The organism is Pseudomonas sp. R4-15, from assembly GCF_055768815.1.
Map to the genome: position 1 here is coordinate 1,228,067 of NZ_CM147293.1, position 57,671 is coordinate 1,285,737.

The 57,671-nt window shown below is 67.1% G+C and carries 40 protein-coding genes and 1 pseudogene (2 of these 41 running past the window's edge); 26 read left to right on the forward strand and 15 right to left on the reverse strand.

Annotated features, from left to right (window positions below):
- A protein-coding gene (locus ACYRGX_RS05875; protein WP_473055674.1) for an EAL domain-containing protein crosses the window boundary here: on the reverse strand, positions 1 to 1,745 show its 5' portion. 496 nt of this gene lie to the left of the window's left edge; 1,745 of the gene's 2,241 nt are visible here — the first part of the coding sequence; its start codon is at positions 1,743 to 1,745; its stop codon lies off the left edge, out of view.
- Positions 1,746 to 1,879: 134 nt separating this feature from the next.
- On the reverse strand, positions 1,880 to 2,197 hold the full coding sequence (locus tag ACYRGX_RS05880) for a hypothetical protein (RefSeq protein ID WP_473055675.1): 318 nt from the start codon (positions 2,195 to 2,197) through the stop codon (positions 1,880 to 1,882).
- 215 nt (positions 2,198 to 2,412) lie between these two features.
- On the opposite strand from ACYRGX_RS05880, the gene ACYRGX_RS05885 reads away from it, so the two are divergent.
- The gene (locus ACYRGX_RS05885; RefSeq protein ID WP_473056638.1) at positions 2,413 to 3,381 is read left to right on the forward strand and encodes a TAXI family TRAP transporter solute-binding subunit; all 969 of its coding nucleotides are present in this window, start codon (positions 2,413 to 2,415) and stop codon (positions 3,379 to 3,381) included.
- A gap of 230 nt (positions 3,382 to 3,611) precedes the next feature.
- Complete coding sequence (locus ACYRGX_RS05890; protein WP_473055676.1) at positions 3,612 to 6,161, forward strand: TRAP transporter permease; 2,550 nt, start codon at positions 3,612 to 3,614, stop codon at positions 6,159 to 6,161.
- On the opposite strand, the gene ACYRGX_RS05895 is transcribed toward ACYRGX_RS05890, so the two are convergent.
- Entirely contained in the window at positions 6,109 to 7,785 is a 1,677-nt protein-coding gene (locus ACYRGX_RS05895; RefSeq protein ID WP_473055677.1) for a Na/Pi cotransporter family protein, read from the reverse strand. The two genes, ACYRGX_RS05890 and ACYRGX_RS05895, sit on opposite strands and share 53 nt — an antisense overlap.
- A gap of 142 nt (positions 7,786 to 7,927) precedes the next feature.
- Complete coding sequence (locus ACYRGX_RS05900) at positions 7,928 to 9,043, reverse strand: PilT/PilU family type 4a pilus ATPase (RefSeq protein WP_473055678.1); 1,116 nt, start codon at positions 9,041 to 9,043, stop codon at positions 7,928 to 7,930.
- 149 nt (positions 9,044 to 9,192) lie between these two features.
- Between ACYRGX_RS05900 and recC the strand changes: the two genes are divergently transcribed.
- The 4 genes from recC to ACYRGX_RS05920 are packed head-to-tail and all read left to right on the forward strand — an operon-like array spanning position 9,193 to position 18,507.
- On the forward strand, positions 9,193 to 12,627 hold the full coding sequence (gene recC / locus ACYRGX_RS05905) for an exodeoxyribonuclease V subunit gamma (RefSeq protein WP_473055679.1): 3,435 nt from the start codon (positions 9,193 to 9,195) through the stop codon (positions 12,625 to 12,627).
- Positions 12,624 to 16,304, forward strand: a complete 3,681-nt coding sequence (gene recB, locus ACYRGX_RS05910; protein WP_473055680.1) for an exodeoxyribonuclease V subunit beta — start codon at positions 12,624 to 12,626, stop codon at positions 16,302 to 16,304. The genes recC and recB overlap by 4 nt, the downstream gene beginning before the upstream one ends.
- A complete protein-coding gene (gene recD / locus ACYRGX_RS05915) occupies positions 16,301 to 18,310 on the forward strand; it encodes an exodeoxyribonuclease V subunit alpha (protein ID WP_473055681.1) in 2,010 nt (669 codons plus the stop codon). Before recB ends, recD begins: the two co-directional genes overlap by 4 nt.
- Positions 18,310 to 18,507 (forward strand): hypothetical protein, encoded by a 198-nt coding sequence (locus ACYRGX_RS05920; protein WP_473055682.1) that lies wholly within the window; start codon positions 18,310 to 18,312, stop codon positions 18,505 to 18,507. Before recD ends, ACYRGX_RS05920 begins: the two co-directional genes overlap by 1 nt.
- 890 nt (positions 18,508 to 19,397) lie before the next feature.
- On the opposite strand, the gene ACYRGX_RS05925 is transcribed toward ACYRGX_RS05920, so the two are convergent.
- A complete protein-coding gene (locus ACYRGX_RS05925; protein WP_473055683.1) occupies positions 19,398 to 20,678 on the reverse strand; it encodes a hypothetical protein in 1,281 nt (426 codons plus the stop codon).
- Between the two features lie 329 nt (positions 20,679 to 21,007).
- On the reverse strand, positions 21,008 to 22,804 hold the full coding sequence (locus tag ACYRGX_RS05930; RefSeq protein WP_473055684.1) for an ABC transporter ATP-binding protein/permease: 1,797 nt from the start codon (positions 22,802 to 22,804) through the stop codon (positions 21,008 to 21,010).
- A 216-nt stretch (positions 22,805 to 23,020) separates the two neighbouring features.
- Here ACYRGX_RS05930 and ACYRGX_RS05935 point away from each other — a divergent pair, with 216 nt between their 5' ends.
- From ACYRGX_RS05935 to ACYRGX_RS05950, 4 genes and pseudogenes are all read left to right on the forward strand, one after another.
- Entirely contained in the window at positions 23,021 to 24,316 is a 1,296-nt protein-coding gene (locus ACYRGX_RS05935; protein ID WP_473055685.1) for an ATP-binding protein, read from the forward strand.
- A complete protein-coding gene (locus ACYRGX_RS05940; RefSeq protein WP_473055686.1) occupies positions 24,317 to 25,234 on the forward strand; it encodes a response regulator in 918 nt (305 codons plus the stop codon).
- 1,093 nt (positions 25,235 to 26,327) lie between these two features.
- A pseudogene (locus ACYRGX_RS05945) lies at positions 26,328 to 26,600 on the forward strand (HAMP domain-containing protein); the annotation flags it as partial.
- A gap of 153 nt (positions 26,601 to 26,753) precedes the next feature.
- Positions 26,754 to 27,458, forward strand: a complete 705-nt coding sequence (locus ACYRGX_RS05950) for a methyl-accepting chemotaxis protein (RefSeq protein WP_473056639.1) — start codon at positions 26,754 to 26,756, stop codon at positions 27,456 to 27,458.
- Positions 27,459 to 27,468: 10 nt separating this feature from the next.
- On the opposite strand, the gene ACYRGX_RS05955 is transcribed toward ACYRGX_RS05950, so the two are convergent.
- The 6 genes from ACYRGX_RS05955 to ACYRGX_RS05980 all read right to left on the reverse strand — a co-directional run bounded on the left by ACYRGX_RS05955 (position 27,469) and on the right by ACYRGX_RS05980 (position 33,814).
- Positions 27,469 to 28,983 carry a SulP family inorganic anion transporter gene (locus tag ACYRGX_RS05955; RefSeq protein ID WP_473055687.1) on the reverse strand — a complete coding sequence of 505 codons (1,515 nt, stop codon included), beginning with the start codon at positions 28,981 to 28,983 and terminating at the stop codon, positions 27,469 to 27,471.
- A gap of 116 nt (positions 28,984 to 29,099) precedes the next feature.
- Complete coding sequence (locus tag ACYRGX_RS05960) at positions 29,100 to 29,822, reverse strand: carbonic anhydrase (protein ID WP_473055688.1); 723 nt, start codon at positions 29,820 to 29,822, stop codon at positions 29,100 to 29,102.
- 416 nt (positions 29,823 to 30,238) lie between these two features.
- Positions 30,239 to 30,772: a FlgO family outer membrane protein gene (locus tag ACYRGX_RS05965; RefSeq protein ID WP_473055689.1), complete on the reverse strand. Its 534-nt coding sequence runs from the start codon at positions 30,770 to 30,772 to the stop codon at positions 30,239 to 30,241.
- Positions 30,772 to 31,440, reverse strand: a complete 669-nt coding sequence (locus ACYRGX_RS05970; protein WP_473055690.1) for a hypothetical protein — start codon at positions 31,438 to 31,440, stop codon at positions 30,772 to 30,774. The genes ACYRGX_RS05965 and ACYRGX_RS05970 overlap by 1 nt, the downstream gene beginning before the upstream one ends.
- Positions 31,441 to 31,633: 193 nt before the next feature.
- Positions 31,634 to 32,353: a 16S rRNA (uracil(1498)-N(3))-methyltransferase gene (locus ACYRGX_RS05975; RefSeq protein ID WP_473055691.1), complete on the reverse strand. Its 720-nt coding sequence runs from the start codon at positions 32,351 to 32,353 to the stop codon at positions 31,634 to 31,636.
- Positions 32,354 to 32,410: 57 nt separating this feature from the next.
- On the reverse strand, positions 32,411 to 33,814 hold the full coding sequence (locus tag ACYRGX_RS05980; protein WP_473055692.1) for an adenosylmethionine--8-amino-7-oxononanoate transaminase: 1,404 nt from the start codon (positions 33,812 to 33,814) through the stop codon (positions 32,411 to 32,413).
- Positions 33,815 to 34,002: 188 nt separating this feature from the next.
- Here ACYRGX_RS05980 and ACYRGX_RS05985 point away from each other — a divergent pair, with 188 nt between their 5' ends.
- The 5 genes from ACYRGX_RS05985 (at position 34,003) to adeC (ending at position 41,192) form a co-directional block, all read left to right on the forward strand.
- The gene (locus tag ACYRGX_RS05985; protein ID WP_473055693.1) at positions 34,003 to 34,596 is read left to right on the forward strand and encodes a cytochrome b; all 594 of its coding nucleotides are present in this window, start codon (positions 34,003 to 34,005) and stop codon (positions 34,594 to 34,596) included.
- Positions 34,590 to 35,180 carry a YceI family protein gene (locus ACYRGX_RS05990; protein WP_473055694.1) on the forward strand — a complete coding sequence of 197 codons (591 nt, stop codon included), beginning with the start codon at positions 34,590 to 34,592 and terminating at the stop codon, positions 35,178 to 35,180. Before ACYRGX_RS05985 ends, ACYRGX_RS05990 begins: the two co-directional genes overlap by 7 nt.
- Positions 35,181 to 35,443: 263 nt before the next feature.
- Positions 35,444 to 36,604 carry an efflux RND transporter periplasmic adaptor subunit gene (locus tag ACYRGX_RS05995; protein ID WP_473055695.1) on the forward strand — a complete coding sequence of 387 codons (1,161 nt, stop codon included), beginning with the start codon at positions 35,444 to 35,446 and terminating at the stop codon, positions 36,602 to 36,604.
- A gap of 5 nt (positions 36,605 to 36,609) precedes the next feature.
- Entirely contained in the window at positions 36,610 to 39,753 is a 3,144-nt protein-coding gene (locus tag ACYRGX_RS06000; protein ID WP_473055696.1) for an efflux RND transporter permease subunit, read from the forward strand.
- The gene (gene adeC, locus ACYRGX_RS06005; protein ID WP_473055697.1) at positions 39,750 to 41,192 is read left to right on the forward strand and encodes an AdeC/AdeK/OprM family multidrug efflux complex outer membrane factor; all 1,443 of its coding nucleotides are present in this window, start codon (positions 39,750 to 39,752) and stop codon (positions 41,190 to 41,192) included. The genes ACYRGX_RS06000 and adeC overlap by 4 nt, the downstream gene beginning before the upstream one ends.
- Positions 41,193 to 41,279: 87 nt before the next feature.
- Here the strand turns inward: adeC and ACYRGX_RS06010 are convergent, their stop codons facing one another.
- From ACYRGX_RS06010 to aphA, 3 genes are all read right to left on the reverse strand, one after another.
- Entirely contained in the window at positions 41,280 to 42,323 is a 1,044-nt protein-coding gene (locus tag ACYRGX_RS06010) for an MASE2 domain-containing protein (protein ID WP_473055698.1), read from the reverse strand.
- A gap of 189 nt (positions 42,324 to 42,512) precedes the next feature.
- Positions 42,513 to 44,399: a DEAD/DEAH box helicase gene (locus ACYRGX_RS06015; protein ID WP_473055699.1), complete on the reverse strand. Its 1,887-nt coding sequence runs from the start codon at positions 44,397 to 44,399 to the stop codon at positions 42,513 to 42,515.
- A gap of 445 nt (positions 44,400 to 44,844) precedes the next feature.
- A complete protein-coding gene (gene aphA, locus ACYRGX_RS06020) occupies positions 44,845 to 45,480 on the reverse strand; it encodes an acid phosphatase AphA (RefSeq protein ID WP_473055700.1) in 636 nt (211 codons plus the stop codon).
- 628 nt (positions 45,481 to 46,108) lie between these two features.
- Here aphA and ACYRGX_RS06025 point away from each other — a divergent pair.
- The 11 genes from ACYRGX_RS06025 to deoD all read left to right on the forward strand — a co-directional run.
- Positions 46,109 to 46,516, forward strand: a complete 408-nt coding sequence (locus ACYRGX_RS06025) for an ExbD/TolR family protein (protein WP_473055701.1) — start codon at positions 46,109 to 46,111, stop codon at positions 46,514 to 46,516.
- Between the two features lie 4 nt (positions 46,517 to 46,520).
- Positions 46,521 to 47,291, forward strand: a complete 771-nt coding sequence (locus ACYRGX_RS06030; protein WP_473055702.1) for an energy transducer TonB family protein — start codon at positions 46,521 to 46,523, stop codon at positions 47,289 to 47,291.
- Positions 47,292 to 47,333: 42 nt separating this feature from the next.
- A complete protein-coding gene (locus tag ACYRGX_RS06035) occupies positions 47,334 to 49,631 on the forward strand; it encodes a TonB-dependent receptor family protein (protein ID WP_473055703.1) in 2,298 nt (765 codons plus the stop codon).
- 65 nt (positions 49,632 to 49,696) lie between these two features.
- Positions 49,697 to 50,344, forward strand: coding sequence for a MotA/TolQ/ExbB proton channel family protein (locus ACYRGX_RS06040; protein WP_473055704.1), 648 nt, complete (start codon positions 49,697 to 49,699; stop codon positions 50,342 to 50,344).
- Positions 50,345 to 50,356: 12 nt separating this feature from the next.
- Positions 50,357 to 52,048 (forward strand): bifunctional metallophosphatase/5'-nucleotidase, encoded by a 1,692-nt coding sequence (locus ACYRGX_RS06045; protein ID WP_473055705.1) that lies wholly within the window; start codon positions 50,357 to 50,359, stop codon positions 52,046 to 52,048.
- Positions 52,045 to 52,467, forward strand: coding sequence for a cytidine deaminase (locus tag ACYRGX_RS06050; RefSeq protein WP_473055706.1), 423 nt, complete (start codon positions 52,045 to 52,047; stop codon positions 52,465 to 52,467). The genes ACYRGX_RS06045 and ACYRGX_RS06050 overlap by 4 nt, the downstream gene beginning before the upstream one ends.
- An 81-nt stretch (positions 52,468 to 52,548) precedes the next feature.
- Complete coding sequence (locus ACYRGX_RS06055; protein WP_473055707.1) at positions 52,549 to 53,802, forward strand: NupC/NupG family nucleoside CNT transporter; 1,254 nt, start codon at positions 52,549 to 52,551, stop codon at positions 53,800 to 53,802.
- A 40-nt stretch (positions 53,803 to 53,842) separates the two neighbouring features.
- Positions 53,843 to 54,616, forward strand: a complete 774-nt coding sequence (gene deoC / locus ACYRGX_RS06060; protein ID WP_473055708.1) for a deoxyribose-phosphate aldolase — start codon at positions 53,843 to 53,845, stop codon at positions 54,614 to 54,616.
- 2 nt (positions 54,617 to 54,618) lie between these two features.
- A complete protein-coding gene (gene deoA / locus ACYRGX_RS06065) occupies positions 54,619 to 55,938 on the forward strand; it encodes a thymidine phosphorylase (protein WP_473055709.1) in 1,320 nt (439 codons plus the stop codon).
- Positions 55,935 to 57,167 (forward strand): phosphopentomutase, encoded by a 1,233-nt coding sequence (locus tag ACYRGX_RS06070; RefSeq protein WP_473055710.1) that lies wholly within the window; start codon positions 55,935 to 55,937, stop codon positions 57,165 to 57,167. The genes deoA and ACYRGX_RS06070 overlap by 4 nt, the downstream gene beginning before the upstream one ends.
- A 1-nt stretch (position 57,168) precedes the next feature.
- Positions 57,169 to 57,671 carry the 5' portion of a purine-nucleoside phosphorylase gene (gene deoD, locus ACYRGX_RS06075; protein ID WP_473055711.1) on the forward strand. Its footprint extends 226 nt past the window's final position, so only the first 503 of its 729 coding nucleotides appear in the window; its start codon is at positions 57,169 to 57,171; the stop codon falls past the right edge of the window.

The following is a 57,671-nucleotide window of genomic DNA, read 5'->3' on the forward strand; positions in this document are numbered from 1 at the left end:
ACGAAGTCGGCCTGCTGCAACTGGCGACTGGAGATGTTCACCGAGCAGCGCAGTTGGGTTTGTCCGGCCAGTTGCCAGGCGCGCGTCTGCTGGCAGGCCTGGCGCAGTACCCAGTCGCCGACGCGGACGATCTCGCCGGACTCCTCCAGCGACGGGATGAATTCGGCGGGAGAGATCACCCGGCCCTCGTGGCGCCAGCGCAGCAGCGCTTCCACCGCTTGCAGGTGAGGGCGTCCCTCCTCGATACGGCAGATCGGTTGGTAGTAAACCTCGAATTCGCCCTGGGATTGAGCGCGCGCCAAGGCGCTCTCCAGGGCGAGCTGGCGCTGCGCGGCCAGTTGCAGCTCGTCGCTGTAGCGGGCGAACTGCGCCTTTCCGGCGGCCTTGGCGCGATACAGTGCGAGATCGGCGGCCTGTAGCACGTCGAGGCTGTGGCCGTGGTCCTCGAGGGTGGCGATGCCAATGCTGGCCGTGACCACCAGGGTATGTTCGCGCAGGTGCAAGGGCTGCTGCAGCGCCTCGAGCATGCGCAGGGCCACCTGCTCGGCGTCGCTCTGGCGTGCCATGTCGTCGAGCAGCGCGACGAATTCGTCGCCGCCGAAGCGCACCAGGTGATCGCCCGGGCGCAGGCAGCGACTCAGGCGCTCGGCCACCTCGACCAGTACCAGGTCGCCGGCGGCGTGCCCCATGCTGTCGTTGATCAGCTTGAAACGGTCGAGATCGACGAAGAGCAGGGCGCTTTGCCGGGCGCCGGCCTTGCGCAGGCGCGCCAATGCCTGCTGCAGCAACTCGTCCAGGCGCGTGCGGTTGGCCAGCCCGGTGAGCGGGTCGTGGCGGGCGGCATGCCGCAACTGGATGTCGGCGGCGACCTTGTGGCTGATATCGGTCTGCGAACCTGCCAGGCGCAGGCTGCCGTCATCGTCGCGCTCGGCCACCCCGCGGACCAGCACCCAGGCATAGTCGCCGGCCCGTCGGCGGATGCGGTACTCATGGTTCAGCCAGGGCGTCTCACCGCGCAGGTGGCGGTCGATGGCCTGGCGCAGTTCACGGAAATCGTCGGGATGCACGCGACTGAACCAGGCGCCGCTATTGCCGCTCAGTTCGTCGCGTTTCAGGCCGAGCATGCCGGCCCAGCGATCGGAGCAGTACAGCCGATCGTGCTCCACGTCCCATTCCCAGATACCGTCGTTGGCGCCCCGCAGCGCACGGCGGAAGCGCGCCTCGCTGTGCTCCAGCGCCTGGCGCTGGGCCGCGCTGTAGGTGTCTATGGCCAGCGCCATGTCGAAGAACACCGCCTTGAGCAGGCTGGCGTAGATGGTGCGCTCCGGAGACGCCTCGACCAATGTCTCGAGCATGTCCGAGAGGTACATGCGATAGGCGCCCAGGTACCAGGGCAGCTCGATACCGACGCGCTCGTGGACCACGCCGATAGCCAGCCGCTCGCGCGCGTAAGTGAGGTCGTAGGGGCCTTCCCAGAGCTTGCGGTAGTAGCTGTTCTGCGAGCGCTTCAGGCGTACCAGACGCTCTGGGTCGCATATGAGGCCGGCGGTCGGGGCGAAGGCGCCAAGGTGCTCGTAGAGGCGTTCGACGAACGCGGCGTGAGCCTCCTGCATGTGCGGGGCATGCGACTGCAGGCGTTCTGCGTCGGCCTCGCTCCACTGCAGAAAGTCGCGACGTGCCTGTATTTCCTGCGAGCCTAGCGCCAATCGATCGATCAGCGCATCAAGGTCCTTTGCGGCGGCCATTGCATCCTTCCTCAGGCAAGACGATGAGACGTGCACGCCCGCGCCCAAAGGGCTGGCGTGCCACGCTTCGTCTTTCAGGCCCGGATGTCCTGACCGGCAAAGCCGTTCCCGCGCGTCGCGGAACAAAAGAGACCTTAGCTTAATCGAGAATCCTGCGACAACTCGTCCAAAAGTCGCGCCAGGCGGCGGCGCAGTTCACCCAGTTCGCGCGAGCGAAAGGCGTGGCGGGTGCGCTCGAGCAACTCCACCGCGTCGCTCAATGCCGCCTGCACCCGCGCCGGATCGTTCAGCGCTCGCTCGTCGAGCCAGCGGCAGGCCGGCGCCAACTGGCAGTCCATGGGACGCTCGAGCAACTGGCAGCCCAGTTGGCCGTCCGCGATCAATTGCCGTAGCCGGGTCTTGTCCTGAACGTCGGCTCGGGCCAGGAGGAGGTTCTGGAATTGGCATTCCATGGGCGGCTCGAGTGATGGCGAAGAGATGGCTAGTATGCCCGGTGTACCACGCGGGCCGTTGACACCAGTCATCAGCTGGTGACGCGCTGCGAGCCCATCTTGTCGCGGGCCTGGATGTTTCCGGCTAGGCTTGCCGGTACAGTCCTGCGTTCGTTCAGCTACCGTTCCAGGAGCTGCGCGATCATTCATAGAAGAAGAAGGAGTCAACCTTGAGCATGAAAGGAAAATCCCTCATATGCGGCCTGTCCGCTGCACTGGCCCTTTCTCTGGGTGGTATCGCCCAGGCCCAGGAGCGTTTCATCACCATCGGCACCGGTGGTCAGACCGGCGTCTACTACGTAGCGGGCCAATCCATCTGCCGTTTCGTCAATCGCTCGGCGGGCGAGCATGGCGTCAAATGCAACGCGCCGGCCAGTGGCGGCGGCGTAGCCAACGTCAATGGCCTGCGCAGTGGCGAGTTCAACTTCGGCATCATGCAGTCGGATCACCAGTACAAGGCCATGAAGGGGCTGGCGCCGTTCGAGGCCCAAGGCCCCATGGACGACCTGCGCGCGGTGTTCTCGCTGCAGAGCGAAGTGTTCACCATCCTCGCGCGGCGTGACGCCAACATCGAGACGTTCGATGACCTCAAGGGCAAGCGCGTGAACATCGGCAACCCGGGCTCCGGGCAGCGCGATACCCTCGAGGAAATCATGGCGGTCAAGGGTTGGGATCGCTCCGTGTTCGCCCTCGCCGCCGAGCTCAAGCCGGCCGAGCAGGCCAGCGCGCTGGGTGACAACAACATCGACGCCATGACCTACTTCGTCGGCCATCCCAACGGCGCCATCCAGGAAGCCACCACCACCGTCGACGCGGTGCTGGTGCCGGTGACCGGCCCGGAGATCGACAAGCTGCTGGCCGAGAAGACCTACTACACCAAGGCCGATATTCCCGGCGGCCTGTACAAGGGCAACGACGAGCCGACGCCGTCGATCGGTGGCAAGGCGGTGCTCTCCACCAGCGCCAAGACCGATCCCGAGGTCGTCTACCAGTTGGTCAAGGCGGTGTTCGACAACCTCGAGCGCTTCCAGCGCCTGCACCCTGCGTTCAAGGACCTCAAGGCCGAGGACATGATCAAGGTGGGCCTGACCGCGCCGCTGCACGAGGGCGCCGAGCGCTATTACAAGGAGCGTGGCTGGCTGTAAGAACCTGTTCACGATCTGCTGCGCGTCGGCTGTGCTGCGTTGAAGACAGGCTCGGAGCGCTGATTTACAGCGCGTAAATTCCGCCTCCTTGTCTGTTTTCTCGCACCGCTCCAGCTCGCGAGATCGTGATTAGGCTCTTAGGCCTCTACCGCGCTATCGCTAACGGAACCCGCGAGCCATCTTGGCCGCGGGTTCCGTCGTCTGTTGCCACTGCTACAAGGTAGCCCTTCATGTCCGAGAAGACCCTGTCCACCGAGGAACTGATCGCCCAGGATGTCGGCGCGCGCAGTCCCGCTGGTGCCATGGCGCATATCATCGCCGGGCTTGCGCTGCTCTGGTCGCTGTTCCAGTTGTGGATCGCCTCGCCACTGCCTTTCGTGCTCGGCTTCGGGGTGTTCAACAACACCGAGGCCCGCTCCATCCATCTGGCCTTCGCCCTGCTGCTGGCGTTTCTCGCCTACCCGGCCTTTCGTCGCTCGCCGCGCGACCGGGTGCCGCTGGCCGACATCGCGCTTGGCCTGCTCGCCGCGGCGTGCGCGGCTTACCTGTACATCTTCTACCAACAGTTGTCGCAGCGACCGGGGAGCCTGACCACCGCCGACCTGCTCGCCGCCTGTCTGGGCATCCCGCTGCTGCTGGAGGCCACGCGACGTGCGCTGGGCCCGGCGCTGGCGATCATTGCCCTGGTTTTCCTCTTCTACAGCCTGGCCGGGCCCTGGATGCCCAGCCTGCTGGCGCATCGCGGGGTCAGCTTCCACGCGCTGGCCAACCACCAGTGGATCACCACCGAAGGCGTGTTCGGCATCGCCCTGGGGGTCTCCACCAGTTTCGTGTTCCTCTTCGTGCTGTTCGGTGCGCTGCTCGAGCGTGCCGGCGCCGGTCACTACTTCATCCAGTTGGCCTTCAGCATGCTCGGTCACCTGCGCGGCGGGCCGGCCAAGGCGGCGGTGCTGTCCTCGGGACTGACCGGGATGATCTCCGGATCGTCGATCGCCAACGTGGTCACCACCGGTACCTTCACCATCCCGATGATGAAGCGCACCGGCTTCTCCGCGGAAAAGGCCGGTGCGGTCGAGGTGGCCTCCTCGGTCAACGGCCAGATCATGCCGCCGGTGATGGGCGCCGCGGCCTTCCTGATGGTCGAGTACATCGGCATGCCCTATGTCGAGGTGATCAAGCACGCCTTCCTGCCGGCGGCGATCTCCTACATCGCACTGCTCTACATCGTCCACCTGGAGGCCCTCAAGCTCGACCTGCAACCGATCGGTAGCGTGCAGCCCAAGCCCTGGCTGCGCCGGCTGACCGGTTTCGCCTTCGGCGTCGCGCTGATCTGCGGGCTCTCGCTGGTCGTCTACTACGGCCTGGGCTGGCTCAAGCCGGCGCTGGGCGAGTTCGCCCTGGAAGGCATTGGCCTGTTGCTGGCGCTGGTCTATCTCGGGCTGCTGAAGATCGCTGCCAGCGTTCCGGTGTTGCCGGCGGAAGATCCCGATGCGCCGCTCGAAGAGCTACCGCAGACCCGGGCGGTGCTGCTTTCCGGTTTGCACTTCCTGCTGCCGGTGGTGGTACTGGTCTGGTGCCTGATGGTCGAACGCCTGTCCCCCGGTCTGTCGGCCTTCTGGGGCAGCGTGATGCTGGTGATCATTCTGCTCACCCAGCGCCCGTTGCTGAGCTGGATGCGTCACGACGGCAGCCATGACCATGGCACCTTCAAGGACGGCGTGATCGACCTGCGCGAGGGCCTGATCGCCGGCGCGCGCAACATGATCGGCATCGGCATCGCCACCGCGGCGGCCGGGATCATCGTCGGCGCGGTGTCGCAGACCGGCGTCGGCCTGGTGCTGGCGGACCTGGTCGAGCTGCTGTCGATGGGCAACTTGCTGCTGATGCTGCTGCTAACGGCGGTCTTCAGCCTGATCCTCGGCATGGGCCTGCCGACCACCGCCAACTACATCGTGGTGTCCAGCCTGCTGGCGCCGGTGGTGGTGGCGCTGGGCGAGCAGAGCGGATTGATCGTGCCGCTGATCGCGGTGCATCTGTTCGTCTTCTACTTCGGCATCATGGCCGACGTCACGCCCCCGGTGGGGTTGGCTTCGTTCGCCGCGGCGGCGGTGTCCAAGGGCGATCCGATCAAGACCGGCCTGGTGGCGTTCTTCTACAGCCTGCGTACGGCTGCGCTGCCGTTCCTGTTCATTTTCAACACCGATCTGCTGCTGATCGACGTGGATTTCTGGCACGGCCTGCTGATCTTCGTCATCGCTACCGTGGCGATGCTGATCTTCGCCGCCGCGACCCAGGGCTTCTTCCTGGTGCGCAGCCGGTTCTACGAGAGCGCGCTGTTGCTGTTGGTCGCCTTCACCCTGTTCCGCCCGGGCTTCTGGCTGGACATGGTCGAGCCGCCGTTCCGCGATGTGCCGCCGGCGCAATTGGCGCAGGTGCTCGGCGAGGTACCCGCCGAGGAACCGTTGCGCCTGCGCGTGCGCGGCGAGGATGCGGTGGGCGACTCGCGCGAGTTCTCCATGCAGCTACCGGTGCCCGAGGGCGAAACCGGCGAGGCGCGCCTCGAAGCGCTGGGCTTGATGCTCTACGAGGACGACGGCAAGACCCTGGTCGACAGCGTCGGTTTCGGTAGCCCAGCGGAGGCGGCCGGACTGCAGTTCGATCAGGAGATTCTCGCGGTGAGGGTGGCCAACGAGCGTCCGCCGAAGGAGCTGCTGTGGATTCCGGCGCTCATGCTGTTCGCTCTGGTGGTGTTCTTGCAGCGTCGGCGGCGTCCGAGCTGAGGCGTCGCTCCAGCTCGCCGGACTGTTCCAGCGCCGGATAGGCGGCGCTGCAGAACAGCGAGTTGAGTCGCTTCATGTCGGTAATCAGCTCCAGATGCAGGGAGCTGGTTTCCAGACTCTGCGGTATCCGCTGGCCCAGGCGATCCACATGCGCCTGGGCCATGCGCCGCTCCTGCAGGCGGAACTTGCGTTTCTCGCGCAGCAGGCGCTCGGCGCCCTGGGCATCCTCGCCCATGAAGACCCCCAGCCCCAGGCGCAGGTTCGCGCTCAGCGCGGCATGCAATTCGCCGAGTTCGGCGAGGCCGTTATCGGAGAACTGGTGACGCCGCGAATGCTTGTGGTGCTGCAGCTTGTCGAGCATGTGCTCGATGATGTCGCCGGCGTGCTCCAGGTTCACCGCCATTTCCACGATCGAGGCCCAGCGGCGGTTTTCCGCGTCCGACATGGCCTCACGGGGTATCCGCGCCAGGTACAGCTTGACCGCGCCATACAGCGCATCGACGTCGTCGTCGCGGCGGTGAATACGCCGTCCCGGTTCGCGCTCGCCATAGCGCAGGACTTGCAGCAGGTCGTCCAGCATGCCCTCGACCAGGTCGCCCATGCGCAGGGTTTCGCGCACCGCCAGCGGCAGCGCCAGGGCCGGGCTCTCCAGGGCCGAGACGTCCAGATGTCGAGGCCGGGCCACGCCGTCCTGCTCGGCGCGATCGGGCAACAGGCGCAGGCACAGCCGCGCCATGGCGCGACAGGTGGGCAGCAGCAGCAGGCAACGCAGGCTGTTGTAGGCGAGGTGGAACCCGATCACCAGGGTCGCGGCGCCGTAGCCACTGCCGGCCATCCAGTTCTCCAGCGGCGGCAGCAGCGGCATCACCAGCAGCAGGCCGAGCAGCTTGTAGAGCAGGTTGCCCAGTGCCACCCGGCGCCCCGCCGGGCTCTGCGCGGCGCTGTTGAGGTAAGCCAGCAGGCCGCTGCCGATATTCGCCCCGACCACCAGGCCGATGGCCACGGGCAGGCCGATCATTCCGGCGCCGGCCAGGGTCGCGGTGAGCAACACGGCGGCGAGGCTGGAGTAGGTGAGCATGGCGAACACCGCGCCGACCAGCGCATCGAGCAGCAGGTCTCCGGTGAGCGAGGCAAACAGCACCTGCACGCCCTGGGACTCGGTGATCGGCTGCGCCGCGGCGACGATCAGCGACAGTGCCAGCAGGATCAGCCCGAGGCCGGTCAGCGTACGGCCGACCTGGCCCAGTCGGGTTTCCTTGCGCGAGAGGAACAGCAGCACGCCGGTGAAGATCAGCAGCGGTGACAGCCACGCCAGGTCGAGGGTCAGCACCCGTGCCATCAGCGCCGTTCCGACGTCGGCGCCGAGCATGATCGCCAGGGCGGGCGCTAGCCCCATCAAGCCCTGGGCAACGAAGGACGTCGCCAGCAAGGCGGTGGCGTTGCTGCTCTGCACCAGCGCGGTGACGCCGATGCCGGCGAGAAAGGCAACGAAGCGGTTGTCGATGCCGCGCGCCAGGGTCTGGCGCAGTTGCGAGCCGTAGACCCGCAGCACGCCGGTGCGCACGATGTGCGTGCCCCAGACCAGCAGGGCGATGGCCGATAGCAGATTGAGCAGGGTGAGCAACTGGGCAGCCTCCCTGGCAGGAACGTCGAGGTATTTATGACAGACCTGTGACGGCTTGTCGCGTTCCCTTGAGAGGCTGGGTGGTGGCGAGGGCCTGTTGACGTTTCATCCGGCGCGGCCGTGGATGAAACGTCAACCTGTCCTAGTCCGTCGGCAATTGGCCGGCGAGCGAGGCCGGGCCCTCCAGGCGTACGCGCAGCATCAGGTCGGTGCGCGAGTCGGCGTGGCGGACCGCCTGCTCCAGGCCGATACGTCCTGCGCTCAGCAGGTCGAACAGATGCTGGTCGAAGGTCTGCGGCCCCTGCTCGGGCGCGTTGGCGATGCCGGCCTTGAGTTCGTGCAGTTCGTCGCGCTTGATCAGGTCGCGCAGGTGCGGGGTCGCCAGCAACAGTTCGGCGGCCAGCACCCGGCGCTGCGCCAGGCCCGGTACCAGGCGCTGGGCGACGATACCCAGGAGGTTCTGCGAGAGGTCGGCGAGCACCTGCTTGCGCGCATGTTCGGGATAGAAACTGACCACCCGCTCCACCGCCTGGGTGGTGCTGGTGGCGTGCAGCGTGGCCAGGCACAGGTGGCCGGTCTGCGCGTAGTTCATAGCGTGCTGCATGCTTTCCTGGTCGCGCACCTCGCCGAGCATGATCACGTCCGGCGCCTCGCGCAGCACGTTGCGCAAGGCGTTGGCGAAGCTGTGGGTATCCAGGCCGACCTCGCGCTGGTCGACCAGCGAACGCTTGTGCGCGTGGACGAATTCGATGGGGTCCTCGATGCAGACGATATGCCCACTCTTGCGCGCGTTGCGGGCATCGATCATCGCCGCCAGGGTGGTGGACTTGCCCGAGCCGGCGGCGCCGACCACCAGCACCAGTCCCCGGTCGAGCAAGGCCAGGCGCTCCAGGGCCGGCGGCACGCCCAGTTCGTTCAGCGAGGGGATGCGGTGTTGCACGTAGCGCAGCACCATGCCCAGCTCGCCACGCTGCTGGTAGATGTTGGCACGGAAACGCCCGACCCCGGGGGCATCCAGCGCCAGGTTGAGCTCCAGCTCGCGCTCGAATTCCGCCAGTTGCTCGGCGCTCAGGAAGGACAGCGCCAGGCGCCGTACGCCACCGGCTTCGAGCAGCGGTGCCTGCAGCGGCTCGCTGAGGCCCTGCACCTTCAGGTGCGGCGGGGCGCCGACGCTGAAGAACATGTCCGAGCCTTCGCGTTCGGCCATCTGTTGCAGGTAGCCGTAGAGCTCGCTGTTCTCGTTCACCCGGTTGGTCATCGCAGTACGTCCATTTTCTGGGATGGAGCGGCATCATCGGCCAGCGGGCGCTTCCGTGCAATTGCGCGACGTCGGTTGTCGCGCACGCGGCGCAGGCTGGCCGGCACGCGCCATGACGGCGACAATGCAGCCTTCGATACGGAGCGCCCATGAGCCAAACCCTCGCCCCCGGCCTGATGATCATCCACGGCAACCGCCCGGAGACCCTGCGCGACCTGCTGGTGCAATGGATGGACCGGCACCCGCTGGCGCCGCTGGAAGACGAGATCGTCCTGGTGCAGAGCAACGGCATCGCCCAGTGGCTGAAGCTGGCACTGGGGCGCGACCGCGAGGACGGCGGCTGCGGCATCACCGCGGCGCTGGACGTGCAATTGCCTGCGCAGTTCCTCTGGCAGGCCTACCGCACCGCGCTGGGGCGCGCGGCGGTGCCGGAGGTTTCGCCACTGGACAAGGCGCCGCTGACCTGGCGCCTGATGCGCCTGCTGCCGACGTTGCTGGAGCAGGACGCCTTCGCCGCGCTGCGGCGCTTCCTCGCCGACGACGCCGACTGCCGCAAGCGCCTGCAACTGGCAGAACGCCTGGCCGACCTGTTCGACGGCTACCAGGTGTATCGCGCCGACTGGCTGGCCGACTGGGCCGTTGGCCGCGACCAGCAGCGTGACGCCCGCGGCGAGCCGCGCCCGCTGGGCGAGGAGGCTCTGTGGCAGGCGCGCCTGTGGCGTGCGCTGCTCGAGGATGTCGGCGCCGACGGCCTGGCCGGCAGCCGTGCCGGGGTGCACCGGGCGTTTCTCCAGCGCCTGACGCAGGAACCGGCGCCCGTCGGCTTGCCGCGGCGGGTGGTGGTGTTCGGTATCTCCGCGTTGCCGGCGCAGACGCTGGAGGCGCTGGCCGCCCTGGCACGGGTCACCCAGGTGCTGCTCTGCGTGCACAACCCCTGTCGCCATCACTGGGGCGAAATCGTCGCCGACAAGGACCTGCTGCGCCATGAGTACCGCCGCCAGGGCCGCCGTCCGGGCATGCCGGCGCTGCTCGCCGAGGACGTCGCGCACCAGTACGCCCAGCCGCTGCTGGCGGCCTGGGGCAAGCAGGGCCGCGACTACATCAACCTGCTCGACGCATACGACGAGCCCGAGGACTACCGCGAACGCTTCGGCGGGCGCATCGATCTGTTCGACGACGGCGCGCCGCGGCATCTGCTCGGCCAGTTGCAGGACGACATCCTCGAACTGCGTCCGCTGGAGGAGTCGCGCAACCACTGGCCGGCACCGGCGGCGGACGATCAGTCGATCCGCTTCCACATCGCCCACAGCGCCCAGCGCGAGGTGGAGATCCTCCACGACCAGTTGCTCGCGCGCTTCGACGCCGACCCTACGCTGCGTCCGCGCGATGTCATCGTCATGCTGCCGGACGTGAACGCCTATGCGCCGCACATCGAGGCGGTGTTCGGTCGCCTCGGTCGCGACGATCCGCGCTTCATCCCCTACACCCTGGCCGACCAGGGCCGCCGTGGCCGCGAGCCGCTGCTGCTGGCGCTGGAGCAACTGCTGCACCTGCCGGAGAGCCGCCTGGGGGTGAGCGAGGTGCTCGACCTGCTGGACGTCGGCGCGCTGCGCGAGCGCTTCGCCGTCGCCGAGGCCGACCTGCCGCTGCTGCGCCGCTGGATCGAAGGCGCCGGGGTGCGCTGGGGGTTGCACGCCGAACAGCGCGCACGACTCGGCTTGGGCGCGGTGGGGGAGGCCAACAGTTGGCGCTTCGGCCTGCGGCGCATGCTGCTGGGCTTCGCTGCCGGAGACGGTGAGGCCTTCGCCGGAATCGAGCCGTTCGCCGAGATCGGTGGCCTGGATGCCGCCTTGCTCGGCCCCCTGGCGAGCCTGCTCGATGCCCTCGACGAGAGCACCGCGATCCTCGCCGAGGCGGCGCTACCGGTCGTCTGGGGCGAGCGCCTGCGGGCGCTGCTGGCGCGCTTCTTCACGCCGGTGGACGAGCACGACGAGTTGCTGCGCCAGCAACTGCTGCAACTGCTCGACGCCTGGCTGCAGAGCTGCGAGCACGCCGGCTTCGACGAGCCGGTGCCGCTCGCCGTGGTGCGCGAGGCCTGGCTCGCCGGACTCGACGCCGGCAGCCTCAACCAGCGTTTTCTCGCTGGCGCGGTGAGCGTCTGCACGCTGATGCCGATGCGCGCCATCCCGTTCCGCGTCGTCTGTCTGCTGGGCATGAACGACGGCGACTACCCGCGCCCGCAGTCGCCGCTGGACTTCGACCTGATACGCCGGGACTACCGCCCCGGCGACCGCTCGCGCCGCGAAGACGACCGCTACCTGCTGCTCGAAGCGCTGCTCTCGGCGCGCGAGCAGCTCTACGTCAGCTGGGTCGGGCGCAGCATCCGCGACAACGGCGAGTGCCCGCCGTCGGTGCTGATCGGCCAGTTGCGCGATCACCTGGCCGCCGGCTGGCAGCGCAGCGAGGACGACCTGCTGGCGCGGCTGACCTGCGAGCACCCGTTGCAGCCGTTCAGCCGCCGCTACTTCGCCGGCGAGCCCGGGCTGTTCACCTACGCCGGCGAATGGCGCGCGGTGCACGAGGCGCCGCAAGCCGCTGTCGCCAGCGCGCTGCCGGCCTGGCTGGCGCAGGCGCCGCTGAGCCTGGCGGAGCTGGCGCGTTTCCTGGTCAACCCGGTGGAGGCCTTCCTGCTGCAGCGGCTGAAGGTGCGCTTCGACGACGCCGAGCTGGCCGACGAGGACAGCGAGCCGTTCCAGCTCGACGGCCTGCAGCGCTGGCAGCTGCAGTTCGAGCTGTGCGAGCGGCTGCGCCCGTGGGTGGAGACGGACTGGCAGGCCGAGGATTTCCCGCAGCAACTGGACGCCGCCCTGGCACGCCTGCGCCGTGAAGGACGCCTGCCGCTGGCGGCCTTCGGCGGCTTCGTTGGCCGCGAACTGGGTCAGCCGTTGACCGAGCTGTTCGCCCGCTACCACGCGCGCCTGCAGTACTGGAGCGAGGTGCAGACGCAGCCCCGCGAGCTGCAATTGCGCCGTGGCGAGCTGCAATTGTCCGATTGGCTCGGTGGCCTGCGGCGCAGCGCCGACGGCCAACTGGCCAGCCTGCAACTGGTCTCCGGCAAGCTGCACGAGGGGCGCAGCTACAAATGGCACGCGTTGCTGCGGCCCTGGCTGCGCCACCTCGCACTGCAATGCAGTGGCGAGCCGTGCGCCAGCGTACTGGTCTCGCTGACCGGCGACCTGTACTGGCCCGCGCTGCCGGCGTCGCGCGCCGAGGCGCTGCTCGGCGAGGCGCTGGAGACCCTGCGCGAGGGCCTGCAGCGACCACTGCCGCTGGCCAGCAAGACCGCCTTCGCCTGGCTTGCCGCCGGTGGCGAGGAGGCGGCCGAGCGCGCCGCCCGCGAGGCGCAGAAACGCTACGAGGGCGGTTTCCACCTGACCGGCGAGGTGCAGGCCTCGACCGCCCTGGCGCGGGTCTACCCGGACTTCGCCGCGCTGTCCGCCAGCGGCGAGTTCGGCGAATTGGCCGAGCGTCTCTACGGGCCGTTGCTGGCCTTCGTGCGCGCCGACGAGGAGACCCCGGCATGAGCGTCCAGTCCCTCGACGTCCTGAAGTTTCCGCTGCACGGCAGCCGCCTGATCGAGGCCAGCGCCGGCACCGGCAAGACCTTCACCATCGCCCTGTTGTACGTGCGCCTGGTGCTCGACCACGGCGGCGAGCAGGCCTTCGGCCGCCCGCTGGCGCCGCCGGAAATCCTCGTGGTGACCTTCACCGAGGCCGCCACCGCGGAGCTGCGCGAACGTATCCGCGCGCGCCTCGGCGAGGCGGCGCGCTGCTTCGCCGAGGAACCCGGCGAGCACGAGGGCGTGCTGCTGCGCCTGCGCGCGGAATACCCCGCCGAACGCTGGCCGGCCTGCGCACGGCTGCTGCGCCTGGCCGGCGAGTGGATGGACGAGGCGGCGGTGTCGACCATCCACAGCTGGTGCTACCGCATGCTGCGCGAGCATGCCTTCGACAGCGGCAGCCTGTTCGACCAGGAGCTGGTCAGCGATCAGCGCGAACTGCTCGAAGAGAGCGTGCGCGACTACTGGCGGCGGCACTTCTATCCGCTGGCCGCCGGCCCGGCGGAGGCGGTACGGCAGTGCTTCGCCGGTCCGCAGGCATTGGCCGCGCAACTGCAACCGCTGCTGGCGCGCGAGGCCGAGGGCTTCCTGCACGCCGGCCAGCCGCTCAGCACGCCGGAAAATCTGGATGCCCTGCTGGCGCAGAGTGGCGAGGCGCTGGCGCGTTTGCAGGCCGCCGAACAGGCCGCCCGCGAGACTTGGGCCGCTTCGCGGGTCGAGATCGAAGCGCTGCTTAATGGCCTGCGCCCGCAGCTCAACGGCAACAGCTACCGCGGCAAGGACGATGACGCCACCTTCGCCGGCTGGCTGCAGGCGCTGGCGGCCTGGGCCGAGGGCGGTCCGGCGCCGGACAACCTGGCACGCTTCGGGCAGACCCGGTTGCGCGTCAAAGCCAAGACCCAGGTCCCTCTGCACCCGGCGCTGCAGGCGCTGGACGCTTATCTCGACGTGCAGGACGCGCGCCCGCAGATCGCCCCGCAATTGCTGCTGCACGCCCTGGACGAGGTGCGCGAACGCCTCGAGGCCGAGCAGCGGCGCCGCGCCGAGCTGGGCTTCGACGACCTGCTGGTGCGTCTGGACCGCGCCCTGCAGGGGGAGTCCGGCGAACGCCTGGCCGAGCAGATCCGTCGCCAGTACCCGGTGGCGCTGATCGACGAATTCCAGGACACCGACCCGCGCCAGTACCGCATCTTCGAGCGCCTCTACCGCATCGAAGCGAATCCCCGCGAGCTGGCGCTGCTGCTGATCGGCGACCCCAAGCAGGCGATCTACGCCTTCCGCGGCGCCGACATCCACACCTACCTGCGCGCCCGCGCCGCCACCGCCGGGCGCCACTACACCCTGGCGAAGAACTTCCGTTCCACCGAGGCGATGGTCGCCGCCGCCAACCGCTGCTTCCGCTACGCCGAAGGCCATGCGCGCGGGGCTTTTCGCTTCGCCAGCGAGGCGGGCAACCCGGTGCCCTTCGTCGAGGTCGGCGCCCAGGGCCGCAAGGAAACGCTCTGGCTCGACGGCGCGCCGGCCGATGCGCTGACCTTCTGGTGGCTGGACCACGACGGCGAGGTCTGCGGCGCGGGCGTCTATCGCCGGGAGATGGCGGCACGCGCCGCCAGCGCGCTGTGCGGCTGGCTGCAGGGTGCCGGCGAGGGCCGCAGCGGTTTCCGTGACGAGCAGGGCGCCTGGCGGCCGCTGCGCCCGGCGGACATCGCCATCCTGGTGCGTGGCCGTAGCGAGGCCGAGGCGATGCGCGAGGAACTGGCACGGCGCGGACTGGCCAGCGTCTACCTGTCCGACCGCGACTCGCTGTTCGACAGCGCCGAGGCGCGCGACGTGCTGCACTGGCTGCGCGCCTGTGCCGATCCGGGCGACGATCGCCTGCTGCGCGCCGCGCTCGCCACCGCCAGCCTCGACCTGCCCTGGGCAACCTTGGAGCGACTGAACACCGACGAGCGCTTCTGGGAAGACTGCGTGCTGCGTTTCCGCGATTACCGCGAGCAGTGGCAGCGCCAGGGCGTGCTGCCGATGCTGCACCGGCTGCTCGCCGACCATGCGCTACCGGCGCGGCTGCTGGCCAGCGACGGTGGGGAGCGGCGCCTGACCAACCTGCTGCACCTGGCCGAATGGCTGCAGCGCGCGGCGGTGGAACTGGACGGCGAGCACGCCCTGCTGCGCGCCCTGGCCGAGCGCCTGGAGAACCCCTCCGGCGAGGAAGTGCTGCGCCTGGAAAGCGATGCCGACCTGATCAAGGTCGTCACCATCCACAAGTCCAAGGGCCTGGAGTACCCGCTGGTGCTGCTGCCGTTCGCCTGTAGCTGGCGCGAGCATGACGTGCGCGGCGAGCCGGCCGGCTACCAGGATGGCGACGGCCGCGTGGTCGAACTGGCGCGCGACAAGGAGGGCGCCGGCCCGGCGCTGGAGCGCGCCAACGACGAGCGCCTGGGCGAGGACATGCGCCTGCTCTACGTGGCGCTGACGCGTGCGCGGCACGCCACCTGGCTGGGTGTCGCGCCGCTGGTGGCGGGCAACGCGCGCAAGCCGGAGCTGCACAAGGGCGGCGTCGGCTACCTGCTCGGCGGTGGCGCCGCGCTGGCCCACGAAGACATCCCCGCGCGCCTGGCGGAGCTCGCCGAGGGCTGCCCGGCGATCAGCGTCACGGCCGCACCCGAGGTGCAGGAACAGCGCTACCTGCCGCCGCCGCCCGGCGCCCTGGGTGAGGCGCGGGCACCGGGCCGGCGCGTCGCCGAACATTGGTGGATCGCCAGCTACTCGGCGCTGGCGGTGCCCAGCGGCGAATGGAGCGGCGCCGCGCCCGACGAACCGGACAGCGCCGCCGCCGAGCGTCTCGGCGAGGACAGCCTGGCGGCGGATGAGACCCCGCTGCTCGTGCGTCCGCGCGCTGGCAGCCTGCACGCCTTCCCGCGTGGATCGGCGCCGGGCAGCTTCCTTCACGGCCTGCTCGAATGGGCCGCCGACGAGGGTTTCGCGAGCCTCGCGGCAGACCCCGGGCGCCTGCGCGACCAGGTCGCCCGACGCTGCCAGTTGCGTGACTGGGAAGCCTGGATCGAGCCGCTCTGCGACTGGCTGCAGGGCCTGCTGAGCTGCGACTTCGCGTTGCCCGGCGCTCCGCCGCTGCGCCTGGCCGGGCTCTCCGGCTGGCGCAAGGAAATGGAATTCTGGTTCGCCACCCAGCGCACCGACCTGGGCCGTCTTGACCGCCTGGTGCGCCAACACACCCTGGGCGGCGTGGCCCGCCCGGCGCTGCAGAACACGCGGCTGAACGGCATGCTCAAGGGCTTCATCGACCTGGTGGTGGAACATGACGGGCGCTATTACGTGATCGACTACAAATCCAACTGGCTCGGCGCCGACGAGGCCGCCTACAGCACGCCGGCGATCCGCGCGGCGCTGCTCGAGCACCGCTACGACCTGCAGTACGCGCTCTACCTGTTCGCCCTGCACCGGCTGCTGCGCGTGCGTCTGCCGGACTACGACTACGAGCGCCATGTGGGCGGCGCGATCTACCTGTTCCTGCGCGGCTACCGCGCCGACAGCCAGGGGCTGTTCCACGAGAAACCGCCATTGGCGCTGATGGAAGCGCTCGATGCGCTGTTCCGCGGGCAGGCCGAGGAGGGCGCGGCATGAGCGTCGAAGCCCTGCAGGCATTGCTGGTGCGCTGGGCCGAGCGTGGCTGGTTGCGTGAGCTGGACCGGGTGTTTGCCGACTTCCTGGTGGAACTGGCGCCGGACGTGGAGCCGCTGGCGCTGCTCGCCGCGGCGCTGGCCAGCCATCAACTGGGGCGCGGGCATGTCTGCCTGGACCTGGCGGCGACCCTGGCCGACAGCCGCTTCGCCCTGTCGCTGCCGCCGGAGGGCGACAGCGAGCAGGACGCGCCGCCGCTGCCCGGCATGCTGCTTGACGGCGTCGACCTGGCGCGCTGGTGCGCCGCGCTGGACGATCCGCGTCTGGTCGGTCGTGGCGAAGGCGCGCAGCCACTGGTGCTCGATGGCAGCCGACTGTACCTGCGGCGCTACTGGCGCTACGAGCGCGACGTGCGCGCGGCGATCGACGCACGCCTGGCGCAGGGCACTGCGCTGCGTGCGCAGTTGCCCGAGACGGCGCTGCGCCAGGCGCTGGCGGTGCTGTTCCCGCCCCGCGAAGGCGCGCCGCTGGACTGGCAGAAGCTGGCCTGCGCGCTGATGGCCGGCAGCGCCTTCGGCATCGTCACCGGCGGCCCCGGCACCGGCAAGACCACCACCGTGGTGCGCCTGCTGGCGCTGCTGCAGAGCCTGGCCAGCGGCGAACGGCCGCTGCGCATCCGCCTCGCCGCGCCCACCGGCAAGGCCGCGGCGCGGCTCAATGAATCCATCGCCGGCGCGGTCAGCCGCCTGCCGCTGGACGATCTGCCCGGCGGCGAGTCGCTGCGCGCGAGCATTCCCACCGAGGTCACCACGCTGCACCGGCTGCTCGGCAGTCGCCCGGACAGCCGCGGCTTCCGCCACCACGCCGGCAATCCGCTGATGCTCGACCTGCTGGTGGTCGACGAGGCCTCGATGGTCGACCTGGAGATGATGGCAGCGCTGCTCGCCGCGCTAACGCCCAGCGCGCGGCTGATCCTGCTCGGCGACAAGGACCAGCTCGCCTCGGTGGAAGCCGGCGCGGTGCTCGGCGAGCTGTGCAGCCGCGCGCGCGCCGGCCACTACTGGCCGCAGACCGTCGAGTGGCTGCGCCAGGCCAGCGGCAGCGCGCCGGATGCCGAGCTGCTCGACGCCGGCGGCGAGCCGCTGGACCAGGCGGTGGCGATGCTCCGCCACAGCCACCGCTTCGGCGCCGACAGCGGCATCGGGCGCCTCGCCACGGCGGTCAACGACGGCGACGTGGCGGCCTGCCGGTCGGTCTGGCGCGCCGGCGACGAGGCCCTGGCGCACTGTCATGTGGATGCCAGCGAAGCCCGCGCCCTCGCCGATCTGGTGATCGACGGCGGCCGTGGCGGCGACCTGTTCGGCCCGGTCGGCTATCGCCACTACCTCGGCCTGGTCGCCCAGCGCCCGGCGCTGAGTGCGCAGCCCGAGGCGTTCGACGCCTGGGCCCGGCAGGTGCTCGAAGGGCATGCGCGCTTCCAGTTGCTCTGCGCCTTGCGCCGCGGGCCCTGGGGCGTGGACGGCCTGAACCGGCGCATCGGCGAACTGCTCGAGGCGGCGGGGCTGATCCCCAGCGCCCAGGGCTGGTTCCTCGGGCGCCCGGTGCTGGTCACCCGCAACGACTATTCCCTGGGGCTGATGAACGGCGATATCGGCATCACCCTGGCGCTGCCGTTGCCCGGACCGGACGGGACTCCCGTATGGGCGGCGCGGGTGGCCTTCGCCGCCGGTGACGGCAGCGGGCGCATCCGCTGGGTGCTGCCCAGCCGTCTGCAGGCGGTGGAAACGGTGTTCGCCATGACCGTGCACAAGTCCCAGGGCTCGGAGTTCGAGCACGCCGCGCTGCTGCTGCCCGATGCGCTGTCGCCGATCCTCACCCGCGAGCTGGTCTACACCGGCATCACCCGCGCCCGCCGCTGGTTCACCCTGGCCAGCGCCGGGCCGGGCCAGCGGGTCTTCGAAGCCGCGGTGGAGCGCCGCGTACAGCGGGCCAGTGGACTCCTCGGCTGATGGAGAACCTGCTCATCAGCACGTTCTTCAGCGCCATCGCGATGGGCATGTGGGCCTATGCGCGCAAGCGGCACTCACCGGTGCTGTTGTGCTCGGGCGTGGTGCTGATGGCGGTGCAGTTCGCCATCGACCAGCCGCTGTGGCTGATTCTCGCGAGTCTGGCGTGCTGCGCCGTGCCGTGGTTCTGGCGGGATTGAGGTAAACGGCCTCGGCGGTGGCCCGCGTATGAGCTCCGCGGACGACGCTCTGCGTCGGGCTTTCGGTGCCGGGAACGGGTTGATGCGTAGGATGGGTTGAGTCGCGGAGCGACGATACCCATTGCGGGCGGGGCTGATGGGTATCGCTGCGCTCAACCCATCCTACGCGGTGGCGAGCGTGGCCTTGATCGGGCACCGTGGATAACCCCTCGCACCCCCGGGCGGGCAACCGGGGCGCGAGGGTTACAGCGCGTAGGATGGGTTGAGTCGCGGAGCGACGATACCCATCGCGGGCGGGGCTGATGGGTATCGCTGCGCTCAACCCATCCTACGCGGTGGCGAGCGTGGCCTTGATCGGGCACCGTGGATAACCCCTCGCACCCCGGGCGGGCAACCGGGGCGCGAGGATTACAGCGCGTAGGATGGGTTGAGTCGCGGAGCGACGATACCCATTGCGGGCGGGGCTGATGGGTATCGCTGCGCTCAACCCATCCTACGCGGCTGTCGGCAACGAAGTCGGCGGGTGCGGCCGGGCTGATGGACGAGCCCAACAAGGCTGCCGCGAGGGGCAGTCTCGCCTTTTGTATGAGTGTTTCCTCTGATAACGGTGTAGTCGAGCACGCGGCCTCGGGTGTCGATCCCTGATACGAGACCCGTGGCGTCGGTGATGTGGCGCTCAGCCGCCGGCGTGCCCGGATCACGGTCACGCGTTGCCCTTCGACGCGCGTGCGATGGCGCACGGCGAAACCTGGCGGCTAGGAGGGGCGCGCAGGATTGCAGCCGTGGCGAAAGATGAAGGCGTGGTTAGCCGTTATAACGACCAATGGCCCGTCGCCGGGCCATTGGGGGGTAGGGGATGGATCGCCCGCACGGGGCGATCCGCACGGCACTTAGAAGTCGTAGGACAGTTGCAGACGGTTCTGCACGAAGTTCTTGTCGTAATAGGGCGAGGTCTGCACACCGAAGAAGTCGCCGATGCTGAAGCCCTTCAGCGCGCCGCCGAACTTGTAGATGCCGAATACCAGGTACTCGGAGTAGTCGCGGTCGTCGCCGGCCTGGTTGCGCCCCTGCATGTAGGAGTAGCGGGTGGCGAGGAACAGGTTGTTGCCCACCGGCGCGGACAGCTGGGTCTGGAAGGCGTTGCCAGTGCCCAGGTCCTGGGTGCTGGTGAAGAACGGCTGGGCGAAGTACGGGCCCGACGAGGTGTTGTGCGAGTAGGGCGCCGAGGTGTTGCCGTTGAGGTAGGCCTCGTCATCCATGAACAGCTTGTCGTAGCCGATCTGCCAGGTGAGCTTGGGCAGCGGGTGCAGGACGACCTGGGCGCCGAGGGTGCGGGCGTTGATTTTGCCCAGGTCGGAGTCGCCGATGTCGGTGGAACGGATGCCCTGGACGCCGATCTCCGGGCTCCAGGTGGCATCGGTGAAACCGTACTTGGCTTCGCCGTAGAACATCCGCTCGAGGTCGTAGTAGTTCTCCATCCACAGCTGGGTCTTCAGCTTGCCGCCACCCAGGTCGAAGGATTTGCCCAGACCCACGGCCATCACGCCATCGCTGTCGCTGTCGTAGGGCACGCCGTCGCTGTCACGCAGGAAGGCGTCGTCATTGAGGCGCGAAACGTCGTTGAAGGCCGAGGAGCCGTAGGGCTTGGCGCGGAATACGCGGGTCAGGCGGACGAAGTTCTCGGTATCGCCGTACTTCATGTCCACGCCCTGGTAGAGGTACTGCAGCACGCGGTAGTTGGAGTAGTCGCCCATGAACGGCAGGTCGAGCTTCTGATTACCGGCCTTGATGCTGAACTTGCCCTGGGTGTAGGACAGCCAGGCTTCGCCCAGGCCCAGGCGGTTGCCGGCCAGTTCGCTGATCTCCGACGAGCCGCGGGCGACGCGGTTCTGCCCGTTGATGCCGATCGCAGCCTGGAAGCCGTTGAACTGTGCGGTCTTGTAGGTGGCGTGGCCACCGACGGTGGTGGTGTCCTGATTGGAGTCGCCGAAGTAGGCGTGGTGCGTCGAGTAGTTGTAGAGCTTCAGGCTACCGTCGACGGAGCCGCAGCCAAGCATTTCGGAAAGGTTGCTCGCCGATCCCTTGCACTGGGGGTCGAGGTCGTACGCCGAAGCGGTATGCGCGAAGGCGATGGCGGCGCCTAGCAAGAGGTAGCGGGAAGCGAACTTCATTGGGTGGGGCTCCTGAGTACATGTCGAGTGAGGGCCTGTCCTTCCGGTCTGTTGCCGGTATGGGAGTCGGCCTTCATAAAGTTGGCCGATGGGTCAGGCTTTCTGGCGAGAGCAAAAACGAGGCCAGCTCTTTTGTATTCAGGGATTTTTTGTGGGGCTTTCGTAACGCCATGATATTTAACGCTAAAATTTATGGCGTGGATTTCAGCAGACGCAGGCGGGCCTCGTCCTAAGCCAGTGGACGTGCCTTCTCGTGGCGCACGATTTTGACCGATAGGCCAGGTTTGGGCCCAGGTTGGGGCACACGAAGTTCCCCCAACCTGCCTGTGTCAGACGCCCGTCGCCCGTGCGTCGAACTGCCAGCCGCCCTGGCCGTCGACCGTCAGCACATGGCTGTGGAAACCGGCGAGGGTGGCACGATGCCCCACGCTGACCAGCAGGGTATCGGGCAATTCCTGGCGCAGTAGTGCGTAGAGCGACTGCTCCAGACCTTCGTCCATGGCTGAGGTGGACTCGTCGAGGAAGACGATGGTGGGGCGGTTCAGCAGTACCCGGGCAAAGGCCAGGCGCTGCTGTTCGCCGAGGGACAGCACGCGCGACCAGTCCTGGGGCTTGTCCAGGTGCGCCGCCAGCTGTGGCAGGCAGACCTGCTGCAGGACCTGTTGCAGGGCTTGCGGCTCTTCCGGCGGGGTGCCCGGATAGGCGAGCGCCGTGCGCAGGTCGCCCAGTGGCAGGTAGGGCCGTTGCGCGAGGAACAATGCCTGGCTCCCGATGGGCCGCTCGACCTGTCCGTCGGCATGCGGCCAGAGTCCTGCGAGGGCGCGCAGCAGGGTGGTCTTGCCGCTGCCGGAAGGGCCTTTCACCAGCAACGCCTGGCCGCGGGCGAGCTGCAGGTCGAGGTTCTCCAGCAGGCGTTCGCCGTTCGGGCGACGCACCTGCAGGCCGCTGATGCGCAAGGCATCGGCGCGGACACGGGTGTCCACGCGAGGCAGCGCGCGGGCTTGCCCGTTGGCCTCGAGGAAACCGTCGAGACGCTGCAGGGTGGCCCGGTACTGGGCGAAGGCGTCGTAGCTGCTGCGGAAGAACGACAGCGCGTCCTGCACCTGGCCGAAGGCCTGCGCCGTCTGCATCACGTCGCCGAGTTTGATCGCGCCACTGAAGAAGCGCGGCGCCTGTAGGATGAAGGGAAACACGACCGCCAGTTGGCTGGTCCCCAGGTTGAAACCGTCGAACTTCAGGGTCCGGTAGACCAGTGCCCAGAGGTTGCCGATGAGCGCTGCGAAGCGGCCATCGAGGGTGCGTCGCTCGACCGCCTGGCCCTGGTAGAAGGCGATGTTCTCGGCGTATTCGCGCAGGCGCACCAAGGCGTAGCGGAAGTTCGCGCTGAGCCGCTCGTTGAGGAAGTTCAGGCGGATCAGCGGGCGTCCCAGGCGAAAGGCGATCAGCGTGGCGACGATCACGTAGAGGTACACGGCGAAGACCATCGCCCGCGGAATCTCCACGCCGGCCAGCGTCAGCGGTGCGGACAGACCCCAGAGGATGCCGCTGAAGGCCACCAGCGAGACCAGCGAGCCCACCGCGCCCAGTGCCAGGGAGAGCGAGCCGGAGACGAAGGCCGCCACGTCCAGTTCGATACGCTGGTCGGGGTTGTCCACCGGTTCCTCGATGAACTGCCCGCGGTAGTAGGCATCGCCTTCCAGCCAGTCGCGGGTCAGCCGGTGGTTGAGCCAGGTGCGCCAGTGGATGCTCAGCGCCTGATTCACGTAGTAATCGATCAGCGCGCGTGTCACGTGGATCGCGGCGAGCACGGCGAACACCCCGAGCAGCATCCAGAAGGCCGGCTGGTCGAGTGCCTGCAAGGCGCTGTAGAAGCCGTTGTACCAGAACGAGAAGAGCACGTTCATACGCACCGCGAGCAGCGCCAGGATCAACAGCGCGGCGAACACCAGCAGCGGTCGCCAGCCATTGCGCGGGTCGAAGTAGGCGCCGGAGATGCGCCAGAACTGCCGGCCCCAGTGGGTGTAGCGAGCCAGCAGGGTGGCGCACAGGGTAAAACCGACGAGGGTGACGAGGGAGGCGACAGCGAGCCATTGCAGACTGTCGAGGAGCGCCTTGTGCCAATCCATAAGGAAGGTCCCGTACTGCGAAGGAACGAGGGAGACAGAGGCCCGAGGAGCGATTCCCGAACGGGTGCGTCGGTGCGGGCGGTGCGCGGCAAGCATGCATGCTCGAGCGCTTCGGCACCTGAACGGATGCCTACTCGCGCGGCAGTCATGCGTCTGTCATGAGACCTTCATCCGGCGCAGGCCTAATGCAGACTTCCCGTTTTCGCCGAGGCAGTCATGACCGTCGCCGCCAGTGCGCTTGCGACCCTGCTCAAGCCGGTAGTGCCGTTGTCCCCTGAGCTGAGTCTCAGCGAGGTCGCCGACCGCCTGCTGACCGTCGAGCACAAGGCCTTCCTGTCCCTGCCGGTCGTCGATGCGGACGGCCAGCCGCTGGGGTTGGTCAGTCGCACGCGACTGCAGGACATCTTCATGCAGCGCTTCGGCCGCGACCTGCGGGGCCGCCATCCGGTACATGAGGTGATGAACGCGCAGCCGCTGGTGATCCGCCTGGACGCGGGCCTGGAGGCCGCCGCCCAGCAGGTCACCGCGCGGCTGCAGTATCCGATCACCGAGGACTTCATCCTGGTCGATGCCCGCGGCCGGTACCGTGGCTTGGGCACCGTGCTCGATCTGCTCAAGGCCATGGAGGCGCGCGTCGCCCAGCGTAACCAGGTGCTGCACCAGGCGCTGGTGGACCTGAAGGAGTCCCAGGCGCAGTTGGTGCAGTCGGAGAAGATGGCTTCGCTGGGGCAGATGGTCGCCGGCGTCGCGCACGAGTTGAACACGCCGCTCGGCTACGTGAAGAACAACGTGCAGTTGCTTCAGGAGCTTGCCGCGCCGGTGTTCGAGATGGCCCGCGCGCAGACGCAGCTCGCCGCCTGCCTGGCCGACGAACGTTGCGAGGCCGAACGCCTGGAGCTGGCGTTGGAGGGCATCGCCCAGGCCTGTGAGCAGTCGTCGTCGCAGGCCCTGGAGGAAGATTTTCGCCAACTGTTCGAGGACACCCTCTACGGGCTCGGGCAGATCGCCGAGTTGGTGGTCGGCCTCAAGGACTTCGCCCGCCTGGACCGCGCCATGAGCGAGGAAGTCGATCTCAACGACTGCGTGCGCAGCGCGCTGTTGATCGCCCGCCACCACCTCAAGGACCGCATCGAGGTGGATCTGCAACTGGGCACGCTGCCGACCACCCGTTGCTCGCCCTCGCAGATCAACCAGGTGTTGCTCAACCTGCTGACCAACGCCGCCCAGGCCATCGACGGTCCGGGCAGCATCCGCATCCATAGCTGGGCCGACGCCGAGGGCCTGCACATCTCCGTGCGCGACAGTGGCCGTGGCATGCCGCCGGAGGTGCGGGCGCGCATCTTCGATCCCTTCTTCACCACCAAGCCGGTGGGCGAGGGCACCGGCCTGGGGCTGTCGATCAGCTACCGGATCGTTCGCGAACACAACGGGAAACTGCGCGTGGCCTCCGAGCCCGGGCGCGGCACCCGTTTCCAGATCAGCCTGCCGAACCCCCTGCAGAGGAACGCCTAGATGGATGCAGCCGTGCGCATTCTGTTCGTCGACGACGAGGAGCGCATCCTGCGCAGCCTCGCCATGCAGTTCCGCAATCACTATCAGGTGCTCACCGAGAGCGACCCCCTTCGTGCGCTGCAGCGCCTGCGCGATGAACCGGTGGACATCCTCGTCAGCGACCAGCGCATGCCCGGCATGAGCGGCGCCGAACTGCTGGAGCAGGCCCAGGCCATCGCGCCGCAGACCCTGCGCATCCTGCTCACCGGTTATTCCGACCTGGACGCGGCGGTGCAGGCGCTCAACAGCGGTGGCATCTTCCGCTACCTGACCAAGCCCTGGGAGCCCCAGGAAATGGCCTTCACCCTGCGTCAGGCGGCGGAAATCGCGGCCTGCCGTCCGGGCAGCGCAGCACCGCCCACGGCCTCCACGGCGAGCGCGGCGCCGCTGACCCTGCTGCTGCTGGACGATACCGACGAGACCCTGCCCGTGGTGGACGGCTTCTGCAGCGGCGGTGGGCATCGCCTGCTGCGCGCCGCGACCCTGGCCGAAGGCATGCGTCTGCTCAACGATGAGCCGGTGGACATCCTGGTCAGCGACCTGAAGCTGTCCGGCGAGAACACCGCGCCGCTGCTCAAGGGCTTGGCGCAGGCGCATCCGCGGCTGCTTAGCCTGGTGGTCACGCCGTTTCGCGACACCCAGTCGCTGCTGGCGCTGATCAATGAGGCGCAGATCTTCCGCTACCTGCCACGCCCGGTGCGTCCCGGGTTGTTCGACAAGGGCCTGCAGGCCGCCGCCGAGCAGGCCCGGCAATGGCGCGCCGAACCCTCCGCGCGGTTGACGCGGCAGGCACAGGCACCGCGCGATGACGGAGAGAAGGCCCGCGTGGGCAGCCTGCTGGGGATGCTCGGACGCTTGCGCGAACGGCTGAGTGCCTGATCGGTAACACCGCGCGGACTCCGACCGACGGCGATCACCGTGAAACCTGTGGAATTGACCGTTTACCCGCCATTTTGCGGGCATTTGTGTCTCTTTGACTCTCGAAAATGTCGCGTCGTCTGGCGTGCGAGTTGCTGTCAAATCGCCATTGTTCGAGGGGTTGGCGATGAATGCACTGTTGTTGCCCGGCATGCGGGTATTGGAGCGCTTCAGTTTTGCGCGCAAGTTCCAGTTGTTGGCGTTGCTGTTCGTCCTGCCACTGGGGTACGCGCTTTGGTCGATGGGGAATGCCTATCTGGAAAAGCTCGAGGCGATTGGCGGTGAGCGCAAGGGCGTGACCCAATTGCGTGCGCTGGATGCCTTGCAGGAAGCCTTGCTGCACCAGCGTGATCTCGCGGCGCGCTGGAAGGCCACGGAGCAGACCCGCCAGGTCAGCGAGCAGGCCCAGGCCGCGCGCAGCCGCTACGAGGCCGGTGAGGCACAGGTGGCGGCGGCCCTGCAGGGCCTGCAGCAGGTGCTCGGGGAGACGACGACGGGAGCCAACGGCAAGGCCCTGCTGCAGGCGTTGTCGCCTGCGCTGGAGCAGTTGCAGGCCGGCGCGCTGGACGACCTCGGCTGGTGGCCGGACGCCTACGCGCGCTTTGGTCAGGCGCTGACGCTGAACGCCCGGCTGCGCGACCAACTGGCCACCGACAGTGGTTTGATCCTCGACCCCTGGCTGGATACCTATCTGTTGATGCTGACCGCGACCCAGGGCGTACCGCAGTTGCAGGAGCAGCTCGGGGTGCTCGCCAGCGTCGGTCAGGGAGCGGTGTTCTCCGGCGCCTTCAGCCTGCAGAGCCGTTTGCAGTTGCGCGAGATACGCAACGCCACCGAGCAGTCGCGGCGGCAACTGGGCAAGTTCTCCGAGCGTCTGCAGGAGAGCCTGCCGGCCTCGCTGCAGGGCTGGTCGCAGACCTTCACCGCTGACCTCGGCGCCTTCGAGGGCTGGCTGCAGCAGCTCGATGCCCGGGTATTCGGCGACGGTGGCATCCAGCTTCCGGTCGATGAGTTCGAGCAGGGCATGGACAGCGCCCAGGCGGCGTTGTCGCGCATGCAGGAGGCGACCCTGGAGGGCCTGGATACGCGCCTGGGCGAGTACCGCGAAGAGGCCTTGCGCGGGCTGATCGTCACCTTCACCGCCTATGGTGTGCTGGTGCTGCTGGCCCTCTATGCGCTGCTCTGTCTGCAGGCGAGCATCCGCGCCAGCAGTGCGCGGATCACCGCGCTGGCGCAGTCGCTGCGTGATGGCCAGTTGCAGCACAGCGTGAAGGTGCACGGGCGTGACGAACTGGCGTCCATTGCCACGGCACTCAACGAGGCACTGGGGCAGATTCGCGTGTCCCTGCAGGGCGTCGAACGCGAAACCGGTGGCCTGGGCGAGACGGTGGTTACGCTGGGCGAGCAGGCGCAGTCGGCCTTGCGCGCGGTGGAGCAGCAACAGCAGCAGGTCAGCCAGATTGCCACCGCGGCCACGCAGATGGCAGCGACCGCCCAGGGCGTCGCCGAGAGTTGCGAGCGGGTGGCGCAGGAGGCCGCGCAGAGCCACGAAACCGCCGAGCGCAGCAGCCAGAACAGCCGGCAGACCCGCGAGAGCATGCATCAGCTGCGCGCGCGTCTGGGCGAGACTGCCGAGGCGCTGGGGCAGTTGCGCGACCAGGCGCAGCAGATCGACCGCATCGTGGAGGTGATCAAGGGCATCGCCGAACAGACCAACCTGCTGGCGCTCAACGCGGCGATCGAAGCCGCGCGCGCCGGTGAGCAGGGGCGTGGCTTCGCGGTGGTGGCAGATGAGGTGCGCAGCCTGTCGCAGCGCACCCAGGCCTCGACGCTGGAAATCAGCACGACCGTCGAGGGCCTGCAGCAGGTGGTGGCGCGGTCGGTCGCCCTGATGCAGAGCGCCAGTGCCCAGGCCGAGGGTGACGTGGAGCGCGTCATCGAGCTGGGCGACGGACTGGAGTCGATCGCCGCGGCGGTACAGCGGGTTAGCGACAGGGTGGTGCAGATCGCCGCCGCCTCCGAGCAGCAGGCGGCGACGGCCGAGGAGGTCAGCGGCAACATCCTGCAGGTCGACCAGGCCGCCGCCAGCCTGCTCGACGGTGCGCGCGGCGTGCATGCGGTGGCCGAACGCTTGCGCGAGGGCAGTCACAGCCTGCAGCAGAGCACCGCGCGCTTCCAGCTCTGAGTCGCGCCCTTCAGGCCAGTGCGGTGCGCTGGTGACCCTCCACCCGGCGCTTGAGCGCGGCGCCCTCGACGATTTCGAGGCTGCCGCCCTGGGCGCGGGCGGCACGTCCCCAATCCTCCAGCAGCTCCAGGCAGGCGTGGTCGATGTAGCCGACCTGGCTCAGCTCCACACGCAAACGGGTGCTCGGCGCCACGTCCGCGAGTACCTGGCTCAGCTGCGGCACGCGCAGGAAGGTGGCGGCCCCGGCCAGGCGCAACTCGGCCTCCTGTTCGTCGCCGTGGACCAGACGGATGCGCAGTCGCGAGGCGTTCCACACCAGGCGCAGCAGGGTCAGGGCGAAGCCCACCAGCACCCCGGTGAGCAGGTCGGTGAAGACGATGCACAGCGCGGTGGCGAGGTAGATCAGCGGCGGCAGGCGACCGTAGCGGCCGAGCTGGCGCAGCGCCTTGGGATCGACCAGCTTGCAGCCGGTGTAGACCAGTACGCCGCCGAGGCTGGCGACCGGGATGCTCTGCAGCACGCCGGGCAGCAAGGCGATCAGCCCCAGCAGCCAGACCCCGTGGAGGATCGTCGAGCTGCGGCTGCGCGCGCCGGCCTGCACGTTGGCCGAACTACGTACGATCACGCCGGTCATCGGCAGCGCACCGAGCGCACCGCAAAGCAGATTGCCCACGCCCTGCGCGGACAGCTCGCGGTTGAAGTGCGAACGCGGGCCGTTGTGCATGCGGTCGACCGCGGCGGCAGAGAGCAGCGTCTCGGCGCTGGCGATGAAGGCCATGGCCACCGCGGCGATCAGCAACTGCGGATTGGCCAGGCTGGCCATTCCCTCTGGGGTGATCCAGTCGATCGCCTCGCCCAGGTTCGGCGGCAGCTCGACGCGACGTACCGCCAACCCCAGCCAGAGGCTCGCCAGGGTGGCTGCGGCAACGCCGATCAGCGCTCCGGGGAGAAAGCGCAGGCGCGCCGGCCGCCAGCGCTCCCAACCCCACATGCAGGCGATGGTGCCCAGGCCGAGCGTGCCGGCGGTCAGCGAACTGTCGCCGCCGACGATATCGAAGGCGGCCGCCAGGGCGCCGGGGAAGGCGATCAGGTTGTCCAGGCCGGAGGCACGTGGCGAGGCATCGAGCATCACGTGGACCTGGGATAGCACGATGAGGATGCCGATCCCCGCGAGCATGCCGTAGACCACCGCTGGCGCGGTGACGCGGAACCAGCCGCCCAGGCGCAACATCCCGGCGAGCAACTGGATCGCTCCGGCGAGCAGGATCACCGGGCCGAGGGCCGCCATGCCGTGGGTGCGGACCAGTTCGAAGACCAGTACCGCGAGGCCAGCCGCGGGACCGCTGACCTGCAGCGGCGAGCCAGCCAGCAGGCCGACCACGATGCCGCCGACGATGCCGGTGATCAGGCCCTTGGCCGGGGGCATGCCGGAGGCGATGGCGATGCCCATGCACAGTGGCAGGGCAACGAGGAAGACCACGACCGACGCCATGGCGTCGCGTGGCAGGGTGCGCATGAAGTTCATCGGAGGACTCTCCTGGAAAGGGCCTGCCGTCGCAGCGCGCGGCCACGCGGTTCGCGGGCGCAACGGCAACCGGCCCTGGGCACGAAGGCGCCGGCCGTCTGCCGGCCTTTACGGTGTCAGCTCGCGCGGGCGAAGCGTGGCGCCGGGGTGGCCGAGGGCAACTGTTCGCCATCCAGCGGCAGGAAGCGGCGCGCCTGCTCGTCGTAGGCGCGGATGCCGCCGCTGTCGATGTCGTAGACCCAGCCGTGGATGCACAACTGGCCGCTGGCCAGGCGCGCCGCCACCGATGGATGGGTGCGCAGGTGGTCGAGTTGCGCCACTACGTTTTCCTCGGTGAGCACGCCGAGGGTTTCGTGGGCCGCGCAGCGACAGTTGTTCTCGACCACACTGCGCGCCACCTCGGCATGTCTTAGCCAGGCGCGCACGGTAGGCATGCCTTCCAGGCTCGGCGGGTCGAGCACGGCCTTCATCGCGCCGCAGTCGGAGTGCCCGCAGACGATGATGTGGCGCACGCCGAGGCCGAGCACGGCGTACTCGATGGCGGTGGAGACACCGCCGTTCATCTGCCCGTAGGGCGGCACCACGTTACCGACGTTGCGGGTGACGAACAGGGTGCCGGGGTCGCTCTGGGTGATCAGCTCCGGAACGATGCGCGAATCCGCGCAGGTAATGAACATGGCGCCGGGTTGCTGGGCCCTGGCCAGGCGCTGGAACAGCGCCTGTTGCTGCGGATAGACCTCGTCGCGAAAGCGGCGAAAGCCCTGCAGTAGCCTGTGTAAAGTCTCGTCGCGGTCCTGGGATTGATCCTGCTGGGGGGCGGAGCGGCTGGTCGATGGCATCGGATGTCTCCCATGAATACGGGTGTCTGTCCTGCCGTTTGCTGGCAGAACGCCACGTGACCGTCTGGTCACTTCCAGGGTCGACGATAAGAGCCGCCACTTACATAAAACTGAACGGGAGAGGCTCTGGATTGCCACTATTGGCGGGGTGCCAGTACCTCTCCGGAGCGATGCGAAGTCCTCGATGGCTGGGATAGGCGGCGGCAGGTGAAGCCTTTACCCGCGGTTGCGGGTACCGATGAGCCCGGCGCTGTCGCCGGACGTCTTGCCGATGCGTTGAAGGCGGCCGGAGCGGGATTGGCGACTCCGAAAGCGCCGCCCAGGCTACGTTAGTAGGCGAGGCTGGAAGGGGTATTCGGGGTCGTCGCGGCAGTGCGTCTGCCGCGACGACTGTCGCCACGTTGCGTGACGCGGGCTCAGTAGCGGCGGTCGCGCAGCAGGGCGCGCACGTCGTTGTCCAGCGGTAGGGCGTAGTCGTGCACGGCGAGTATGGCATTGCTGTTGGGTTGGATGACCTTGAGGTTCACGTAGACGTAGTCCTTGCTCTCTGCATAGCTGCCAACGATCACCGCCTGCGCCGCGTAGTTGCTGGCCAGTTCGTGCAACTCGCGAGTGAGCATGAGCTCACCCTGGGTCTGTGAGATGTACACGCTGTTGCGAAATTTCATCTCGATCATGCGCTGCCCGGCCTGGGTGAAACGCGAGGAGACCTGCTCGGAGATCAGCCGGCCGAGCGTGGAGGAGCGATCAAGGGCGTCGATATTGACCACCGTGGCGATGATCAAGGTGCTACCGGTGGCCGGCAGTTGCGCTAGCAGCGCTTCGGCGGCGCGGTGGTTGGCGCGGATGAAGGGATTGCTGTCGCTGGCATAACCGGCATCGGAGCTGGCACAGCCGGTCAGTGCCAGCATCAGGGCTGCGCTCAGGGCGAGAAGGAAGGAGCGCATCATCAGTTGCCCCCCTTGACCGGCAGCGCGTAGTTGCGTGCGTACAGCGCCCAGTCGCTCTCGGTGGTGTAGTAGGCATTGCTGATTTGGGCGTAGTAACGCTCGCTGTCGGACACCTGGGTGGTGACGATCAACTCGGTGCGCGGCACCTGCATCCCGCCATCGCCTTCGGCACCGAGCCAGCGGGTGGTGTCCAGGGCGACGGCGCCGCCGATCATGGCGGCGCCGGGCGAGACGTTTTCGTAGAGATTGCGAAGTACCCAGAGGCCGCCGGCCAGTGCGGTGAACTCACCGCCGAAGGCGGGACGCTGACGGTCAGCGGAGAAGCGCAGCGGCTGGCTGCTGACATCGACCTGCAGGGTGCCGAGGCCGGCATGCTTCATCACCGGATGGCCTGCGTTGGCGAGGATGCCGGACAGGTGCGTGACGAAGGCCCGCTCGAAGGGGCTCGGTGTAGCACTGGCGGTGACGTACAGCGGACGCCGATCAGGCATGGCCTTGAGCAATTGTCGGGCGCTGTCCTCGGCGATCAGTTGCCAGTGGGAAGCGGCCTGCAGTTTGGGCTGCTGGTCGGTGGGGAAGTGGGTCGGCAGCGGGGCTTCGGCGTGCTGGGCGCAGCCGGTCAGGAGGGCGCTGGTTAGCAACAGCCCCGTGAGAGCGTGTCTGTGCATTGTATCCATCCTTGGAGGGGTGGCGTGGTCCATTTCCGCCTACGATTCCCGGCCCGTCGTCCGGACGGGGCAAGGCGAGCCATCGCCCGAACGGCCGACTGGCCGCTCGGGATGGCACATTATTACCCGCTGGCGCAGGCGGCGTTAAGCCCGGCGTACGCTCCGGGTGCGGACCGATTGCCGCTGCTGGGGACTAGAAATCGCCCCACAGTTGCTGCGCCACCGCCAGTGCTACCACCGGCGCGGTTTCGGTGCGCAGGACCCGCGGGCCGAGGCGTGCGGGCTGGAAGCCGTGCTGCCGTGCGGCGTCCACTTCATTGTCGTCGAGGCCGCCTTCGGGGCCGATCAGCAGGGCCAGCGTGGCGGGGCGGGCGTGGCTTTCCAGGGCGGCGGCGACCGGGTGCAGGACCAGCTTGAGGTCGGCTTCGATCTGCGCCTGCCAGCGATCCAGCGGCTGTGGGGGGTGGATCTGTGGCAGCACCGAACGGCCACACTGCTCGCAGGCGCTGATCGCGATCTGTCGCCAGTGGGCCAGGCGCTTGTCGGCGCGTTCGTCGTTCAGGCGCACCTCGCAGCGTTCGGAAAACAGCGGGGTGATATCGCTGACGCCGAGTTCGGTGGCTTTCTGGATCGCCCAGTCCATGCGTTCGCCGCGCGACAGGCCCTGGCCCAGGTGGACGCGCAGGGACGACTCGGCAAGGCCGGGGACGCCGGCTTCGAGTTCGACACTGACGCGTTTCTTGCCGACCTCGGCGAGCTGCCCGCGGTATTCCAGGCCGCTGCCGTCGAACAGTTGCACGGCCGCACCGGCGGGTAGGCGCAGCACGCGTGCCAGGTAATGCGCCTGGGCTTCGGGCAGCTCGATCAGGCCGGCGGCCAGCGGGGTTTCGACGAACAGGCGGGACAGGCGCATCGGCATCGGTGTCGGGTAGTCGGTGGGGCGCCAGTTTACCTGCCTGGCGTCGGCGGATCAGCCCGGGTCGTGGAAGTTTGTCGGGCCGTCCGGCACCTGCACGCTGACCGATTCGCGGGTGGCGATGTCGATGCCCTCGCTGGCGACTTCGGCGAGGAAGTCGATCTGCTCCGGGGTGATCACGTAGGGCGGCAGGAAATACACCACGCTGCCCAGCGGGCGCAGTAGCGCGCCGCGCTGCAGCGCGTGCTGGTAGACCTGCAGGCCACGACGCTCCTGCCAGGGGTAGGCGACCTTGCCGGGCTTCTCGGCGACCATTTCGATGGCCAGGGCCATGCCCGTCTGGCGTACTTCGCCGACGTGGGGGTGATCGGCGAGGTGCGCGGTGGCGCTGGCCATGCGTGCGGAGAGCGCGCGGTTGGCCTTGATCACGTCGTCGTCGCGGAAGATGTCCAGGGTCGCCAGCGCGGCGGCGCAGCACAGCGGGTTGCCGGTATAGGTGTGCGAGTGGAGGAAGGCGCGCAGGGTCGCATAGTCGTCGTAGAAGGCTTCGTAGGCGGTCTCGGTGGTCAGCACCGCGGCCATCGGCAGGTAGCCGCCGGTGAGCGCCTTGGAGAGGATCAGGAAGTCCGGGGTGATGCCGGCCTGCTCGCAGGCGAACATCGTCCCGGTGCGGCCGAAGCCGACGGCGATTTCGTCGTGGATCAGGTGCACGCCATGTCGGTTGCAGGCCTCACGCAGCAGTTGGAGGTAGATCGGGTGATACATGCGCATGCCGCCGGCGCCCTGGATCAGCGGCTCGACGATCACCGCAGCGACTTCATGGGCGTGGGCTTCGAGGGTGCGCTCCATGTGCGCGAACATCGCCCGCGAGTGTGCTTCCCAGCAGGCGCCTTCCTCGCGCAGGTAGCAGTCCGGGCTCGGCACTTTGAGGGTGTCGAGCAGCAGCGCCTTGTAGGTCTCGGTGAACAGCGGCACGTCGCCCACCGACATCGCTGCCACGGTCTCGCCGTGGTAGCTGTTGGAGAGGGTGACGAAGCGCTTCTTCTCGGGGCGGCCGACGTTGATCCAGTAGTGGTGGCTCATCTTCAGCGCCACTTCGATACCGGAGGAGCCGTTGTCCGCGTAGAACACGCGCGACAGACCGGCGGGTGTCAGCGCGACCAGGCGTTCGGAGAGTTCGACCACCGGCTGATGGGTGAAGCCGGCGAGCATCACGTGTTCGAGCTCATCGAGCTGAGCACGGATACGTGCGCCGATGCGCGGGTTGGCGTGGCCGAACACGTTGACCCACCAGGAACTCACCGCGTCCAGGTAGCGCTTGCCGTCGAAGTCCTCGAGCCACACGCCCTCGCCACGACGGATCGGAATCAACGGCAGGCGCTCGTGGTCCTTCATCTGCGTGCAGGGGTGCCAGAGCACCTCGAGGTCGCGTTGCATCCACTGATGGTTGTTGCTCATGACGGGGTCCCGCGTTGGAAATGCGCGGCAAGCCTAGCAGATCGATGTCTACACCCGTTGCGGTGGGGCCGGAGGTGGAAATTTCTTGTTATCTAATTATTCGATGTTTCGAAGCAGGATATTGCGCTTTTAAACCATTATTTCGACGGTAGTCTCTGCCTCATTCCATTCCTCGAGGAACCCTACAGATGCAATGGCGTAATTCCCCCTCGCGCTACGGCGGGGTCAGCATGCTGCTTCACTGGGGTGTCGCCGTAACGGTGTTCGGCATGTTCGGCCTGGGCCTGTGGATGATGGACCTGGGCTATTACGACCCGTGGCGCAAGGCCGCTCCGGATCTGCACAAGAGCATCGGACTGACGCTGCTGGCGGTGATGCTGCTGCGGGTGGTCTGGCGCTTCGTCAGCCCGCCTCCGCCGCCCACGCCGAACCAGGGGCCGCTGACCCGCGCGATGGCCAAGGCCGGGCACCTGTTTCTCTATGTCGTGCTGTTCGCGTTGATGATCGCCGGTTACCTGATCTCCACGGCCGATGGCGTGGGCATCCCGGTTTTCGGCCTGTTCCAGGTGCCGGCGCTGCTCAGTGGTCTGCCCGAGCAGGCGGAAGTCGCAGGACAGATTCATCTTTACCTGGCCTGGGCGCTGGTCATTTTCTCCGTGCTGCATGGGCTGGCGGCCCTCAAACACCACTTCGTCGACCGTGATGCCACGCTGCTGCGCATGCTCGGCCGCAAGACCAACCCTTATCCAACCACTGTGAAAGGAAGGAACACCTCATGCTGAAGAAATCCCTACTGACTCTGGCCCTGGGCGGCGCTCTGATGGCTGGCCAGGCGATGGCCGCCGACTACAAGATCGACAAGCAAGGCCAGCACGCCTTCGTCGACTTCAAGATCAGCCACCTCGGCTACAGCTTCATCACCGGCACCTTCCGTGACTTCGACGGCAGCTTCAGCTTCGACGCCGCCCAGCCGGAAGACGCCAAGATCAACGTCACCCTGAAAACCGCCAGCGTGTTCACCAACCACGCCGAGCGTGACAAGCACATCGCCAGTGCCGACTTCTTGAACGCTGCCAAGTACCCCGACGCCACGTTCGTCTCCACCGGCGTCAAGCCCACCGGCAAGAATGCAGAAGGCCAGATGACTGCTGACGTCACCGGCGACCTGACGCTGGCCGGCACCACCAAGCCGGTGGTCATCAAGGCGACCTTCCTCGGCGAGGGCGACGACCCTTGGGGCGGCTACCGCGCCGGCTTCGAAGGCACCACCACCATCAATCGCCAGGATTTCGCGAAGATGATGGATCTGGGGCCGAAATCGGATCAGGTCAGCCTCTACTTCAGTTTCGAAGGCGTGCGCCAGTAATCAGGTTTAGTGGAAGTACGAATCGCGCCCCGGTGGCGCGATTCGTCGTTTCGGGAGTATGTTTCTTCACCAAACGGCGCACGCACGTGCGCCGACCTCTGTTGCAATGCTCTAACACTGTGTTTCCGAGTGTTACCCATGTTTACAAACACGTCTGAATGTAAGTATGGTTCCGCTTCTATAAGTCCAACTACTCTCTCCCTTGCCTGCATGCGCGGCCCGCTTGGCGTCGTTTGCGTGAGGCGTTCCGATCGAGGTTCACTATGCGCATCAAGCCAGTCTCTCTGGTGCTTGCTGCCGGCGTGCTGTCGTTGCTCGCGGGCTGCAACAAGGAAGAACAACCCCAGCAGGCGCAGCAGGCGCCTTCCGTCGGGGTCGTCACGCTGCAAACCGAGCCCTACGGACTGACCGTCAACCTGCCTGGCCGGACCTCGGCCTACCGCGTCGCCGAGGTGCGCCCGCAGGTCAACGGCATCATCGAGAAACGCCTCTTCAAGGAAGGCAGTGACGTCAAGGAAGGCGAACAGCTCTACCAGATCGACGACTCGACCTATGCCGCTGAGCTGAAGAGTGCCGAGGCAACCCTGGCTTCGGCGCGCTCGCTGGCCGGTCGTTACAAAGAGTTGGTCGGCGATCAGGCCGTCAGCAAGCAGGCCTACGACGAGGCCGAGGCGGCGCGTCTGCAGGCCGAGGCGGCGCTGGCCCAGGCTCGCATCAATCTGCGCTACACCCAGGTGCGCGCACCCATTTCCGGCCGCATCAGCCGCTCGCTGGTCACCGAAGGCGCGTTGGTCAGCAACGGCCAGGCGACGGCGCTGACCACCATCCAGCAACTCGATCCGATCTATGTCGACGTGACCCAGCCGGTGCGCGACATGCTCGCGCTGCGCCGTGACCTGGAAGCCGGACGTCTGCAGAAGGCCGGTGACAACGCCGCCAAGGTGCAGTTGCGCCTCGAGGACGGCAGCACCTACGAGCAGCAGGGCACTCTGGAGTTCTCCGAGGTCTCGGTGGACGAAGGCACCGGCTCGGTATTGCTGCGTGCGGTATTCCCCAACCCCGATCACCTGTTGATGCCGGGTATGTTCGTACATGCCGAGTTGCTCGCCGGTGTGCGCCAGCAAGCGCTGCTGGTACCCCAGCAGGGCGTCAGCCGCGACACCCGCGGCAAGCCGACCGCGATGGTGGTGAACGCTGAAAACAAGGTCGAGATCCGCGAGCTGGTGACCGAGCGCGCCGTGGGCAACCGTTGGCTGGTCAGCAGCGGTCTGCAGGCTGGCGACAAGGTGATCACCGAAGGTTTGCAGTGGGTACGCCCCGGTGTCGAGGTGAGCGCCCATCCGGCGAAAAACGTAGCGGACGCGAAGGCCTACGGTGAGCAGCCCTCCGACGATGACGCCACCCAGGCCTCCCAGGGGAAATAAGCCTCATGTCGAAGTTCTTTATCGACCGGCCCATCTTTGCCTGGGTCATCGCCCTGGTGATCATGCTGGCCGGCACCCTGGCAATTCTCAAGTTGCCGATCAATCAGTATCCGAGCATCGCGCCGCCACAGGTGGCGATCCAGGTGAGCTACCCGGGCGCCTCCGCGCGCACCGTGCAGGACACCGTGGTGCAGGTCATCGAACAGCAGATGAACGGCCTGGATGGCCTGCGTTACCTGTCCTCGGACAGTAACTCCGATGGCAGCATGACCATCAACGTGACCTTCGAGCAGGGCACCGATCCGGACATCGCCCAGGTTCAGGTGCAGAACAAGCTGCAACTGGCCACGCCGTTGTTGCCGCAAGAGGTTCAGCAGCAGGGGATTCGCGTCACCAAGTCGGTGAAAAACTTCCTGATGGTGATCGGCCTGGTTTCGACCGATGGCCGCATGACCAAGAACGACCTGGCGAACCTGATCGTATCCACCCTGCAGGACCCGATTTCGCGGACCAAGGGCGTTGGCGACTTCCAGGTCTTCGGTTCCCAGTACGCGATGCGCATCTGGCTGGACCCGGCCAAGCTGCAGAACTACCAACTGACGCCGGTCGACGTGAGGTCGGCGATCCAGTCGCAGAACGTGCAGATTTCCTCCGGCCAGTTGGGTGGCATGCCCTCGGTACAGGGGCAGCAGCTCAATGCGACCATCATCGGCAAGACCCGCCTGCAGACTCCCGAAGAGTTCGAGAAAATCCTGCTGAAGGTCAACGCCGACGGTTCCCAGGTGCGCCTGCGCGACGTCGCGAAGGTCGAACTGGGGGGCGAGAGCTACAGCATCAACTCCGAGTTCAATGGTAAACCGGCCTCGGGCATGGCGCTCAAGCTGGCGACCGGCGCCAACGCGCTGGACACCGCCAAGGCCGTGCGCGAGACCGTCTCGCAGTTGGAGCCTTTCCTGCCGCCGGGCGTGGAGGTGGTCTATCCGTACGACACCACGCCGGTGATCTCCGCCTCCATCGAGGGCGTGGTGCATACCCTGGGCGAAGCCATCGTGCTGGTGTTCCTGGTGATGCTGCTGTTCCTGCAGAACTTCCGCGCCACCTTGATTCCCACGCTGGCGGTGCCCGTCGTGCTGCTCGGCACCTTCGGCATCCTGGCGGCCTGCGGGTTCTCCATCAACACCCTGACCATGTTCGCCATGGTGCTCGCCATCGGTTTGCTGGTGGACGATGCGATCGTGGTGGTGGAAAACGTCGAGCGTGTGATGGCTGAGGAGGGGCTTTCTCCCCTGGAGGCGACGCGCAAGTCCATGGGGCAGATCCAGGGCGCGCTGGTGGGCATCGCCCTGGTGCTGTCGGCGGTGTTCCTGCCGATGGCGTTCTTCGGCGGCTCCACCGGCGTTATCTACCGGCAATTCTCCATCACCATCGTTTCCGCCATGGCGCTCTCCGTCCTGGTGGCGTTGGTCTTCACGCCGGCGCTCTGTGCGACCCTGCTCAAGCCGATCAAGAAGGGTGACCATGGGGAAGGCAAGCGCGGCTTCTTCGGCTGGTTCAACCGCACCTTCGAACGTGGCGTGCATGGCTATGAGCGCGGGGTGGTGGGCGTTCTCAAGCACAAGGTCCCGTACCTGCTGCTGTATCTGGTGATTGTCGGGATCATGGCCTGGATGTTCACCCGCATCCCGACCTCGTTCCTTCCCGAGGAAGACCAGGGCGTGCTCTTCACTCAGGTGCAGACGCCGCCCGGCTCGACCCTGGCGCGTACCGATGCGGTGCTCGACCAGATGACCCAGTACCTGCTCAATGACGAGAAGGAAACGGTGAACTCGGTATTCACCGTCAGTGGCTTCAACTTTGCTGGCCGTGGCCAGAGTTCGGGTATCGCCTTCGTCATGCTCAAGCCCTGGGAGGAGCGAACTGCCGATGGCACCGACGTGTTCGCCCTGGCGGGGCGTGCGCAGCAGCGCTTCTTCACCTTCCGTGATGCGATGGCGTTCGCCTTCGTCCCGCCGTCGGTGCTCGAGCTGGGCAACGCGACCGGTTTCGACCTGTATTTGCAGGATCAGGCCAGCGTCGGTCACGAAGCCCTGACGCAGGCGGCCGGGAAGGTGCTCGAAATGGCGTCGAAGAGCCCAGTGCTGGCGCGCACGCGTATCAACGGCATGGCCGACGAGCCGCAGTTCCAGCTCGATATCGATGACGAGAAGGCCCGTGCCCATGGACTGAGCCTTTCCGATATCAACAGCACCCTGAGCATCGCCTGGGGCTCGAGCTACGTGAACGACTTCATCGACCGTGGCCGTGTGAAGAAGGTTTACCTGCAGGGTATTCCCGAAGCGCGGATGAATCCGGAAGACCTGAAGAAGTGGTACGTGCGCAACGCCGATGGCGAGATGGTGCCCTTCAGCGCCTTCGCCAGCGGGCACTGGACCTACGGTTCGCCCAAGCTTTCGCGCTACAACGGCGTCCCGGCCATCGAGATCCTCGGTGAGCCGGCGCCGGGCTACAGCTCCGGTGACGCGATGGCGGAAGTCGAGCGCATCATGAAGGAGATGCCCGATGGCGTCGGCTACTCCTGGACCGGGCTGTCGTTCGAGGAGCGTCTCTCCGGTGCCCAGGCCCCGGCCCTGTACGCCCTGTCGTTGCTGGTGGTGTTCCTCTGCCTGGCGGCACTCTACGAGAGCTGGTCGATTCCCTTCTCGGTGATGCTGGTGGTGCCGTTGGGGATCATCGGTGCCCTGGCGGCGACCATGGGACGCGGTTTGTCCAACGACGTGTTCTTCCAGGTCGGTCTGCTTACGACCATCGGTCTGGCGGCGAAGAACGCCATTCTCATCGTCGAGTTCGCCAAGGAATTGCACGAGCAGGGCAAGAGCCTGATCGACGCGGCGGTGGAGGCCTGCCGGATGCGTCTGCGGCCGATCATCATGACGTCCCTGGCGTTCATCCTCGGTGTGGTGCCGATGGCGATTTCCAGCGGTGCCGGCGCGGGCAGCAAGCACGCCATCGGTACCGGTGTAATCGGCGGCATGCTCACGGCTACGGTCCTGGCGATCTTCTGGGTGCCGCTGTTCTATGTCCTCGTCAGCTCGTTGTTCAAGAGCAAGGCCGATAAAGAGGCCGCCGCCCATGAGGAGCACAAGCAATGAAGAAATCCCTTCTGAGCCTGGCGGTATTGGCGGCGCTCTCCGGCTGCTCGCTGATTCCCGATTACCAGCGCCCCGCGGCGCCGGTGGCGGCGGCCTGGCCGCAAGGCGAGGCCTATGCCGACGCCGGCCCCAGCCAGGCTTTGCCTGGCTGGCGGAGCTTCTTCCAGGACCCGGCGCTGCGTCAGTTGGTCGGTGTGGCGCTGCAGAACAACCGTGACCTGCGTGTCACCGCGCTCAACCTGGAAGCCTACCGGGCGCAGTACCGCATCAATCGCGCGGCGCTCTATCCGACGCTGGACGTCGGTGCCGGCGGCCAGCGTCAGCGCTTGCCGGCCGATCTTTCGCAAAGCGGTGAGTCGTACATCAGCAGCCAGTACAGCGCGACCCTGGGTACTAGCTGGGAGGTCGACTTCTTCGGTCGTCTCGCCAGCTTGCGCGAGGAAGCGTTGCAGCAGTACCTGGCCAGTGCGGAAGCGCAGCGCAGCTCGCACATCGCCCTGGTGGCCAGCGTCGCCAGTGCCTACTTCACCTGGCAGGCCGATCAGACCCTGTTGCAGATCACCCAGGACACGCTGGAGACCTACCGCAACAGCCTGCGCCTGACCCAGCGCAGCTTCGATGTCGGCGTTGCCTCGGCGCTCGAACTGCAACAGGCGCGCACCGCGGTAGACAACGCCCGTGTCAGCCTGGCGCAGTACACCCGCGCCGTCGCCCAGGACCGCAACGCCCTGGTGTTGCTGCTGGGCAGCTCGGTACCGGTGGACCTGCCGCAGGGCTTGTCGCTGGATGCCGACCTGCTCGAGGAGGTGCCGGCCGGCTTGCCTTCGGACCTGCTGGAGCGTCGTCCGGACATCCTCCAGGCCGAGTACCAACTGCGCGCGGCCAATGCCAACATCGGCGCGGCGCGGGCGGCGTTCTATCCGAACATCAGCCTGACGGCCAACGCCGGAACCATGAGCCGCGAGTTGTCGGGATTGTTCGACGGCGGTTCGGGCACCTGGTTGTTCCAGCCGCAGATCAGCCTGCCGATCTTCAATGCCGGCTCGCTGAAGGCCAGCCTGGAGTACAGCGAGGTGATTCGCGACACGCGCGTGGCGGAATACGAGAAAGCGGTGCAGACGGCCTTCCAGGAGGTTGCCGACGGCTTGGCGGCACGTCAGACCTATCGCGAGCAGATGGATGCGCAGGCCGCCCAGTTGGCCTCCAGTCAGTCCTACTACGATCTCGCCGAGCGCCGCTATCGGGCTGGGGTGGACAGTTACCTGACCTTGCTCGACGCCCAGCGCCAGCTGTTCAGCGCGCGCCAGCAGGCGGTGCTGGATCGCCTGTCGCAACTCACTGCCGAGGTCAATCTCTACAAGGCCCTGGGGGGTGGCTGGCTGGAAAACCAGCCGGATACGGCGCAGGCCTTGCCGGCGACGGATCGTCCGGGCGCCTGAGCGCTTTACCCGGTGGTTGCCTGAAACCGCGCCCGGGCCCTTCGGCCCCGGCGCGGTTTTTCTTTAGAGTCTGCTCCCGCGGGCGCTTCAGGCGCGAGCCAGACGCAGGCGCGCCTCTCGTTGGGGATCTTCGCCAAGACGCTGCTCACTGGCTTCGAGCCAGTCGATTTCGCTGAGGAAATCGAAGCGATACTCCACTGCCGAGAGGCTGATCGAGATCTTCGCAAGTGAGGCGCCTTCCGGACCGAAGTTGCTGAATTTCTCGGCGATCCGCTCCAGGCACTGCTGCGCGCCGCTCAGGCGGGTCTGGTGGAAGATGATCGCCAACTCGCCGGGCTGGCGTACGCCGATGATATCGGCCTGACGAGTCTCCAACTTGCTCAACTGCAGCAGACGGGTGGACAGCGCCTGGGTGACCAGGCGTCCGTGGCTGTTCCGCAGGCCGGGTAGTTCGTCGATGCGCAACAGGCCCAGGGTCGCATGGATGCTGCGACTGCGGCAGCGCTGGAAGGTCAAGCCCAAGGCGAGCATCCAGGCATCGCGGGTCAGCAGGTTGTCGCCATCTTCGAAGCTGTTGAGGATGCTCAGCGCACGGCGTTGCTCGTTCAGGCGCGCGACCAGTCGATAACTGGTCCAGCCGACGCTCATTGGGTACAGGAACAGCATGGGCAGGCAGGCCCAGGCAGCGGCCTGTCGGGTCTCGAGGTCGATCCCGAAACCATTCAACAGTCCGAACAGCACGGCACCGAGGAGACTGGCAATCAGTCCCTTCACGAGCAGCCGCAGGCCGTTGGCGGCCACGTTGTGCATGCTCACCATGGATAGCAGCAGCGCCGAGGGCAGCAGACTCAGATGCATGAGCATGATCCAGCCGCCGGCGAACAGGGAGTCGACCAGCAGGTTGCGCAGTTCGGCCTGATGGGGATTGGCGGAGCGCAAGGCGAGCAGCCTGGCGATGCTCGGCCAGGCGAAGCCGTTGAGCAGCATCCAGGCCCAGATCCAGTTGGCCGGATCGTCCCCCTGGATTTCCACTGCGATGTACAGAAAGCTCAGGGCGCAGCCGAGGGTTCGCGGCAGGAATGTACGCCGGACGAAGTCCAGTCCTGCTTCGCGAGTGCTTTGAAACTGCATGCTGGGGTTCTCCCCGGTATTGCATCTGTTGCCGGGGCGAGGAGAGTGCAGGAGCCCACGGGCGGCCGTCAAGGTTCCGCCGTCAAGGTCTCGATGTTTTCGTCGCGAGGGTGATGGGCGGCGCTTGCCTGTTGGCCAGTGGCGAAGCCTTCCAGGGCGCGCGCGATTGGCGTGCGCCCTGGACGAAGGTCAGCGATTGCGACCCAAGAGTGCGGGCTTCTCGCTGCGACGCTGTTCGCTGGACAGGCTGTCGAGCTGTTCCAGGGTCGGCAGACGCTCGCCCTTGCGGACGATCAGCGGCTGCCGGGTGGGGCGCTCGGGCATCATCGACTCGCGCGGTTCGGAATAACCCCCGAAACCGCCGCGCGGCGCATTGGGGCCTTGGCCACCGCCGTTGTTGCGGCGACCGCCAGACTTCTGCCCTTGGCCTTGGCCCTGACGTTGCGATTTGCCACGATTGGCGCCCCCCGCATTGCCGGCATTGCCGCCAGCGCGTGGCTGGCCCTGGTTCTGCTGACGCCCCTGGCCCTGGGGCTTGCTACCCTGGCGGCCACGGCGTGAGCCGTTATTGGGGGTCGGGCTGACATAGTCGGCGCGGTTGCCGAAGTTGTCGTAATCGTCGTCGAGGAACTCTTCCGGATCGCGATCCGGCGGCAGGGCCTGGGGCGAGCTGGGCTTGGCCTTGCCGTTCTGGCGCGGCTGCGCAGCGGCCTCGTTGGGCTGCCCGTCCTTCTTGCCCTTGCCGCGGTTGCGCCGCTTGCGGCCCGTACGCTCGCCGTTGCCAGCCGCTTCGCCGCTGCCTTCGGCGGCTTGTTTCGACGGCTGGTTGCGGCTCTTCTCGGTACGCTCGCCACGCTCTGCGCGGGGCTTGTTGCGAGCCTGGCGGGCCGGGGCAGGTGCGCGCTGCTCGGGCGCTTCGACGGTGACCGAGGACAGGTCGAAGCCCTGCATGTCGCCGCCGGGAATCTGCTGGCGGGTGAGACGCTCGATCGCCTTGAGCAGTTTCTCTTCGTCGGGCGCCACCAGCGAGATGGCCTCGCCACTGCGTCCGGCGCGGCCGGTACGGCCGATTCGGTGCACGTAGTCTTCCTCGACGTTGGGCAGCTCGTAGTTGACCACGTGGGGCAACTGGTCGATGTCCAGGCCGCGGGCCGCGATGTCGGTCGCCACCAGCACGCGAATGGCGTTGGCCTTGAAGTCGGCCAGGGCCTTGGTGCGCGCGTTCTGGCTCTTGTTGCCATGGATCGCGGCCGCCGGCAGGCCCTGCTTGCAGAGGTACTCGGCCAGGCGGTTGGCGCCATGCTTGGTGCGGGTGAACACCAGCACCTGCTCCCAGGCACCCTGGGTGACCAGGTGGGCGAGGAGGGCGCGCTTGTGGGTGGCGGGCAGGCGGAATACCGACTGCTCGATGCGCTCGACGGTAGTGTTCGGCGGCGTTACCTCGATGCGCTCGGGGTCGCGCAGCAGCTTGCTCGCCAGCTCGACGATGTCCTTGGAGAAGGTCGCCGAGAACAGCAGGTTCTGGCGGGCCGCGGGCAGTCGCGCGAGGACCTTCTTGACGTCATGGATGAAGCCCATGTCGAGCATGCGGTCGGCTTCGTCGAGAACCAGGATCTCGACCTGGGACAGGTCGACGCTACCCTGGCCGGCCAGGTCGAGCAGGCGCCCGGGGCAGGCCACCAGCAGGTGCAGACCCTTGGCCAGTGCCTGGACCTGGGGATTCATCCCCACTCCGCCGAAGATGCAGGCGCTCTTCAGGGGCAGGTCGCGGGCGTAGACACGGAAGCTTTCGTGTACCTGGGCGGCCAGTTCGCGCGTCGGCGTGAGTACCAGGACGCGCGGCTGACGCGGGTTGAGCCGGTTGCCGTCGGCGGCACCCTGCGGGAAGAGGAGTTCGAGTACCGGAAGCGCGAAGCCGCCGGTTTTGCCAGTACCCGTCTGGGCGGCGACCATCAGATCGCGGCCTTGCAACACGGCGGGAATCGCCCGCTGTTGCACGGGGGTGGGCTGGGTGTAGCCGGCGGCTTCGACGGCGCGGGCCAGTGCCTCGGAGAGACCGAGGGATGCAAAGGACATGGGCAATCCTGTCTATATGTCGGGCTAGAGTCGAATGACGTGGCGGCGCTGGACGCTACTTGGCGGCCAGGGCGCCGGTCGCCGGGATGCCATGCAGCATCGGCCGGAACGGGCGCGTTGCGTCGTTACTCGTCGTTTGTCTGGGATGACCAAAACACTTTTCTCGCGCCTGGACCCCTGCTCGGCATGGGCGGACTCCGTGGTGATCGAAGGATCACTGGAACAGGCGCCGAGGGGAATCGTCTGTCCGGCTGGAACCCTGCAGGTCGCGGGATTCCGCCCGGTGCGCCTGCGACCCTGAGGGGCACGGCATCCGGACGTATGCTGACGAGAGTGGGCAGTATAACAGAGCTTGTCGTATTGCAACCGCTCTCGTCGATACTCGGACCGTGTTTCCGGAACAAGGTTCGCCGGGGCGAATGAGCGCGTGGTGGGCCCTGGCTGCTCAGCGATCTGAATCGACCAGTACGTCCTCGCCCAGCGAGCCCGGTATCGGGATCGGCTTGTAGGTGGAATTGGTCGCGCGCATGACACGAATGGGGCGGGCGCCGGCGGCGCGTGCCGACTCGATGTCGCTGTCGGCGTCGCCGTAATAGATCGCCAGGTGTTCCTGCGCGATGAAGCGCGTCTTGTCCGGCCCCGAGGTGAAGATCACCGGAATCCGCTGCTTCAGCGCAAAGGTCTGTTCGAGGATCGCGCTGAGTTGCTCGTCGTCGGTGCGTGGCCGTCCGGTAATGAAATAGATGCGGTCGCCACGGGCCTGGTGCAACGCGACGAGTCGCCGGGCGATGTCCTTGGGAATCGAATAGCGATCGCACCCGCCGTTGGTCTCCTGCCAGAACGCCGGGTTCTTCAGGTAGTCCTCCGAGCCCGGTGAGTACTTCTGTTGGCCGTAATAAAAGCAGGGGCTGGAAAACAGCAGGGTGTCGTCCACGTCGAAGCCGACGGCGATAGGCGCCTGGCCTTGCAGTTGCCCGCCGAGGGCGTGCAGGTCGAGCCAATGGACCTTGGGTTGCTCCGGAGTATGGCTACAGGCGGATAGCAGCAGGCAGGCGCCCAGCAGGGCGAATAGAGAGCGCACGCGGTAGTTCCTTGCAGGTTGCGAAAAGAGGAACGGCCACGCAGCAAGGCGCGTGCCGCTCTCTCATTGAACCTGACATTAATGACAGTTTTTGTTGTGCGGCCTGACGCATGGAGATTCCTCTTGGCCTTGTCGAATAGCTGGTGCGTTATTCAATGTACTGTATTTAAAGGAATTTATAGAAAATATCCGCTGAGCTTCGTCTGTCTTGGCAGGCAAGCTGCAAATACCCGTGTCGGCTCTCGTTTCCCGCGCATTGTCCCTATAGTCGAGCCTCTCCGCCGGCTTATTCCCCGCGCCTCCCCTGCCTGGATCGATAGCTTGTCTCTACAGACAGAATGTCTGGACGCTTTGTGACTCATCGGTCGGCGTGAAGCGTTTTGGTGCGAGAGAGGCTGGAAATGCCTCGTGATGTGCATTTTTGAGGGCTCTTGAACTGTCAGTGCCCTCACCTGACCAGGCTGCCTGGGTGCTGTCACGCACTGGATATCCACGGTTCACACGGTTGTAACCAAGTGGGTGTTATTTATTCCTGTCATTGGAGACAGGAATGGCACGTAATCTGCTCTTGTCTCGACGATCTGAGAGAACCGGCCGGGTGTTTCGGCCGACAGCGCGGAGTCGAGCGATGCGTAATTGGGAAGAGCCGAAGAAACGGCGGGTACATATCGAGATCATTCCGATGATCGACGTGATGATGTTCCTGCTGGTGTTCTTCGTACTGATCAGCCTGAACGTGATCCCTGCACTGGGGATCAAGACCCAGCTGCCCGGCGCTGCCAGTGCCCAGCAGTTGAAGCCGCAGAACAAGGCGGTGATCACCCTGGCGTTGGAAGACCGCCTGCAGCTCGATGGCGAGGACGTCAGCGACGAGCAACTGGTCGAGCGACTGCATGCGCTGGAGCAGACCGGCGAGAAGCTGGTGATCATTCTCAACAGTGACGAAGGCGTGGAGGTCGGCCGACTGGTGGCCGTCATGGACCTGCTCAAGGGCAGTGGCTTCTCCTCCGTCTCCATCGCTACCCGCAAGCTGTAACGCCATGTCCATCGTCTATCGATCGCGCAAGGTCATCGCCGCATTGCCGGCGCTCGCGCTGTTGGCTGCGGTGATCCACGGCGCGGTGAAGAGCGAGCTGAAGATCAAGCCCAAGTACGACGACAGTGTCGTGGAAATTGCGCTGATCGATCCTGCCGAGCTGCAGCCGCCGCCTCCGGAGCCCGAGCCGGAACCCGAGCCGCTGCCGGAGCCACCGCCACCGCCGCCACCCCCGGAGCCGGACCCGGAGCCGGTGATCGAGGTGCCTGAGCCGCCGAAGCCCGAGCCGCCCAAGCCCAAGCCCGAACCACCCAAGCCGGCGCCCAAGCCGAAACCCAAGCCCGAACCGAAACCGGTGCCCAAGCCGCAGCCGGTGGTCAAGGCGCCTGCTCCCGCGCCCAAGCCGGTTACGCCGCCGCCGGCTGCCGTGCCCGCGCCGCCGGCCAAGCCGCAGGTGAACGTGGCCGCGCTGGAGAGCCGCTACATCGCGGTGCTGCGTGCCGAGCTGGACAAGTACAAGCAGTACCCGCGTGGCCGCGAGGCCTCGCTACAACGCCCCACCGGCAATGTCGAGGTCTGGCTGCTGGTGGATCGCAATGGCCGTGTCCTGGATTCGGGAATCCAGACCAAGGCCAGGAACATGCTGCTCAACCGCGCCGCGCAAGGCAGTTTGCGGCGCATAGAAAAGGTCGCGCCGTTTCCGGCAGAGGCGTTCGCCGGCAACGACCGATATCGCTTCAACGCAACCCTCGTCTACACCCTCGACGACAAATAAGACCTGCCCAACCACTCGACCTATCAACCGAGGATGCTGGTGATGAAATTCAATAGGATGTTCGTGATGTTGTTGGCCGCCGGGTGCGGCAGCTGGACCGCTTCGGCGCTCGCCCAGGAGGCGGATATCGGCGAAGTGGAAGTGACCGGGCAGACCCTGGGCAACGGCCAGATGGTTCAGGAAGAGGCGGCCAAGTCGCGCTCCACGGTGACCAAGGAAGCCCTGGAGAAGATGGCGCCGACGGCCAACGGCATCGACAAGCTGAAGTACACCCCGGGGATCAACGTCTCCAGCGACGACTCCACCGGGCTGTCCGGCTTCAACTTCACCATGCGCGGCATGAACTCCGACCAGATCGGCGTCACCATGGACGGCATTCCGGTGAACGACTCGGGTAACTACAGCATGTACCCGAACCTGCTGGGCGATTCCGAGAACCTCGAGGAAATCTTCGTTACCCAGGGTTCCTCGGAAATGGATGCGCCGCACATCGGCTCTTCTGGCGGCAACATTGGCCTGGTGTCGATGCGCCCGACCGAAGATTTCGGTGTCTTCGTCAAGCAGACCGTTGGCAGCAACAACCTGAGCAAGAGCTTCGTCCGACTGAATACCGGCGAATACATGGGGCTGTCCAACTACATATCGGTGTCCGACACCAACAGCGACAAGTGGAAGGGCAAAGGCGATCTCGATGCGCAGAAGGTCGAGCTCAACAGCCTGTACAAGTTCGGCGATGGCAACTCGCTGAATGCGATCGTCAAGTACCACAAGCAGGAAAACTACAACTACGCCACCGCCAGCAAGAGTCAGTTCTCCGGCGACCATGACTATGAGTTCGCCGAGTCTCCGACCTTCAGCGACTACAACGGCGCGCAGTATCTTTCGGCAGGCTCCTACAAGCTCAACCGCAACCCTTTCGAGAACGTGACGGCCTCGCTGACTGGCCGCTTCCAGCTGCGCGACGACCTGCAACTGACCGTGGCCCCCTATTACTACTGGGCCAACGGCGGTAGCTACACCACCTACGGCAACGCCGCCAGCCTCAACAGCGGTTCCACCAACAGCGGTGGCAACTACGTCCTGGGCAACCTGAACTCCTACAACGACTATCGCGCGGACGGTAATCCGGTCAGCGGCTTCTACTACCGTCCGTCCTGGACCGAAACCTGGCGCCCCGGGGTCAACACCAAGCTGACCTGGGCCTTCAACGACGAGCACAGCATCGATTTCGGCTACTGGTACGAGCGCGCGCGCCAGCGCCAGACACAGCCTTTCGTGCCGCTGGACGCCGATGGCAGTCCCTCGGACATCTGGGCTGACTACCATGACTCCAACCAGGTACGCGATGCCAGCGGCAACGTCATCCAGGGTCGCAATTACTTCACCATCACCCCGGCGCACAAGCTGTTCGTGCAAGACACCTGGTACGCCACGCCCGATCTGACGCTCGTCACCGGCTTGGCCTACGAGCACACCGAGCGCAAGGGTAACAACCGCGGCAGCCTCTACGATGCCCCTGAGAAGCGCAACGCGACCTACCACGAATTCCTGCCCAGCTTCAGTGCGCGCTACCAGATCAATACCGAGCAGCAGGCGTTCTACAACCTCAGCCGTAACATGCGTACGCCGCAGAACTACGTGCTCTACAACACGGGCGACTCGATCAGCCTCGATCCGGAGCTGAGCTGGAACCATGAACTCGGTTGGCGCTATGCCACCGACAAGATGGCGCTGTCGGCGACCCTGTTCTACTTGACCTTCAAGAACCGCCAGGTGTCCAGCCGCGACGATGCCGGCGACTACATCATGCTCAACGTCGGCGATGTGGAGAACCGGGGTCTGGAGCTGGAGTTCAGCGGTCTGCTGCCGCACAACTTCAACTACTACGCCTCCTACACCTACACCGAAGCCGAGCAGCAGGATGACCTGAACTACCGCGGCTTCGACCTGCCCACCGCGGGCAAACAGGTCGCTGGCGTGCCCAAGAACATGTTCAACCTGAGCCTGGGCTACGACGATGGCCGCTTCTACGGCAACGTCGTCGGCAAGTACGTGGACAACCAGTACGGCGACCTGACCAACGACGAGAGCATCCCGCACTACACCGTGGTGGACCTGAACCTGGGGTATCGCCTGCCGGTGAACAAGAAGTACGTGAAGGAGGCGGCCGTTCGCCTGTCGGTGAGCAACCTGTTCAACCGCGAATACCTCAATGGCGTGCGTACCGTGGCGTTCAGTTCGGTCGACTACGACCCGAGCAGCAACTACGTGGGCGCCACACCGTACTACACCATCGCCGAAGAGCAGACCGTCGCGGTTTCCTTCGAGGCTTCCTTCTGATCCAGCGCAAGAGCCCGGTCGTGAGGCCGGGCTGCTTTTTCCCGATCCATCCGAGGTAACCCGCCATGAACATGGACCTGCTCCACGACATCACCTTCTACATCATGTACGGCGCCGCGGCCCTGGCCGCCTTCGTGGTGGTGGAACGTGGCATCTTCTTCGCCCACAGCCTGCGTCGTGCGCGCAAGCTAGAGGCTGCGCTGCACCAGCCGGTGCGTCGCATCGAGGACCTGCCCGAGGCTCTGCGTGCGCGTGACAGCCTGCCCCTGCAGTTGCTGCGGCAGCTGTTCGAAGGGCGCAGCCACCTGCGCTCGCACAACGAACTGGAAGACCTTGGCCAGGCGATCTACATCTCCATCCGCGGCAAGCTCAACCACGGCCTGTGGATTCTCGAGGCGGTGGTCGCCGGCGCGCCGCTGCTCGGCCTGCTGGGCACCATCCTCGGCATCATCGACACCTTCAAGGCGCTCGCCGAAGCCGGTGTTTCCGATCCCGGAGAGGTCTCCCGCGGTATCGGTACCGCGCTCTATGCCACCGCCCTGGGTATCTCCATCGCGCTGGTCGGCCTCGCCTGCAACCACCACCTGCAGGATCGCCTGGAGCAGATCAACGATCACCTGAAGATGCTTCTGCTGCGCGCCGGCATGGGCACCCGCTATACCTCCGGCGATAGCGCGGCGACTTCGGTCGGCGCCCTGCAGCCCAGCGCCTGAGGCCCGCCCGCCATGCCCTTTCCGCGTGTCCGTCCCGTCCTGCTGGCACTGTGTTGCAGCGCCGCGCTGCTGGCTGCCTGCGATCAGTCCGCCGCACCGAGCACCGTGCAGGTCAACCTGCTGGCGCTGAACGATTACCACGGTCACCTGCTGCCCAGTCGCTTCCAGGGCGACAGCGCCGCCGGTGAGGCGCTGGACCTGCAGGCCGGCGGCGCCGTGGCCCTGTCCGGGCTGCTGGCACAGCAGCGCAAGGCGGACCCGCAGACGCTGCTGGTCGGCGTCGGCGACCTGGTTGGCGGCAGCCCGCCGCTGTCCTCGCTATGGGCCGACGAGCCCACGCTCGAGGCCATGGACCTGCTTGGCGTGCAGCTCTCTGTGGTCGGCAATCATGAGCTGGACCAGGGCATCGGCGAGCTGCAGCGGCAGATTCACGGCGGCTGCGAGTCACCCCGACCGGACAAGGCCTGCCAGTTCGACGGCACCTGGAAGGGCATCGACTTCCCCTATATCGCCGCCAACCTGCTCGACGCCAACGGCCAGCCGGTGCTGCCGGCCTATCGCATCCTCGAAGCCCATGGCGCACGCATCGCCTTCGTCGGCGCCGTGCTCCAGGACGTCGCCTCGGTGGTCACCCGCCAGGGTTTGCAGGGGCTGTCCACGGTGGCCGAGGCCCAGGCGATCAACGCCCTGGTACCCGAGTTGCTGGAACAGAAGGTCGACGCCATCGTCGCGGTGATCCACCAGGGCGGGGAGACCCGCGAACCGTTCGACAAGCCCGACTGCAATGCGCTGTCCGGCGACATCGTCGAGGTGGTCAAGCAGCTCGACCCGCACATCCGCGTGGCGCTGACCTCTCACACCCACCAGGGCTACCTGTGTCGCATCGGCGACGTGCTGGTGACCCAGGGTTCGTCCTATGGCCGGCTGGTGACCCAGGTCACGCTGAACATCGATACCCAGGCCCATCGCCTGCTCGATGCCCGCGCGCAGAACCTGCTGGTCGACCCGCAGCGCTACGACGCCGATGCCAGTGCCTCGATGCGCGAGCTGGTGCAGCAGGTACAGGCGCGCAGCCAGACGCAACTGGGCAAGGCCGTGGCACGCATCGGCGCGACCGAGGTGCCGGTAGAACCCAGTGACAGTGGCGAGTCGCCGATGGGCGAGCTGATCGCCGATGCGCAACTGGCGGCGACCCAGTCGATGGGCGCCCAGGCCGCCTTCATGAACCTCGGTGGCGTCCGCGCCTCTCTGAGTCTGGAGCAGGGCAAGGAACAGGTCGACTATGGTCAGGTCGCCTCGGTGCAGCCCTTCAACAACACCCTGGTGATCCTTGACCTGACGGGCGCGCAGCTCTACCGGATGCTCGAGGAGCAATGGCAGAGCGCGGGCTTCATGCCGCTGCAGCCCTCCAGTGGCGTCAGCTATGCCTGGCGCGAAGGGACGCAGGGCGAGCGTGTAGTGCCCGATAGCCTGCGGATCGCCGGCGAGCCGGTGGATAGGCAGAAGACCTATCGGATCACCGTCAACTCGTTCATGGCCGAAGGTGGGGATAACTTCGCCGTGCTGGCCGAGGCCTCCGCCCGGCTGGATACCGGCCTGAATGACCTGGACGCGCTGATCGACTACCTGCGCCGCGCCGATGCGGCCGGGCAGCCGGCTGGAAGCGCCGAAGGCGCGGGCCGCATCGTCGAGGTGAAGCCATGAGCCGTAACCTCGACGCCAGCCAGTGGCGCCGCCTGCTGGACGAGGCCCGCGCCGCCGCAGCGTATGCCTGGTGCCCGCATTCACGGTTTCCCGTAGGCGCTGCGCTGCTCACCGCCCAGGGCGAGATACTCCGCGGCTGCAACGTGGAGAACGCCTCCTTCGGGCTGACCAACTGCGCCGAGCGTAGCGCCCTGTTCAGTGCCATCTCCCAGGGACATGCGCCCGGCAGTTTCCTGGCCATGGCGGTGTATGCGCCGGGCGTGCCGGTGATCTCGCCCTGTGGCGCATGCCGCCAGGTGATGCTCGAACTGATGGCGGCAGACACCCCGGTGCTCTGCCGTGGGCACGACGAGCGCCAGGACCGCTTGTGGAGCGTCGCCCAATTGCTGCCGGGGGCCTTCAGCTTCCCGGATGCGTAGCACTCGAACCCTAACGACACCAGGCCCAAAGAGGCCGGTGCATCTCTTCTCTTTGCCTGCCGTCTTCAGGAGTTCGCGTCGATGAGTTTCATCGGGGTAGTGGGGTTGTTGTTGCTGGGGTTCTTGCTGTCCCGCCGACGTCGGGACATTCGTTGGCGCACGGTGCTGGGCGCGTTCGCCATCCAGGCCGCACTGGCGCTGTTCGTGCTCTACGTGCCCTGGGGGCAGAGCGTGCTGGCGAGCCTCTCCGGCTCGGTGTCGTCGCTGCAGGGCTATGCCCAGCAGGGCATCGACTTCCTCTTCGGCGGACTCTCCAGTACACGCATGTTCGAGGTGTTCGGCAACGGCGGCTTCGTTTTCGCCATTCGCGTGTTGCCGTTGATCGTGTTCTTCAGTGCCTTCATCTCGGTGCTCTATTACCTGGGCGTGATGGGCCTGGTGATCCGGGTGATCGGCGGCGCCCTGCAGCGTCTGCTGGGCACCAGTCGCACCGAGTCGATGTCGGCGACCGCCAACATCTTCGTCGGGCAGACCGAGGCACCGATGGTGGTACGCCCGTTCCTCGCACGGATGACCCGCTCCGAGCTGTTCGCGGTGATGGTCGGCGGCCTGGCCTCGGTGGCCGGATCGGTGCTGATCGGCTATGCCAGCCTCGGCGTGGATCTCAAGTACCTGATCGCGGCGAGCTTCATGGCGGCGCCCGGTGGCCTGCTGATGGCCAAGCTGCTCGAGCCGGAGACCGAAACGCCCCACGATGATCCGGCGGACATCCAGGTCTCCGCCGAGGAGCAACCGGCCAACGTCATCGACGCGGCGGCCCTCGGCGCCTCCAGCGGCCTGGCCCTGGCGCTCAACGTCGGTGCCATGCTGCTGGTGTTCATCGCTCTGATCGCCCTGCTCAACGGCGTGCTCGGCTGGGCTGGCGGGCTCGTCGGCTTTCCCCAACTGAGCCTGCAACTGCTGCTGGGCTACCTGTTCGCCCCGGTGGCCTTCCTGATCGGCGTGCCCTGGAACGAGGCCACCATCGCTGGCGGCTTCATCGGCCAGAAGCTGGTGCTCAACGAGTTCGTGGCCTATGTGGATTTCGCCCGCTACCTTGATCCGCAACGGGTTGCCGAGGACGGTCTGGCGGTACTCTCCGAGCGCACCAAGGTGATCATCACCTTCGCCCTCTGCGGTTTCGCCAACCTGTCCTCGATTGGCATCCTGATCGGCGGACTGGGCGGCATGGCACCCTCGCGGCGCCCCGAACTGGCCCGCCTCGGACTCAAGGCCGTGCTCGCGGGAACCCTTTCCAGTCTGATGAGCGCCGCGCTCGCCGGTCTGTTCGTATAGCTCGGGCCGCGCGGCGGCGCCGTTACAAGAAGATGATGAAATGATCGACAACGATGCAATCCAGGCCGCCCGTGTGGCGCGCCTGCTGGACCTGACTTCGCTCAACGAGGACGACGACGAGGCGCGTATCCGCCAGCTCTGCCGGCGCGCCTTGACGCCCCTGGGACCGGTCGCCGCGGTATGCGTGTACCCGCGCTTCGTCGCGCTGGCGCGTCGTGAGCTGGACGCCCTCGGCGGCCAGGCGATCCGCGTCGCCACCGTGTGCAACTTTCCCGCGGGCGATGCGCCGCTGCTCCAGGTGCTGGACGAGGTGCGCGATGCCCTGGCCGAGGGGGCCGACGAGATCGACCTGGTGTATCCCTATCGCGCGTTGCTGGCCGGTGACCTGGACGCCGGTCCGGCGCTGCTCGGCGCGGTGCGCGAGGTCTGCGTCGGGCGCACGCTCAAGGTGATCCTGGAAAGCGGCGAGCTGGGCGATCCGCTGCGGGTGCGCCGCGCAGCGGAGCAGGCGTTGGCCGCCGGTGCCGACTTCATCAAGACCAGCACCGGCAAGGTCCCGGTGAATGCCACGGCGAAAGCCGCCGAGGTGATGCTGCAGGTGCTCGCCGAGCACGGCGGCAAGGCGGGCTTCAAGCCGGCCGGCGGGATGCGCACGCTACCCGATGCGCAGGTCTACCTGTGGCTCGCCGAGCGCCTGCTCGGGGCCGACTGGGTCAGCCCCGAGCATCTGCGTTTCGGGGCCTCCAGCCTGCTCGACGACCTGCTCCGGCGCGCCGGTGAAAGCGCCGCCGAGCATGCGCCGGAGGGCTACTAATCATGGCCTGGCTGGCACAGGAAGTGATTCGTCGCAAACGCGACGGCAAGGTGCTCAGCGCGGAGGACATCCGCCGCTTCGTCGCCGGCATCGTCGATGGCAGCCTCAGCGAGGGGCAGATCGCTGCCTTCGCCATGGCCGTGCTGCTCAAGGGCATGACCCTCGACGAGCGCGTGGCGCTGGCCCTGGCCATGCGCGATTCCGGACAGAAATTGAGCTGGTCGCTGCCGGGGCCGGTGGTCGACAAGCACTCCACCGGGGGGATCGGTGATCTGGTCAGCCTCGTGCTGGCGCCGCTCTTGGCGGCCTGCGGCTGCTATGTGCCGATGATTTCCGGACGTGGCCTGGGCCACACCGGCGGCACCCTGGACAAGCTCGATAGCATTCCCGGCTACCAGAGCCAGCCGAGCCTGGAGCGCTTGCGCGAGGTGGTGGCCGAGGTCGGTTGCGCGATCATCGGCCAGACCGCCGACCTGGCGCCGGCGGACAAGCGGCTGTATGCGATCCGCGACGTCACCGCCACCGTCGAGTCGATCGACCTGATCGTCGCCTCGATCCTCAGCAAGAAGCTCGCCGCCGGCCTCGACGTGCTGCTGATCGATGTGAAGACCGGCAACGGCGCTTTCATGGACCATCCCCAGGATGCCGAGGCCCTGGCGCGCACCATCGTCGAGGTGGCCAACGGCGCTGGTACGCCGACCCGCGCGCTGATCACCGACATGGGCCAGCCGCTGGCGCGGGCCGCCGGTAACGCCCTGGAAGTACACGAGGCGATTGCCCTGCTGCAGGGCGAGGTGCGCAGCGAGCGCCTATGGCAGGTGATTCTCGCCCTCGCCGAGGAGACGCTGCTCGCCGCGCAGTTGGCAGCGAGCCGCGAGGAGGCCCGCGAGCGCCTGCTCGATGCCTGGCACACGGGGGCCGCATTGCAGCGCTTCGCGCACATGGTGCGCGCGCTGGGGGGGCCGGATGACCTGGTCGAGCGCCCCCAGGCCTGGCTGCCCGAGGCGCCGGTGAAGGTGCCACTGCTGGCGCCGATGGAGGGGGTCGTGCAGCGCATCGACACCCGTGCCGTGGGGCTGGCGGTGGTCGGCCTGGGCGGTGGACGGCGGCGTCCGGAAGACCAGATCGATCCGTCGGTGGGCCTCTCCGAGCTGGCTTTTCCCGGCGAGTCGGTCGGTCCCGGGCGGCCGCTGGCGATCATCCACGCCGCCGACCTGGCCTCCGCCGAGCAGGCCGCCGCGGCGCTGCTCGGCGCCTTCCGCATCGCCGCCCGCGCCCAGACGCAACCGGCGCTGATCACCCGCCTGGAGCAGGGCGCGTGAGTCGCGCACTGCTGCTGGTGCTGGATTCCTTCGGCATCGGCGCCGCACCGGATGCCGCACGCTTCGGCGATGCGGGGGCCAACACGCTGCTGCACATCGCCCAGGCCTGTGCCCGTGGCGAGGCCGACGATGCGCGTCGCCACGGGCCGCTGGCGCTGCCCAACCTGGTCCGCCTGGGGCTCGGCGAGGCCGCCGCGCTGGCCTGTGGCGAGGTGCCTCCGGGGCTTGCGTCGAACGTGCCTCCCGAGGGCGCTTTCGGCGCCGCCGCCGAGCTTTCCAGCGGCAAGGACACGCCCTCCGGGCATTGGGAAATGGCCGGTGTGCCGGTCCTCTTCGATTGGGGCTATTTCAGCGCACCGCTGCAGAGCATGCCGGCAGCCCTGCTCGATGCACTGATCGCCCGTGGCGGTCTGCCCGGCGTGCTTGGCAACTGCCATGCCTCCGGCACCACGATCATTGCCGAGCTGGGCGAGGAGCACCTGCGCAGCGGCAAGCCGATCGTCTACACCTCGGCGGACAGCGTGCTGCAGATCGCCGCCCACGAGGAGCACTTCGGCCTCGATCGCCTGCTGGCGCTCTGCGAGCTGGCCCGCGAGCTGTGCGATCCGTACAACATCGGCCGGGTCATCGCACGGCCGTTTCGCGGTGAGGATGCGGCCAGCTTCGTGCGTACCGGCAACCGTCGCGACTACGCCGTGCCGCCCCCCGCGCCGACCGTGCTGGAACGCCTCTGCGAGGCCGGCGGGCAGGTCTTCGCGGTGGGCAAGATCGGCGACATCTTCGCCCACCGGGGCATCAGCCGGCTGTACAAGGGCGACGGCAACGACGCGCTCTTCGACGCGAGCCTGCGGGCGCTGGCCGAGGCGCCGTCACGCACGTTGGTGTTCGCCAACTTCGTCGACTTCGACATGCTCTACGGGCACCGTCGCGACCCGGCCGGCTACGCCGCCGCGCTGGAGGCCTTCGATCGCCGTCTGCCTGAGCTGCTGGCGGCGATGGCCCCTGACGATCTGCTGCTGCTCGCCGCCGATCACGGCTGCGACCCCAGTTGGCCGGGCTCCGACCATACCCGCGAGTACATCCCGCTACTGGCCTGGGGGCAGGGCGTGCGCGCCGACAGCCTGGGCCTGCGCGACAGCTTCGCCGACATCGGCCAGAGCCTGGCCGAACTGTTCGATCTCGCGCCCTGCAGCCACGGGCGCTCCTTCCTCATTCGCGAGACCCACTGACATGGCAACTCCGCATATCCAGGCCGAACCCGGCGCCTTTGCCGAAACCGTGCTGATGCCCGGCGACCCGCTGCGCGCCAAGCTGCTCGCCGACACCTATCTGGACCAGGTCCAGCAGGTCAACGGCGTACGCAACATGCTCGGCTACACCGGCCTCTACCAGGGCACACCGATCTCGGTGATGGGCTCGGGGATGGGCATTCCGTCGATCTCCATCTACGCCCACGAACTGTTTTCCCAGTACGGCGTGCAGCGCATCGTGCGCATCGGCAGCTGCGCCGCGACCCAGCCCCAGGTGAAGGTTCGCGATCTGGTACTGGCCATGGGCGCCAGCACCGACTCGGTCGTCAACCGCAAGCGCCTGGACGGTTTCGACTTCGCCGCCATCGCTGACTACGCGCTGCTCGCCCAGGTCATGCAGACCGCCGGCGAGCGTGGCCTGGCGCCCCACGTGGGCAACGTGTTCTCCGCCGACCTGTTCTACGAGCCGGACCAGGCGATCTT

Excerpts from the sequence above, each read along its gene's own strand:
- recD (WP_473055681.1), top strand. The coding sequence starts at position 16,301 with ATGAGCGTCGAAGCCCTGCAGGCATTGCTGGTGCGCTGGGCCGAGCGT.
- ACYRGX_RS06015 (WP_473055699.1), bottom strand. The coding sequence starts at position 44,399 with ATGTCCTTTGCATCCCTCGGTCTCTCCGAGGCACTGGCCCGCGCCGTC.
- ACYRGX_RS05980 (WP_473055692.1), bottom strand. The coding sequence starts at position 33,814 with ATGAGCAACAACCATCAGTGGATGCAACGCGACCTCGAGGTGCTCTGG.
- ACYRGX_RS06035 (WP_473055703.1), top strand. The coding sequence starts at position 47,334 with ATGAAATTCAATAGGATGTTCGTGATGTTGTTGGCCGCCGGGTGCGGC.
- recC (WP_473055679.1), top strand. The coding sequence starts at position 9,193 with ATGAGCCAAACCCTCGCCCCCGGCCTGATGATCATCCACGGCAACCGC.
- ACYRGX_RS05930 (WP_473055684.1), bottom strand. The coding sequence starts at position 22,804 with ATGGATTGGCACAAGGCGCTCCTCGACAGTCTGCAATGGCTCGCTGTC.
- ACYRGX_RS05960 (WP_473055688.1), bottom strand. The coding sequence starts at position 29,822 with ATGCCATCGACCAGCCGCTCCGCCCCCCAGCAGGATCAATCCCAGGAC.
- ACYRGX_RS06045 (WP_473055705.1), top strand. The coding sequence starts at position 50,357 with ATGCCCTTTCCGCGTGTCCGTCCCGTCCTGCTGGCACTGTGTTGCAGC.
- ACYRGX_RS06055 (WP_473055707.1), top strand. The coding sequence starts at position 52,549 with ATGAGTTTCATCGGGGTAGTGGGGTTGTTGTTGCTGGGGTTCTTGCTG.
- ACYRGX_RS05920 (WP_473055682.1), top strand. The coding sequence starts at position 18,310 with ATGGAGAACCTGCTCATCAGCACGTTCTTCAGCGCCATCGCGATGGGC.
- ACYRGX_RS05900 (WP_473055678.1), bottom strand. The coding sequence starts at position 9,043 with ATGACCAACCGGGTGAACGAGAACAGCGAGCTCTACGGCTACCTGCAA.
- ACYRGX_RS05935 (WP_473055685.1), top strand. The coding sequence starts at position 23,021 with ATGACCGTCGCCGCCAGTGCGCTTGCGACCCTGCTCAAGCCGGTAGTG.
- ACYRGX_RS05995 (WP_473055695.1), top strand. The coding sequence starts at position 35,444 with ATGCGCATCAAGCCAGTCTCTCTGGTGCTTGCTGCCGGCGTGCTGTCG.
- ACYRGX_RS06030 (WP_473055702.1), top strand. The coding sequence starts at position 46,521 with ATGTCCATCGTCTATCGATCGCGCAAGGTCATCGCCGCATTGCCGGCG.
- adeC (WP_473055697.1), top strand. The coding sequence starts at position 39,750 with ATGAAGAAATCCCTTCTGAGCCTGGCGGTATTGGCGGCGCTCTCCGGC.
- ACYRGX_RS06050 (WP_473055706.1), top strand. The coding sequence starts at position 52,045 with ATGAGCCGTAACCTCGACGCCAGCCAGTGGCGCCGCCTGCTGGACGAG.
- deoA (WP_473055709.1), top strand. The coding sequence starts at position 54,619 with ATGGCCTGGCTGGCACAGGAAGTGATTCGTCGCAAACGCGACGGCAAG.
- ACYRGX_RS06040 (WP_473055704.1), top strand. The coding sequence starts at position 49,697 with ATGAACATGGACCTGCTCCACGACATCACCTTCTACATCATGTACGGC.
- ACYRGX_RS05955 (WP_473055687.1), bottom strand. The coding sequence starts at position 28,983 with ATGAACTTCATGCGCACCCTGCCACGCGACGCCATGGCGTCGGTCGTG.
- ACYRGX_RS05975 (WP_473055691.1), bottom strand. The coding sequence starts at position 32,353 with ATGCGCCTGTCCCGCCTGTTCGTCGAAACCCCGCTGGCCGCCGGCCTG.
- ACYRGX_RS05925 (WP_473055683.1), bottom strand. The coding sequence starts at position 20,678 with ATGAAGTTCGCTTCCCGCTACCTCTTGCTAGGCGCCGCCATCGCCTTC.
- ACYRGX_RS06010 (WP_473055698.1), bottom strand. The coding sequence starts at position 42,323 with ATGCAGTTTCAAAGCACTCGCGAAGCAGGACTGGACTTCGTCCGGCGT.
- ACYRGX_RS06025 (WP_473055701.1), top strand. The coding sequence starts at position 46,109 with ATGCGTAATTGGGAAGAGCCGAAGAAACGGCGGGTACATATCGAGATC.
- recB (WP_473055680.1), top strand. The coding sequence starts at position 12,624 with ATGAGCGTCCAGTCCCTCGACGTCCTGAAGTTTCCGCTGCACGGCAGC.
- deoC (WP_473055708.1), top strand. The coding sequence starts at position 53,843 with ATGATCGACAACGATGCAATCCAGGCCGCCCGTGTGGCGCGCCTGCTG.
- ACYRGX_RS06000 (WP_473055696.1), top strand. The coding sequence starts at position 36,610 with ATGTCGAAGTTCTTTATCGACCGGCCCATCTTTGCCTGGGTCATCGCC.
- ACYRGX_RS05940 (WP_473055686.1), top strand. The coding sequence starts at position 24,317 with ATGGATGCAGCCGTGCGCATTCTGTTCGTCGACGACGAGGAGCGCATC.
- ACYRGX_RS05885 (WP_473056638.1), top strand. The coding sequence starts at position 2,413 with ATGAAAGGAAAATCCCTCATATGCGGCCTGTCCGCTGCACTGGCCCTT.
- ACYRGX_RS05950 (WP_473056639.1), top strand. The coding sequence starts at position 26,754 with ATGGCAGCGACCGCCCAGGGCGTCGCCGAGAGTTGCGAGCGGGTGGCG.
- ACYRGX_RS05970 (WP_473055690.1), bottom strand. The coding sequence starts at position 31,440 with ATGCACAGACACGCTCTCACGGGGCTGTTGCTAACCAGCGCCCTCCTG.
- ACYRGX_RS05990 (WP_473055694.1), top strand. The coding sequence starts at position 34,590 with ATGCTGAAGAAATCCCTACTGACTCTGGCCCTGGGCGGCGCTCTGATG.
- ACYRGX_RS05965 (WP_473055689.1), bottom strand. The coding sequence starts at position 30,772 with ATGATGCGCTCCTTCCTTCTCGCCCTGAGCGCAGCCCTGATGCTGGCA.
- ACYRGX_RS05985 (WP_473055693.1), top strand. The coding sequence starts at position 34,003 with ATGCAATGGCGTAATTCCCCCTCGCGCTACGGCGGGGTCAGCATGCTG.
- ACYRGX_RS05890 (WP_473055676.1), top strand. The coding sequence starts at position 3,612 with ATGTCCGAGAAGACCCTGTCCACCGAGGAACTGATCGCCCAGGATGTC.
- ACYRGX_RS05880 (WP_473055675.1), bottom strand. The coding sequence starts at position 2,197 with ATGGAATGCCAATTCCAGAACCTCCTCCTGGCCCGAGCCGACGTTCAG.